The sequence below is a fragment of the Lysinibacillus sp. NPDC096418 genome (assembly GCF_044762775.1).
Lineage (GTDB): Bacteria > Bacillota > Bacilli > Bacillales_A > Planococcaceae > Lysinibacillus.
Genome location: NZ_JBIWEY010000004.1, coordinates 1 through 57671, shown reverse-complemented (window position 1 = coordinate 57671; position 57671 = coordinate 1). Strand labels below are relative to the sequence as shown.

Sequence of the window (57671 nt, the reverse complement as noted above, 5' to 3'; positions counted from 1 at the left end):
AGTAACATGAAGAATGTTCCTGTGCCCGATGTAGCTAACGGCGAAGCGTTGTATGGACAATCTTGTATTTCCTGTCATGCAGCTGATGGTTCAGGTACTGGTGCCAATACGGGTCCAGCGTTATGGGGGGAAAACTCATTCAATGATGGCGCAGGTATGATTCGTATGTCGAAAATGGCTGGCTATATACAAAATAATATGCCTATTGGAGCCAGTGGTACATTAACAGACCAAGAGGCCTCAGATTTAGCAGCATATATTTTATCGCAAGACCGTCCTGAATGGGCAAACCATGATAAAGATTGGCCAAAAGGTGGTCGTCCAAACGATATCATGGATAAAGAGAAGCGCGAGCAAGTAAAAAATGGCACGATTGATTGGGAGCAAGTACTATCTACGAATTAAATAAAAGGGATGCCGCAATATGACGGCATCCCCTTTATGTTACTTAAAGTTATATTCTGTAACAATTTTTTTACGGCCAGTTGTAAGGTCATTGAAGTATTCATATAAACAAATACCGAGGAACGAACCAGATACATTATAGACATTAGAGTAGCCATTATTTTGTAGAGCCATAACTGCATTGTAACTTCGCTGACCTGAGCGACAATGCACGTAGATAGGCACATCTTTTGGGATTTCGTCCATACGTTCACGAAGCTCGCTTAGTGGAATGTTTACTGCGTTTATCAAATGACCAGCTTCAAATTCATTTTTCTCACGGACATCCAAAATATAAGCATTATTTTCTACAAGACTTCGGACCTCGTCGACATTGACTTGTTTGTAACGACCAAATAATTGGTTTTGTGCTACAAGCGCCGCTAAATTGACAACATCACGTGCCGTACTAAACATTGGTGAGTACGATAATTCAAGCTCTTTTAAATCTTCCAGTGTACCCCCCATTGTAATCATTGTTGCAATGACATCGATACGTTTATCAGCATTTCCTTTCCCAATTGCTTGTGCACCAAGTATTTTTCCTGTTGGTACTTCGTAAATGAGCTTGAAATGGAGTGGATTACTATTGGGCATTAGGCCGACTTTATCAGGGGCAATAATATAGACACTTTTTGCCTGGAAACCGTTAGCAAGTGCTGCTTTCTCGTTTAAGCCTGTTGAAGCGCAAGCGAGATCAAAAATTTGCACGCTAGATGAACCGATAACGCCTTTGTTATGTTGTGGCATATTGTACATATGGTTTGCCGCTGCACGTGCTTGACGTTGTGCAGGACCTGCCAATGCTAGGCGAGTCGGTTTACGTGTTAGCTGATGGAATACTTCTATGGCATCCCCCACAGCATAAATGGATGGATCTGAAGTGACGAAGTTGCCGTCTACTTGAATGCCACCAAGTTCCCCGATAGCAAGTCCAGCTTCTTTAGCTAACGAGGTTTCAGGACGAACGCCGATAGCTAGTACGACTGCTTGGGCTTTTACTCGTTTACCTGAATTTAGCTCTACATAGTCTTCTGTTACTTTCGCTAGACCGTCATTTACAATTACATTGACACCCTTATCCAACATTTCTTTGTGTAAAATTTGAGCCATATCATAATCAAACGGCGTCATAATTTGATTGCTAAATTCAACAAGTGAAACGTTAAAGCCTGCAAGACGTAGATTTTCAGCTACTTCTACGCCGATAAATCCACCGCCAATAACGGCAATATTTTCTATATCATCACTTTTTACATAATTATTTAAACGGTCGATATCCACGACATTGCGTACAGTAAAGACATGTGGGTTATTGATTCCTTCTAAGTTTGGTACGATCGGGCTAGCACCGGGTGAAAGAACTAATACATCATAACTTTCTTCATAAGATTCACCTGAGGTTACATTTTTGACAGTGACTGTTTTTTTATCACGATTAATACGCACGATTTCTTGATTTACTCGTGCTTCAATATTGTATTTTGTTTGGAAAGCCTGAGGAGTCATTAAAACGAGCTTGTTACTGTTCTCAACGATACCACTTAAATGGAAGGGTAAAGAACAGTTTGAAAATGAGACATTTGGCCCCTTCTCAAACATGATCACCTCGGCTTGCTCGTCTAAACGTCGAATTCGTGCAGCTGTTGAGGCACCGCCTGCAACGCCACCTACTACTAAAAACTTTTTATTCATGTACATACACGTCCTTTTTACTTAATATACTTGCATGGGTATAAAGAGTGTAAACTGTTATAAAAATTAAGATTTTCTTTGAAGACAACAATCAAAGGCATTGCCTTAAGTTGATAATATACCCCTGTTGGTATTTTATCAACAAAAAAGATTAGTAGTATTTGAATTTTTAAGAAACTTACAGCGGGTTCTAATAAGAAAGTACGGACGTGTATTTGGTATACTAGCGGTATTATGATTCATCACCACAATTTTGGGATGACGCTTGGCGACTTCTAGGGGATCACAATAAGGGAATGAAGGTTAAAAACGGCACGTCCTGTGACAATTTATCGGTGCGAAAGCAGCACACGCCTTTGTGACCAACATCGTGTTGGCTCGAAGCCGGCTCATCTGACGCCCCCCGGAAAGTGCTCAGTTGGAACGAAAGTCAAACCTACGTTAGGGTAATGAACCAAAATTACAGAGATACACTAGAGGTGACGCTGTTGATGTATATAAAATTTCTTATTCAACTACTTATCGTTTCAGGTTTTATCTATTTTGTCAGTGGCCGGTTAATTGGCTCGAATATTAACTTCGTACGGCGGGTGCTATCGGTTTTTCTTAGTGTAATTCTTACATCCTTTGTGTATTGGTATTCATATTTACGCCATACGGATTTTTTATCAGAAAGCATGATGGAAATGGTAACCGAAGTCAGTACGCTTATATGGGTAGGAAGTATGCTGCTCATTTCTATGCTGTTGTATTTGGTATTTGAATTATTTGACCCGATTGGAATAGCGGGTGGAGAACGCCGTAATAGTCAAAAATCGTTATTATTTAGAATGCGTAGTTATTGGCGTCAGCAAAAGCGTCTACGACAAGTATTAAGGATTGCCGTAACTAATGGTGTTGTACAAACGATTAAATACGCAAGACAACGTGAAAATGAGAAAGAGCTAGCTATTGCTTTACGTAATACATTAGAGCAATGTGGTGGAATCTTTATCAAATTCGGGCAGGTATTATCGACACGTAAAGAACTATTCTCACCAGTGTTTATAGAAGAGTTAGAACGGCTTCAACAAAGTGTTAAACCGTTGCCAAGTGAGCAAGTAACAAACATTTTGGAACAATCTTTACTAAAAGAGATCAATCAGGTATTTACTACATTCCAGATGGAACCTCTTGCGGCGGCTTCAATAGGGCAAGTACATAAAGCGCGACTGAAAAATCACGATGAAGTTGTGGTGAAATTACTGCGTCCTGAAGTGAAAGGTATTATGCGTGATGATTTAGATATATTAGAGGAATTTGCAAACTGGTTTACGAGTAAGTCGACATGGGCAGAGTCTTTAGGGTTTCGAGAACTTGCAGGAGGATTTGCCGACGGACTACGTGAAGAAATTCATTTAGATATTGAGGTACGTAACACATTGCAAGTCACAAATGCGCTGGCGAAAAGTGATTATAAGGTGCGTATTCCGAAAATATATACGCAGTATTGTGATGAGGATATCATCGTAATGGAGTATGTTCACGGAAAAAGTGTAGCGGTAGGCCAGTCAGAATTTAGACGATTGCAGATAGACCCGAGAGAGTTTGCAAGAACAGTTCTGTATTCATTTTTTGAGCAAATGCTGTTTTCAGGGATATTCCACGCGGATCCTCATCCAGGAAACATTTACATTGATGGGCGAGACGGTACGCCAATTCTTCTTGATTTTGGTGCGGTAGGTCGTTTAGGCTCAACGCAGCAAGAAGGATTGAAGTTGTTTTTAATGGGAATCCAGCAAAATGATTCAGGGGTTTTATATGACGGCTTAATGCTTTTAGTTGAAAATACTGACCGTGTGGAACGTGCAAAAGTGGAACAAGCAATAGACCAAATACTGCTGAAAATTTCTTATGTGGAACGTATTCCAACTGAAGAATTAATCTATTCGTTATTTACGGTAGTACGTGATTTTGGACTTGCATTCTATCCGTCAGTAGGGTTAGCTTTGCGATCTCTTGTTACATTGGATGGGACATTAAGAGTAATCGATGGACAGTTTGATATTTTTACGGAAGCAAAAGATTTTTCAGCTACTTATATGCGAGCCTCCTTTTTAAAGCCATTTAAAGAACCGAGGGAAACAAAGGAACGTTTGCAAGAAGAGCTATCAATGCTTATTCCTACTTTAAGGAAAATGCCAAGACGTTTAGACCAGCTCATTCAGCGAGTTGAAAGCGGGAAAATTATTTTACATCATGATGTTTTCTCTGATGAACATAACGCACGCTTTGTGACACAACTGTTTGCACGGTTTGTCTTATTACTTGTCGGTATTACATTTGGTATTATATCAGTCGCTCTATTAGCAATTTCGCAATTTATTCGCGATGCATATGCAGTGTATTTGAATACAGCAGCCTATTTAGGACTGTTCTTATGTGCAATTCTATTAGTACGATTATCGATTCAAGCTATACGCTCAATGAAGCAATAGGCAGGGGATTATTTCCCCTGCCTTCTTTTTATTGCTGTGGAGTCAATCTTCTGTATATTACAGGAATATTACAAATGTCGGTGGAGATTTGATGTAGTCATAGATATATATATCGTTTTACAGTCGATTAGTTGCATAAAGTAGAGAAAAATGTCGTTTTCGATAATATTACAAATACATTGCGAGTTTTACTAAACTATTAAAAAGCTGAAAAATAGTATAAAAGTTTGGGTGAAAATGCTAAACTAGATAACGGCTAATATAAATATAGGGAAATAAAAATATAAAACATCGTTCAAGTGGTTGTATACATAGAAGCGAAGAGCGAAATAAATGTTCGAAGGGAAATGAGTATTTGTGGGTAAACGTAATAAGTGGCGCAAATCAATGGTGCTAGCACTAGCTTTAGCTGGCGGCATATTATTTAATACAGCTCAACCAATAGAAGCACATGCAGAAGAAACATCTCAACAAATGATTGAGAAGAAGGCAAAAATCGATGCAGAAGTGAAAAAATTAGATGAAGAGTTAACACAGCTTCAAAAAGATATGGATGCAAAAGTAAAAGTGTTCAATCAAGTACAAGCAGATATTAAAGAAGTAGATGCAAGTATTGTTGAGACAGAAAAGCGTATTGAGCAACGTACAGCTATTTTAAGTGATCGTATGGCTGCATACCAAGCACAAGATAACACAGTGGGTGTTTATTTAAGCGTGGTACTTGAAGCGAAAAGCTTTGCAGATTTAATGGACCGTGTCGTAGCGGTTAAAACATTAATGGATGCCGACCAAGAATTAGTTGATCAACAAGAAGCTGATAAAGCAAGTTTAAAAGTACAAAAAGCTACATTAGATGAAAAACAAAAAGAATTACAAAAGCAATTCCAAGAGCTTCAACAAACGGAAAGCGAAATGGAAGTTAAAAAAGCTGAAAATGAAGCAAAATCATTAGCATTACAAGCTCAAATTGCTACAAAGCAAGAGGAAGAACGCTTAGAGGCAGCGCGTAAAGCTGCTGAAGAAGAAGCAGCTCGTCTTCGTGCGCTTCAAGCAGCTGCACCAGTGGCACAAACAACGAAAAGCGGTAAACCACAAACAATCGTAGTTGGTTCAGGAGCAGGTACTGCCTCTTCAGGAGATGCTATTTCAACAGCGAAGCAATTTTTAGGTCGATCGTATGTTTGGGGCGGTAGCAACCCATCAACAGGTTTTGACTGTTCAGGTCTTGTACAATGGTCTTACAAACAAGCAGGTGTGTCATTACCACGTACAGCATCACAGCAATATTTATCGACAAAACGCATTTCTGCTAGTGAAGCACGTGTTGGGGACTTAGTATTCTTCAGCTATGGATCAGGTGTAGCACATGTAGGTATTTACTTAGGTAACAATACAATGATTAACGCGCAAAATAAAGGTGTCGTTATTGAATCATTAGATTGGTGGAACAAATATTTAGTAGGCTTCGGTCGCATATAAAAAATATTAGGTTTGGCGTATTATAACAGGGTCAACTTTGTAGTGTTTTTACTATAAAGTTGACCTTTTTTTTGAGGAGAGAGACGGTTTAATCTGTACTAAATCGAATGTCAAAAAATGACACATAAAACAAATTTTTATCAAAAAAGTATTTTTAATTATGATTTATGTGATGTTATTATTTAAATGTAAGTGGTTTCAGACATAAGAAATCACATGTTTTTCTTTTTTAACTTAAAGAAGTCTGACATCAGACTTAATATTGATATAGGAAAGTGAGGTCATAATCTACTTTAATATGAAATCATGAATCACTCATTAGCTACAATGTTTTAGGGAAAGTTAACTATAAAATAGAAAGAGGTCTTAGGAAATGAGTCAAAAATACCCGGATTTAATTCCCGAAAATGAAAGAGTCGGACAACCTAAGCAACTGTTTTGGATTTGGTTTTCACTGAATATCGGTATCATGGGATTGGTTTATGGCGGAATTATTGTTAGTTATGGTCTTAACTTCATTCAATCCGTTGTAGCTGCATTATTAGGGGCGGCATCGTTTGCGTTGATCGGATATCTTAGCTTACCAGGTAAGCTGGGACAAGCACCGACATTTGTTTTATCACGTGCACCATTTGGAACAAAAGGGAACCTGATTCCAGCTGTATTGGCATGGATCTGTTTAATTGGTTGGCTAAGTGTCGGTAATGTTCCTACTGGTATTTTCTCCATTAATGCAATTGTTACTGCAGTTGGAATGGAAGTAACAACAATGACACAAATAATCGGGCTAATCGGTCTTGCGATTGCAATTATGGCATTGTCTCTTGTAAAACAAGAGACACTTGTTAAAGCTCAAACGATATTTACTTATATTTTCGGCGCACTAACAGTCGTTGTATTGATTATTTTAGTGCCGCAAACTGATTGGTCAGCACTTGTGAATATGCCAAATGGAGACTGGATCGGCGGGGTATTACCTGCTATTTCTATCATTATTGCTGGTTCTGCACTTAGCTGGGCAATGTGCGCGAGTGACTATTCTTGTTATCAAAGTCCTGAGTCTTCGAATAAATCGATTTTCTGGACAACAACGTTCGCGTCAGCTTCACCACTATTTGTCATTATGTTCTTAGGTATTTTAATGAATGCAACGAATCCTGAACTAGTTAGCTCAGCGGATCCAATTGCAGCATTAGCTTTACAAATGCCTAAATGGATGGTAATTCCATACTTTATTACAGCACTAGGTGGTATTATTCCGCCGGCAGTTATTTCACTTCGTTCAGGACGTAATGCTTTAGAAGCTACAAATATAAAACTCTCAGATCGAACTTCGATTATTTTCCACGGTGCGATCATGGTATTGCTTCCGACGTATGTGTTATTCATCAATGGTGACTTCTTAGGTTCATTCCAAATGTTCTTAGGGGTTGTCGGTATTGGTTTGGCTGCTTGGACTGCTGTATTCGTAGCAGATTACATTATTCTACGTAAAAAGCAAGGTTATGATCCTGAAATCATTTCAGGTGATAAAAATATTGATGTGAATAAAGGGAATGTAATTATATGGTTTGTGAGTGTTATTATAGGACTTCTGTTCACTTCAAATCCAATTTTCCCTGCTATTTTTGCCAAAGGAATTTTTGAAGGTAACAGCCTTGGCGTATTATTAACATTTGCGGTAGGTTTAGTTTTAAGCTGGATTTATTCATCAGCACAATTGAAAAAGCAAACGGAAGAAGCGTAATAAATTTAACATATCAATTTTCTGGAGGTAAGAAGTATTATGAGTATTCATTTAAATGCAAAAGAAGCTCAACTATCTGAAAAAGTATTGATGCCAGGAGATCCACTTCGTGCTAAATATATTGCAGATACTTTTTTAGAGAATGTTGAGTGTCACAATACAGTTCGTGGAATGTATGGTTATACGGGGACATATAAAGGGCAGAAGATTTCTATTCAATCTTCTGGAATGGGTGCTCCTTCAATGAGTATTTATGCTACTGAGCTCATTAAAGATTATGGTGTGAAAAATATTATCCGTATTGGTACAATTGGAGCTATGAAGCGTGAAGTGAAAATCCGCGACATCGTCATGGCGATGGCTGCTACGAATGATTCAAAAATGCAAAACATTATTTTTCCGCAAATTAATTATGCACCAAACGCAAGCTTTACTCTTCTTGAGAGAGCATATCGTTTATCTAAACAAAACGCAGATTTGAAAGTGCATGTAGGGAATGTATATACTGGCGATGCATTCTATGAAGACGATGATACGATGATTCATAAGCTAGCTGATTATGGTGTGCTAGGTGTAGATATGGAGACGTCAGCTCTTTATACACTTGGAGCTAAATATGGTATCGACGTTTTAAGTATCATGACAGTAAGTGATCATGTTATTACCGGTGAAGAAACTACAGCAGAAGAACGTCAAACAACGTTTAATGACATGATTATTGTAGCGTTAGAGACTCTTATTAATGAATAGTTTATAGCGATAGAAAAACCTTACTCATATTTCGAGTAAGGTTTTTTGTCGATAAAGAACTGTTTATTTCTAAATCTTAAAATTTAATTTAATAATTCCTGTTTCTTTTAAGGCAAAGAACAAGATAATGACAAATGGACCGACTAGCAACCCAACAATTCCAAATAACTGCAAGCCAATAAACATGGCAATTAGAGTAGGTAAAGGAGATAAGCCAATATGGGCCCCCATAACCTTAGGTTCGACTGTTCGACGAATAATGAGTAGAATAGTAGCTAAGATGAATAATTTGATAGCTAACGGTGTATTGCCCATTAATAAATGATAAGTCCCCCAAGGTGCTAAAATGATAATAGAACCGAGAAATGGGATGACATCAATAATCCAAATGATAAATGCCATTGTTATAGCATACTTTGGCTGGATTATATATAAACCGATAAGTGCAACTCCACCAATGATAAAACTCACGAGTACTTGAGCCTTCATAAAGCCGAAGAGAGCATCTTTTAAGCGGGTAGTAATGATCTTCATCTTGTTTGCAGTTTCTGGTTTTAAATATTTGTATACATTGCGTTTTATTTTAGGAATATCGAGCATAAATAAAAATAAGGCAATCATATAAACAAGAAGGCTAATAAAAAGACTAGGTATATCTGAAAGTAAGCTCGTAACTTTGCTATAATTGAAGAAGGTTAAAAAGGATTCTTCTACCTTTTTGATGAAATCCAATGTAGTATTTTGTAGTGAAGTTCGAACCTCGGTTGGGAAGTTTTCGGTATATTGGGAAATTTGCCCCTGCATCTGTAGCCACATATCAGTTAGCTTTGAAATATAATAAGGTGCTTGTTTAGAAATGGAAATAATTTGCGACATTAATTGTGTAATAGTAAAGTAACACATAACAGCAATAAATGCGGCACTTACTATATAAATAACAGCGACAGCTATTTTTCGTGACATTTTCCATTTACGTTTGAAAAACATGACAATAGGCTCTAACAAAAAGGCGGTAATTCCGGCTAAAATAATGGGAACCGAGACAGGTACAATGAAGTATCCCGCAATAATTAAACCGATAATGACAAGTGTTAGGAACAATGTTTTTCTTGAAATTGTTTTATTCAAAAAACTCACCTGCTTATAAAATTTTAAAAAATTGATGATTTATTAAGTGTAACATAAATTTTTTACGAAATTATGGCGTTCTGAAAGAAATAAAGGTAGGGATGGATAATGGAAAAAGATATATTACAACTTTTTAGTAATTTAACAGAGCATGACCGTGATATTCAATATGAAACTTTTGAAGAGTTAATGAAAATTGTAAAAGAACCTGTAGATTGGACGTATTCGGTCTGGGAACAGCTTATCAAGGCACTTACATATAAAAATGGGCATGTACGCGCACAGTCAGCACAGCTTTTATGTGCACTTGCGGCAAAAAGTGATCCAGAAGAACGGGTATTAGAAGACTTTATGAAAATTTGGGCTGTAACTTATGATGAAAACACTGTTACGGCAAGACATACACTGCAATCGATTTGGCGTATCGGATTAGGTGGACAGGTACAAAGGGATTTAGTTGTTTCGCGTTTAGCGAATCGATTCCACACATGTGTCGATGAAAAACATCCGACACTTATTCGTTATGATATCATAGTATCCTTAAAAAATTTATTTGATGCAACAAATGATATAAAGATATTGAATATTGCCCAGGATTTAATTGAGAAAGAGCAGGATACCAAATACAAAAGGAAATACAAGACAGCCCTTCGTTAAATGTCGAGGATGGCTGTTTTTCTATAGGCGCAAATGTTTTATTGATATAGTATACGGTAGGTTTAAGGCACGAGCTACTAAATCGGTGATCCAATATAAATTAATGATTATTTTAAGTTCGTAGTGCAGTTGTTTCGTGCGAAAAAACTGGGATTTTGTAGATTAGGGGAAATAGTGCTGGGTTATGTGAGTATTCGTAACCTTTCAACTATTAAAGGGCGTTAATTTATGATAAACTGCTTAACAAGTGAATAATTCTTGCAGAATAAAGGTGCTAACTATTAGCATAATCGGGAATTCGGTGAAAAACCGGAGCTGTTTCCGCAACTGTAAGTACAGAAGATATAAGAGAGAAACCACTGTCGATAGAAGAAAAATGCTTCTAGTGGATGGGAAGGTTCTTATTATTTCGCTACATAATCTTTGTAGTGAAGCTGTACAAGCCAGGAGACCGACCTTTATTTGAGCGTATAAGTACTCTTCGGAAGATAAGAGGATATACGGCAAATACATATTGAGCGTTATAGAGCGTGATCAATTATGCTATTTTCGTCGTTCCTTTTCGAAGGGGAGCGGCTTTTTTTATACCTATTTTTACTGGTATATAGCATTCCAGACGCACTATTAATGCGCGAATGAACTTATCGAAATGTATAGGGTCTTATAGCAGCAAGAACATTCTTATAGTAGAAGGGAGGGTCTAGATTTGAAAAAAGATGCACGCTATTCCAGTTATCCATTTATGCGTGAGAAAGTAACAACTGTTGACTTTGAAATACGTACCGACTGCTTAACAACTCATGTAGGAGTGGCGCTTGTAGCTGTCAAAAAAGAAGAAGTGGATGTAGTAAAAGAAGACCTGCTTGAAATTTTACCTATGGCTTATCATGTTAATGGATCAGTACGAGGGAAATTAGCGGTTACTGATGAGGATTTAGCTTGGCTAAGTAATCGCTATGATTTCTATGTGAGCCATGTCAAAGAAGAAATTCAAAGCTTTGTTTTACCGCAGGGTACGGAGGCAGCAGCGGCATTACACTTATGTCGTAGCGAGGCAAAAAAGTCATATCGTTCACTTCATAAAGTTTCTGAGGAACGAGAAGTACCAGAAATTCTATTTAATTATTTAGGTTTACTAGCCAACGTATTTTTTGTTATGGCTGTTTACATGAATCGACAAGCAGGCATTGTAGAAATTCCATTTATAAGTAAGTCTTACCCAATGAAAAAGAAAAAGGAGAATGTCTAAATTGAAAAAGATAGTTAAATTCCAATGGCTTTCAGTATTAATGCTTGCATTTTTACTTGTAGGCTGTGGCACAGCAGATGAAAAGGCGAAAGAGGATACATCAAAACAAGGTGCACAAACTGAAGAGTTAGGCTATAAAGTGAAGGATGACCGCGGTGAAGAAATAGCATTTGATGCCGTACCAGAAACAGTGATTTCATTAGCACCTAGTAACACGGAAATATTATTTGCATTAGGTGTAGGCGATAAGATTGTTGGCGCAACTGATTATGATACATATCCAGCCGAAGCGTTAGAAATTGAGCGTGTTTCGGATTCGATGGTATTTAACAGTGAGCGTATTTTAGGTTTGAATCCGGATGTAGTTATTGCTTATACAGTTGGTGAAAAAGATGCGCTAAAGGTACTTGAAGATGCTGGTGTAAAAGTGTTTGTTATTCAATCAGCAACATCTTTTGAAGACGTTTACGGTGACATCGAGCAACTTGCAAAAGTAATGGGTGTTGAAGATAAAGGTAAACAGTTAAACAAAGAGATTAAAGAGAAAATTGCTGTTGTTGAAGCAAAAGTAAAAGACGTGGAAACACCAAAAAATGTATATTACGAAGTTAGTTCACCACCTAACATTTTTACCCTTGGAGATGACACATTCCAACAAGATATTTTAGATGCAGCTAAAGTAAACAACGTATTTGGCGATCAAAAAGGTTGGATACAAGTTTCGGAAGAAGAAATCATTACGAAAAACCCTGAAGTTATATTAGTACCAAGTATAGGTGATAAAGATGTAGTAGGGGGAATTTTAGGTCGTAACGGCTGGAACACGGTACAAGCTGTTCAAAATAAACAAGTATTCTCATTAGATGAAGATACATTATCTCGTCCAGGTCCACGCATTGGTGAAGCAGTTGAGCTAGTAGCAAAAGCTGTATACCCTGAATTATTTCAATAAGTAAATGTTGTAGGAAGTCGTCTCATTTTATGAGGCGGCTTTTTACTGCTGAAATTGGTATTCTATCTTTTAATTTTATAAAATAGAGGTAAAGGTAATGGCTAAATCAAAGGAGGCGTAATGGATGAGACAATTTGACATGAAAGTTATTCCGTTTGAGGCAGTCTATAATTTCCGTGATATGGGTGGCTATAAGACAAGAGATGGGCGATTTGTAAAGGAAGGCTTGTTTTATCGCTCAGCAGCACTTGGTAAGATGACAGCGGCAGATAAGGAGCGTTTTGAAGCGTTAGGGATTAAAACGATTTTTGATTACCGGGACGACCATGAAGCCCAAAGTAATCCGAATCCGGAATTTTCTAATACTAAGTATATACAAATTCCAGCGAAGGGCAATCATGCTTTTGAAATGCCAACAAATGCTGAAAAAACAATGGGGCGACAAAACTTCTACAAAGTTGTCAATTCAGATATGTTCCGAGATTTTTATGCACAGATGCCATTTAATAATGCTTCATTTAAGAAATTAATGGCGACGATTCAACAACCCGAAAACTTAGGCCTCGTTCATCATTGTGCAGTAGGAAAAGATCGCACAGGGATTGGTGGTGCATTGATTTTATTAGCACTTGATGTACCTGAAGCGACAATTATGCAGGATTATTTAGATACCAATATTCATCTCCGCCCAATGGTAGAACGTATGAAACAAGTTATTCAACAGGATTTTAATGATAAAGAATTACAGCAATTTCACGCGCTAATGTCTGCTAAAGAAGATTATTTACAAGCAGCATTTAATGAGATGGATATACGCTATGGCTCAAAGGAGATATTTTTAGAACAAGAATTTAATCTGACAAAAGACAAACGTGAGCAGTTACAGGCATATTGCTTGCGCTAGATATATTCCTTCCCTCGGAAATGAGGGAGGGGATATTTTTTTGGAAGAAATATGTTAAGATACAGTATGTTTTTATTCATTACAGGAAGAAGTGACGTAAGTTGACTGATGCAGTCATGAAGAAAAAAGGAGATGGACAGTTAAGTTTATTTCACTTAACATGGCCCATTTTCTTAGAAGTATTTTTATTTATGTTAATGGGGCTAGCAGATACGTTTATGCTTAGTGCCTTATCAGATGATGCTGTCTCTGGTGTCGGAGCAGCAAATCAATATATTCATATTGCAATTTTAATCCTTGAAGTTGTCGGAAATGGGGCCGCGATAGTTGTGTCTCAGTATTTAGGTTCGAGGCGCTATCTTGAGGCAGCGAAGATTTCCGCGCTAGCGGTCACAATGAATGTAGCAGTCGGGTTGATTATGAGTATGGTATTCTTCTTGGGTTCTAGTCATTTAATGACGATGATGAATTTAAAAGGCGAAGTGCTTGCACATGCGCAAAGCTATTTAGTGATTATCGGTAGTTTCATATTTTTACAGGCAATCATTAATGCACTTGCGGCGGTTATTCGTGTGCATGGCTGGACGAAGCAGACGATGTACGTGTCACTAGGCATGAACATTTTGCACGTTGTGTTGAACTACGGTTTGATTTTCGGTAACTTAGGTTTACCAGAGCTAGGTGTACAAGGGGCGGCTATTTCTTCTGTTATTAGCCGGTCACTTGCCGTACTCGTATTTTTCTGGTTGCTCTATCGGGTCATGGAAGTACGTGTGAAGTTAGAATATTATTTCGCGTATTCAAAGGAATATGTGCGCAAAATTCTTAATATCGGCTTACCGTCAGCATTTGAGCAGATAATGTATCAGTTTTGCCAAATCATTTTCTTATACTATGCAACGTATTTAGGGGCAGAAACATTAGCGGCAAGACAGTATGCAATGAATATTTCAATGTTTACATACTTATTTTCCATTGCGATTGGTATGGGGACAGCGATAATTATTGGACGTTATGTAGGTGCTGGTAATAAGGATGAGGCATATCAGCAGCTTTGGTTAAGTGTGCGTGCAGCATTTATCTTTACAATTACAATGGTTCTAGTCGTGACGATTTTCAGGAAGCCACTAATCAGTATGTTTACCGACAATCCAGAGATTATCAAAATAGGGGCTTCTGTATTGGCACTTAGTATTTTACTTGAAACAGGGCGTACAATGAATATCGTCATTATTAACTCGCTACGAGCCTCAGGGGATGCAAGATTCCCTGTGAAAATCGGTTTTTTGTCGATGGTATGTATGAGTTTGCCACTCGGTTATTTCTTTGTCTTCGTGTTAGAATGGGGCTTAATAGGGATTTGGTTAGCCATTTCAGCAGATGAATGGTTGCGTGCAATTATCGTATACTTTAGATGGAAAAGTAGGAAATGGGAGCGATATGTACTCGTTTCGCCAACAGAACAAAAGGAGGCAAAATAGTGGGAACATTATCAAAAAGAGCTGCAGGGGCGGCTTTGATGAACGAAAACATTACGTTATTTGCCTGCCCAATTTGTACAGCACAAATGCAAGTACGTGAACAAGGTAGTCTTATGTGCACGGTAAATCATTCTTTTGATGTTGCCAAGCAAGGCTATGTGAATATGATGACGCATGCAGCTACGTCAAAATATAGTAAGGAATTATTTGAATCAAGAAAAGCAATCATTGAAAGTGGATTATATGATTTACTAGAAGAAAAAATTGCAGATAAAATAGCAGGCGCAAAAACCGTATTAGATACAGGGTGCGGTGAAGGATCACATTTAGCGCGTATTATGATGCAGCTTGAAGGTGCTATAGGTGTAGGGATCGATATTGCCAAAGAGGGTATTTTAACTGCAGCACGTCATTATGGTGAGCAAATTTGGTGTGTCGGTGACCTAGCGAAAAGTCCATATGCGGAAGCAAGTTTTGATGCAATATTAAATATTTTATCGCCAGCGAACTACGGTGAGTTCAAACGACTTTTAACACCTAGTGGCTGCGTTGTAAAAATCGTTCCACAAAGCGGATATTTACAAGAACTTCGTGCGCAGCTTTATGCAGATTCTGAAAAAGAAACGTATTCTAATGCTCAAACAGTAGAGCGCTTTAAAGAAAGCTTTTCAGAAGTGAATGTAGAGCGTTTGACGTATACAATGCCGATAGCAACTGAACTTATACCAGCGTTGCTTGAAATGACACCAATGGGCTGGCATAAGGTAGAGGATATAGAGGTAACACTCACAGAAATTACGATTGATTTGGATATTTTAGTGGGCAAAATTTGATGAATTTTCATGCAATTGCAGTATGCCGGTATTATCGATTACAATAGTCTTAATCAAAATATAAGGTAGGAATGTGACAGTGTATAAATTAGCAGCAAACATTGTGAAAGCAATTTTTAAGTTGACGGGTTCTAAGGCAGGTATATATGAAGAGCAAAACTTACCGAAAGATGGTGGGTTTATTATTGCCTGTACACATACAGGCTATGTTGATATTTTGAATTTAGGTATTTCTGTGTATCCGCGTGAAATTCACTTTATGGCAAAAAAACAGTTGTTTGATATGAAGGGCCTTGGCTGGTTAATTAATCGTCTGAATGCATTTCCTGTAGACCGAGATAATCCTGGACCAAGTGTTATTAAAATTCCTTCACAATTACTGAAGGAAGGCAAAATTGTTGGGATTTTCCCGTCCGGTACACGTAACGCTGAAGGAACGGATTTAAAACAAGGCGCAATAACAATTGCACAACTTTCAAAATCCCAAATAGTGCCAGCTGCTTATGTAGGAGCACGTACAGTAGGCGATGTTTTCAAAGGTCATAAAGGGTATTTGATTTACGGTGAGCCATTTTATGTTACAGGTAAAGGCAAAGAAGGTCGTGAAGAATTTACGCAACATTTGGAAGACGAACTTTTAAGGTTAACGGAAGAATTACATCAACGTATTGCTGATAAAAAGAAGTAAATAATAACACTCAAAATCATTTTGATTTTGAGTGTTTTATATTCAATTTTTTTTCAGTAGGTATCAAAAATGCTAGCTGAATTACGTAAAGGCGTAAGCAATCTGAGGAGGAATAGTAATGATTCGTGTACTTTTTGTTTGTTTAGGAAATATTTGCCGTTCGCCAATGGCAGAAGCAAAGATGCGTGATTTAGTGGCGCAAGAAAATTTAAGTGACAAAATAGAAGTGGATTCAGCTGCGACAAGTACCAACCATATTGGGGAACCACCGCATCATGGGACGCAGGAAAAACTCCGAGAATACGGTATTTCAACAACGGGGATGGAGGCACGTCAATTGAAGAAGGGCGATTTCGAACAATTCGAATATATAGTGGGCATGGATGATAGTAATATTGGTAACATCAATAAGATGCTTGGAAATCCGGATTCGCCGAAGATCTTCCGTTTTTTAGATTTAACTGACCATAAAAAAGATGTGCCAGATCCATACTATACAGGCGATTTCCAAGAAACCTATGACCTAGTAGAGGAAGGTTGTCAGGCATTATTGCAAAAAATTAAACAAGAGCACATGTTATAATTGAATTTGCGATGTATAACGCCAAAGATTTATAAGTGAAAATAGAGGGAGAGTGCGCATAATACGTATCATTCCTCTTTTTTTTTCGTGGTGAAGTAGTGTATAATACTACAGTATTTAAATACCATTTATTGTTGTATATCTAATATTTTTATAAATAATCTTGAAAGAGAGTGAAAATCATGGGTCGTAAGTGGAACAACATTAAAGAAAAGAAGGCGTCTAAAGACCAAAGTACAAGTCGTATAAATGCTAAATTTGGTCGTGAAATTTATGTAGCAGCTAAATCAGGCGAACCAGATCCAGAATCAAACCGTGCTCTTAAAGTAGTTCTTGAACGTGCAAAAACATATAGCGTACCAAAGCATATTATTGAAAAAGCAATCGAAAAAGCAAAAGGTGGCGGCGATGAAAACTTCGATGAATTACGTTATGAAGGTTTCGGGCCAGCAGGTACAATGCTTATCGTAGATGCTTTAACTAATAACGTAAACCGTACTGCATCTGATGTACGTGCAGCCTTCGGTAAAAACAACGGTAACATGGGTGTAAGTGGATCAGTTGCGTACATGTTTGATTCAACAGCTGTTATCGGTTTAGAAGGTAAAACTGCTGATGAAGTTCTTGAAATTTTAATGGAAGCTGATGTAGACGCTCGTGACATTCTTGAAGAAGATGAGGCAGTGATCGTTTATGCAGAACCAGATCAATTCTTTGCTGCACAAGAAGCACTTAAAGCTGCAGGTGTTGAAGAATTTACAGTAGCAGAGCTTACAATGCTTCCACAAACGGAAGTCACTCTAACAGGTGATGACATTGCAAAGTTTGAAAAATTAATTGATGTATTAGAAGATTTAGAAGATGTACAAAACGTCTACCATAATGCTGATTTAGGTGAATAATCTTTTTATCAAATTGAGAAACCAGTAGTCATATAGGCTACTGGTTTTTTATTGAGCTAATCACGTAATTAAAAGCATTCCCCTTCGTAACATCAACTCTTTCCTCTATTGAATAAATGCTAATTATTTCTTTTTAAATTGTAAATAGCACAAAAAAAGTCGCAATTGTTGCAATAATTTTAAATGTGAGTAATAGTAATGAGTTAGTATCACAATAAATTAAAGAGAGGAACGTACTGAAAATGCGAACAACAGATAAATTAAGCAATAAAATTATCTTTATTTCGTTAGCCACGTTGACAACTTTATTGATTTTTTTTATTTTGACGACGATACATACTACGAAGTTAGCGGTTAAACAAACGATGGGTTCACAAGCTGTCGCTGTCGCAACTAATATTGCAAAGCAATTAAATGTAAATGACTACGCTGAAATTTCTAAAGACCCAACAGAATCTGAATTATATTGGCGACTACGAGAAGAGTTAAATACTATACGTGAAACAAACGGGGTCTTATATGCCTATACGTTTGCGGTACCGAAAGAAGATGAAAAAGTAACGTTTTTAGTGGATGGTATGCCTGCTGATGACCAAGAGAATGCTGGGATTATTGGTCATGAATCATCTTCTACATACTATGAGGATTTAAAAGAGGTTATTGATACAGGCAGCAATTATTCAGACATATTACATAGTGATTTTGGAGATTATTTGTCAGGAACTGTGCCGTTGAAAGACTCAACTGGTAACATTATTGCATTTTTAGGAGTGGATATTGAGGCCACACAAGTAGAAGGCGTGAGCAAAATAGTATTAAAATCTATTTTGCCAGCTTTAATTGTCTTTATAGTAGTATTAACAGCTATTGCAATGTTTGTAATGTATAGTTACGTTAATCGTGCATTAAAACCACTAATACACTTAGGTGAAGCAGCTGAAAGTTTTGCACAGGGGGATATTGCGAAGGCTAGTACCCAAGTGACAAAGATTGGCCACAAGGGGAAAAATGAGATTACGATTTTCGCCAGCGCTTTCCAATCATCATTATTAAAGTTAAGAGATACGTTCCAATTGATTCAACAACGTTCTTCTGCATTGAAAGAAGTAGTAGAAAAAATAGATACGACTTCACAACATGTGGAAGCGTCTAATTCGAAAATCGCTGATCGTATTATTGAAATTGCAGCAAGTAGTGAGCGGCAACAGTTAAATAATGAAGAAGTTGTTTTAACAATGAATGAAATGTCAATCGGTATCCAGCGTTTAGCTGATACAACTTCTGAAATTGCGGGATCTTCAACCACTATGACAGCATTAGTAGAATCCAGTGCTGCACACTCACAAAACGTCGTGTCACAAATTCAAAGTGTGGAATCTTCAGTATTGCGAACTGCTGGTCATGTTGAAGAAATGGGTGAAAAATTCCGTTCAATTGAAGAAATGGTGTCTGTAATTACAAGCATAGCCGACCAAACAAACTTATTAGCACTAAATGCAGCGATTGAAGCAGCAAGAGCTGGTGAATCAGGTAAGGGTTTTGCAGTTGTTGCTGACGAGGTACGAAAGCTTGCAGAAATGTCCAAAGCATCTGCAGATGATATTCAACAACAGATAACGAGCTTTAAAGGCATTACAGAACGTGCCTTACTAGAAATGACAAGCAGTACAGAAGATGTACAGGGGGGCAATAAAGCTGTGCAACAAATCGGTAATAGTCTTGTACAGATTTTACAATCTGTTGTTGATGTAAACGATAAAATCCAAGAAGAGTCAGCTGTTATTGAGGAAATGTCAGCAGGATCTGAGGAGGTGCTTGCAACTACAGAACAGATGCGTGACGTTGTTCTTCAAAGTGTGAAAAGTATGAAGGAAGTAGCGGCTGTATCTGATTTACAAGTTGCAATGGTAACTGAATTAAATGAGGTTGTGGAAACTTTAGACAAAACATCAGAGGAAGTAATCCAAGTTATTAACACATTTAAATTGTAAGAGACATCTATAGACTATCTTTGTGTGCGGTTTTTCCGATATGAAGATAGTTTTTACATTCAGAAAATGTATTTTTCAGTTAATTGCAGATTTTATAGAGGAATTGTGAAATACCCATTGTGTAAATATTCAAACCATACCATAATATATATTAGTAGATTTTGTGAACTTAGAGAAAAAAAGGGGGTTGAGGTATGAGATTTTTACGTTCTATACAAGGGAAACTTATAATCATTTCTATGGCCTTATTAATCGTGCCTAGCTTAATAATTGGGATAGTTAGTTATGAAAAAGCCAAAAGAGGGATGGAAGAAATAGGGGAGCAAGTCCTTCTGAATAGTGTGGAATCAGCCATGCAACTAATTGAAATTACCAATGAAAGTGTAGAAAGAGGCGACATCCCTTTAGAAGTTGCACAAGAAAGAGTACGTGAGGCGCTATTGGGTCCAAAAGATAGCGAAGGAAAGCGACCGATTAACTATCCTGGAGATTTAGGGGAGTATGGCTATTTATATATATTAGATCATAAAGGGACATTAACGACACATCCAACGCGTGAAGGGGATAGTTTATGGGAAGATCAAGATAGCAGTGGCAAATATTTTATTCGTGAAGTAACCGATAGAGCATTGGAGGGTGGGGGCTACACAGTTTATGATTTTGAACTACCAGGAAAAACTGAAAAAGCCGATAAAATTATTTATTCGAAATTAGATCCAAATTGGGATTGGATCGTCGCATCGGGTACGTACATGCAGGACTTCAATGCAGGGGCGAACTCACTGTTAGTGGTGATTAGTCTTACATTACTAGGAGCAGTTGTTATAGGTACGATTATTGTTATTTTGGTTTCCAGACATTTAGCCTTACCGATTCTCCGTTTGTCAAGACGAGTACGTGAGGTAGCAAAAGGTAATTTAACTGTAGAAATCGAACAATTACAGCGATCAGATGAGGTTGGACAATTGAATGAGGGCTTCAATGAAATGGTCGATCAATTAAAAACACTTATTACAGATGTTGAGGAAGCAATTGTTGAAATTCAATCGACATCTTCTAGCTTAACAGCAGTGGCAGAAGAAACAAATGCTTATGGTGATGAAATTGTGAAAGCGATTACGGAAGTTTCTAAAGGTGCAATGCAGCAGGCGTCAGATGCGGAAGATACAAATCGTACTGCGATGGACTTTGCACAACAAATTGTTGTTTTACACGATAAAAATGAATTGATGTTAGATTCTTCTCGTGCGATGAAACAGTCAAATGAAGAAGGTCTTGTGAATCTAGATCGTTTAAAAGAAAAATCAGAGCAGTCATCTGCGCTTATCAATAATGTACAAACAGTATTCGATAGTTTAATCGTGAAAGTGAGAGAAATTGAAGGCATTGTAGGGACAATCAATGAAATTTCTGACCAAACGAATTTATTAGCATTAAATGCATCTATTGAGGCAGCGCGGGCAGGTGAACATGGCAAAGGGTTCGCAGTCGTGGCTGAGGAAGTACGCAAACTTGCTGACCAAACATCAGTAGCAACAGATTTAGTACGTACGACATTACGCGGTATTGAAAGTGAAACAAATTTAGTGACTGGTGAAATGCATAAAACTCATACAATCGTCCAAGAACAAAATAATTCTGTAGCAATTACAGAAACATCATTTAAAGAAATTGAATCTGCAGTAAATAAAATTAATTCTGCAATTGAGGACATGACTGCGGGAGTAGAGTATTTAAATAACTCGAAAGATACGATGATGCAATCGATTGAAAGTATTGCTACGATTAGCGAGAAAAATGCTGCGTCATCAGAGGAAGTAACGGCTTCTGTTGACGAGCAACAAAGGGCGATTCAAGTAGTTAGTGAATCTTCAAATGATTTAACAGATGAAATTACCGCATTACAAGAATCTATAAAACGTTTTACTATAAGATAATTAAAAGAAAGGAGCTATCTTAAGGTGTGAATAAGATAGTTCCTTTTCACTATGATAGGCAGAAACTTCAGGTAAGTTTTTTTCGTCTCTACTAGTAAATGACAGGGGGTGGGTGTTATGAGGAAACGGTTGATAGGTGTGGCAAGTATCATACTAGTGGGGGGATTTCTCTTGTACTTTTGGTCAGGTAAGCTACTAGACAGAGGGGTAGATCCACATGCAGATGGATCGAATGCTTATGCCATTATACTAGGGGCGAAGGTGAACAAAAACGGTGAACCAAGCTTATCTTTACAATACCGCTTAGAGACGGCTATAGAATATTTGCAAAAGCATCCACATGTAAAAGTGATTGTTTCGGGGGGGCAAGGACAAGAAGAACCTATGAGTGAAGCGGAGCGGATGTATACATATTTGCTGGAAGCGGGAATTGCGAAGGAGCGAATTATACAAGAAGATGCTTCAACCTCCACGTATGAGAATTTATCGTTTTCGAAGGAACTACTCCCTGAAGATGAAAAAAATTTGACAATTATTTCGAGTGATTTTCATCTAACTCGTGCGCAATATTTAGCAGAGAGTCTAGACCTTGAAGTAGATGTTGTACCTGCACAAACACCGAAATCAGTAGAAGAAAAAATGAGGTTACGTGAGAGAGCAGCGCTATTAAAAACTTATGTAATGGGCTATTAAAACTATATTCCATTTCTTAATAGTAGAGATTCTGCATATAATTAGAAATACAACATTATTGGGGGTATTGCTATGACAACTTTTAAAGATTATGAATATCAACGTCCAAATGTAGAGGCGTTGAAAGAGCAACAACTTACGTTAATTGAGCAATTCAAAAATGCACAATCTGTAGAAGGTCAAAGTGACATCATTGAGAAATTTAATGCACTGAGTAATGACTATGCAACAATGGCTAACCTAGTGTTTCTTCGTGCATCAATTGATACGACAGATGAGTTTTATCAAGCGGAGCGAGATTATTTCGACGAAGTAGGTCCAGAGCTTGAGGAAGTATCGACCGAATACTATAAAGCTTTAGTAGCTTCACCTTACCGCACACAACTTGAGGGAAAATGGGGACAGCAACTTTTTGATTTAGCCGCATATCAAATCAAAGCATTCTCCCCAGAAGTAATAGGTCTAATGCAAAAGGAAAATAAACTTGTTTCTGAATATAGTAAGCTAGTTGCCTCTGCACAAATCGAATTTAATGGTGAAACGTTAACCCTTGCACAGCTTGGCCCTTATGCGGAATCCACTGATCGTGATATGCGTAAGGCGGCAATGGAAGCTAGATTTGGTTTCTTCTCAGAGCATGAAGCGACATTCGATCGTATATATGATGAGCTAGTAAAGGTGCGCCATGAGATGGCTGTAAAGCTTGGCTATAAAAACTATGTAGAGTTAGGTTATATACTGATGAATCGTATTGATTATAATGCAAAAATGGTAGGGAATTTCCGTGATCAAGTACGGGATTTAATCGTACCAGTGGCAACAAAATTATCTGAACGCCAAGCAAATCGTATCGGCATCGAAGACTTTAAATTTTATGATGAGAGTTTAAACTTTCTATCAGGAAACGCAACCCCAAAAGGTGACCCGGAGTGGATTGTAGCAAACGGCAAAAAAATGTATGAAGAATTATCAGCTGAAACAGGAGAATTCTTTAATTTCATGATTGATAATGAACTGATGGATCTAGTTGCAAAGAAGGGGAAAGAAAGCGGGGGTTATTGCACATTTATCGAAAATTACCAAGCGCCGTTTATTTTTTCAAACTTCAACGGTACTTCGGGAGATATCGATGTCTTAACACATGAGGCTGGACATGCTTTCCAAGTGTATTCAAGCCGTGATATTGGCATCCCTGAATATCTATGGCCAACATATGAATCTTGTGAAATTCATTCTATGAGTATGGAATTTTTCACTTGGCCATGGATGGAGCTATTCTTCGAAGGGGACACCGAGAAATATAAGTTCTCCCATTTAAGCAGTGGTCTACTATTCCTGCCTTATGGAGTAGCAGTTGATGAGTTCCAGCATGTCGTGTATGAGAACCCTGAAATGACACCTGCAGAGCGTAAAGCTGCATGGAAGAAAATTGAGGAGAAATATTTGCCGCATCGTGACTATGACGGTAATAGTTATTTAGAGGCAGGCGCTATATGGCAACGTCAGGCGCATATTTATGCGAGCCCATTCTATTACATCGACTATACGTTGGCGCAAATTTGTGCGTTCCAATTTTGGAAACGTTCACGTGAAGAGTTTGAAGCAGCATGGAAGGATTACGTGCATTTATGTGGTCTTGGTGGTTCGATGTCATTTACCAAGCTAGTAAAAGAGGCAGGGTTAATCTCTCCTTTTGAAGATGGCTGTGTTGAATCTGTAATTGGGCACATCGAAAATTATTTAAATTCAGTGGATGACTCGAAACTGTAAATAACAAAAAGGTTACGGCCCAGTCGTAACCTTTTTATATTTAGTTATATTAGGAAACTTGCGATTTGGACAATATATAAGTAGTATTTTAGTATATGTAGTAGAAGGAAGTGAATGAATTGACAAGGAAGTTATGGTTTCAAGTAGGAATTGGCTTGCTACTGACATTATTAGTTATTAAATATTTTATTGAGATTCATTGGATTTTTTCTCCGCTTGTCATTATTTTTAAAGCTATTTTTGTACCTTTATTACTTGGTGGTGTTTTGTATTACGTCACAGAGCCGATTCAGCGCTTATTAGAGAAGCGCGGGTGGCCGAGGTGGGTAAGTATTCTAACTATTGTTTTAGGACTTGTAGCGCTTGTAGGAGGACTTTTATTTATCATTGGTTCACCAATCGCAACGCAGGTGAATAATTTGGTGAAAGCTGCACCAATGATTGGTGAAGAAATTCAAAAGGCACTAGATTACGTGACAAGCAATAAGGAAAACTTCCCACCACAATTAAACGCACTTATTGAAGATATCACAAATTCGGTTCAAGATATTGCGATTGTGGCAAGTGGGTGGCTCGTGACATTTTTACAATCAATCGTATCTGTATCAATGTTAATGATATTAATCCCATTCTTCTTTATTTTTATGTTAAAGGATCATGAGAAGTTTGCTCCTTCAATTTATAAGTATTTTCAAGGCGAGCGACGTGAATGGGTAAAGAAGACGTTAAGTGAAATTGACGGCGTACTACGCACCTACATTCAAGGACAACTATTAATTAGCTTCATTCTCGCCGTGTTTATAGCTGTCGGTTATTTAATCATTGGTTTAGAGTACGCATTATTACTGGTGATTTTAGCATTCTTTATGAATATGATTCCCTTTATTGGACCTTGGATTGCCTTTGCGCCTGCTGTTGTTATAGCAGTCATTCAAGATCCGGTACTAGTAGTGTGGGTATCTGTTATCACGCTCCTTGCACAGCAAATTGAAAGTAACTTCATTACGCCAAATGTGATGGGGAAATCTCTCGATATACATCCGTTAACAGTTATTACAATTATTTTAGCTGCGGGGAATATTGCCGGTTTTATCGGCATCGTCATCGCTGTACCGTTTTATGCGGTGTTAAAAGTGATTGTGACGAATATTTATGGGGAACGAAATACAATTAAGAAAACTGCGACGAAGTCCGTATAGGGGTTATGTAAAATGGAGCTAGAAATCATTAAGGTATTTAATGAAAAACACGAATATCTTGGAACAGCGACACGTGCAGAAGCACATAAAAAAGGCTTATGGCACGAGACATTCCATTGTTGGCTAGCGAATGAAGAATATATTTATTTTCAGATTCGTAGCTCTCAAAAGAAAGATTATCCAGGGTTACTGGATATCACGGCAGCTGGACATTTGTTGGCGACTGAAACAGTTGAGGCAGGCATTCGTGAAGTGAAAGAGGAATTAGGATTAAATTTAAACATTGAAGAAGTGGTTCGGATGGGGATGACTTCATGCAGTATCGTGTCGGAAAAAATGATTGATAATGAATTTTGTCATGTATTTATTAATCCATTCGAACATAATTGGGATGCATTTGCAGTGCAGTATGAAGAAGTGTCAGGTGTTGTAAGAGCAAAGCTTGATGAAGCTGAGGCATTCTTTTTAGGAAAAACAGTTACGCTGAATATAGAAGGCTATGAATTTTTCCCAAATGGTCAAAGGGTTCATCTAGCACGCCCAGTAAGTGCGACACATTTTGTACCATATCGTGAACAATACGTTGCCGATGTCATTCACTTTGTGAAAAATAAAATGTATAAATAGCAACATGAATAACAAACTACGAATAGTAGTACAAGCCATAATTTTGGTTAGTACTACTGTTTTTTTATTCTATGGAAAGTTATTTTATTGTACGATTTAGGGTGAGAAATGCGCTATACTGTAAGGTAGATTGAAAGAAAAGGAGCATTTAACATGCTAACATTTGAACAAAAACAAGCGATTATAGAATCATTTCCTGGGTTGAAAAAGAAGGAGATTTCATTAAAGCGCGTAAACTATCATTTTGAGAATAGCCTATATGAAAAAACAATCGTGGTTGAAAAGCTACATCCGAACGGTAATGGCTTTGTATTCGTTGGAGATTTATTGCGTTATGAAAAAGAAGCAAATGATAAGGGGCTAGTGAATATTCATGATTATGATGAAACACAGCTTCGAGAAATTGTGGAAGATGCAATCACATATTTATCAGAAGAGATAGAAGATGAAGAGCCAACTGTTGAAATTTGGCGTAACCGTGAAGGGGAAAAACTTGATTTAGTTTGTGAGCAACGTTCTTGGAATGTTTATCATGGAGAGAATTTAGAGGAAGCTTTTGGTACGTATGATGCGGCTAAGTCGTATTTACTTGAAGAAGGATTTCGTAAAAAGAACTAAGTAAGATGGGGGAAAGACGGGATGAATGGGAAAAAATTAGTAGGAATCGTCATTGGGATTGTAATCATTGTAAGTTTAATTTCGATACTAACAATTACTAATTTCTACAAAAATAATGAAAAACAGCCGAACAGTGAAAATTGGGAAGAAAATAAGTCGAATAGTTTGTATTTCATTTTTCCGCGAGCTGCAATTATCTCGAATTCAAGATAATTGAGAGGTGATGTGTTTATGCAACACGTTTTTCACAAAGGAACAGATGAAACAAAACCAACACTTTTACTATTACATGGTACAGGTGGAAATGAGCACGATTTAATCAGTCTTGCGAAGAAAATAGATGACACAGCAAATATTTTAAGTGTACGTGGAAATGTGTTAGAAAACGGAATGCCGCGATTTTTCCGTCGTTTGGCAGAAGGTGTTTTTGATATGGAAGATTTAATTTTCCGTACAAGGGAATTGAATGATTTCATAGCACAGGCTGCAGAAGAGCACAGTTTTGACCGTACACGAGTTGTTGCCATTGGCTATTCAAATGGGGCAAATATCGCAGCAAGTCTGCTATTCCATTACGAGGATGCATTGGCAGGTGCGATTTTGCATCATCCGATGGTGCCAAGACGAGGGATTGAACTGCCGACACTAACAAATATCCCTATATTTATTTCAGCTGGAACAAATGATCCGATGTGTTCTGCGCAGGAATCTGAGGATTTAGAGGCGCTTTTATCAACAGCAGGCGCGGATGTAACAACTGCTTGGTTTAACTATGGACATCAGTTAACAATGCCCGAAGTAGAAGCTGCAAAAGAATGGTATCATACAAAGTTTTAACATGCTTAAGGAAAAATCCGAGACTGTCACAAAATGACGGTCTCGGATTTTTTATTTTCTCTTCGTAAAGGGTAACCACCAGTTCCAATCGCCAAATAGCTTCATTAAGCTTGGTACGAGCATTAGGCGAATAATTGTTGCGTCAATCGCAACAGCAATGGCGATACCAACGCCTATTTGTTTGACAGGCATCACGTCTGTAAATGCAAAGGCTCCTGTGATGACAATCATGATAAGCGCAGCAGATGTAATAATACGACTTGTTGATGTTAAGCCATCGATTGTGGCACGTGTGTTATCTGCGCCTTTTTGATATTCCTCTTGAATACGTGAGATAAGAAATACTTCATAATCCATACTTAAGCCAAATACAAGACAGAATACAATCACTGGGATAATGAGGACGAGAGTGCCAGCTTCGAGCCCAAAATGCCCATATTGGAAAATATACACGAGAATTCCGAAAGCAGAAGATAAGCCGATAATGTTCATAATAATCGCTTTGATTGGAATTAAAATAGAACGAAAAGCTAGCATTAAGATAAAGAACGTCGAAACAATAATAATTGACACTGCTAATAAGATTTTGCTAGAAATTTCATCGAAAATTTCTTGGTTGAATTTCGCTTGTCCACCTAGAGCAAAATCGACGCCTAAATCCTTGTTCATCCATGTTCTAGCAAATTCTTGTGCTTCTGTTGAAGAACCTGATGTATTTAACGTAATCGGCATAAATAATTGCTTATCCTTTGCAAAAGCCGCAAGAAAAGGCTGGAGCTTCTCTGCTACCTCTGGACTCGCTAGTGCTGCTGTTAAATCTTCTGGCGACTTGGCTTGGGCAGCTTGATAAATAGTGGATACTTCGTCTACAAGTGGGTCGTCCAGTAGCTGCTGTTGGATGTCATAAATAAGCTCAAGTGCCGTTTCATCCTCCCAGCCATCTTCACGTTCAGCGAGTAAATATAAGGTAGACGATTTAGCAAGATCGAATGTTTCATCCAGTTTATCATATGCAGCACGTGCATCGTAATTAGTCGGTAGTGCATCAACCTCTGGAATTGTCAGCTTAATATCCTTAAGTGGAATCATGCCAACCCCGAGTAGTAATAACGCCACGATTACAATCATCACTGGGTGTTTCATCACGAAGCCCGCAAAGCCGCGCCAACGATTAGCACCACCTGGCTTCACACGTAGTATGCGCCATTTATTTATACGGTCACCAAGTAGCATCATTGTAGCCGGTAGTAGAGTTAATCCAGCTAGTACTGCAAACATTACGACAATTGTGCCACCAAGTGCTATGTTGTGGAATATTTCCACGTCAATGACAATCATCGCACCTAACCCAATCATGACACAAACGGCGGAAAAGATAATCGAACGTCCTGCTGTTTGAATAGATGTTTGAATCGCCTGAGCAATAGTGGTTTGTCCACGCTCCTCACGATAACGATTAATGAGCAGTAGTGCAAAATCAATACTAAGCGCAAGGCCGAGCATAGGTACAATATTTAAAACGAAAATGGATAAATTAAATGTGCCACTTAACAACGTCATCATGCCAAACGCTGTGACAACAGTGACCACGCCGATTAAAATTGGCAGTAGCGCTGCCACGACAGTACCGAATGCGAGTAATAACACAACAAGCGCAATCGGAAGTCCAATGGCTTCAGCAGACGCTAAATCCTTTTGACTTGCCATGTTAATATCCTCTGAAATAACTGGTCCACCAGTAAGATGAACTCCCTCTCCCTCAATCAATGAACGAATTTCAGAGACAACATCAGGAAGATTATCGACGTCGTTGCCAAAATGGAGCATTGCATATGCGATGCCGTCCTTTTGTAAATCGGGGTCGTCAATTGGTGATTGAATAGACTGAATGTCATCTACTTTCTTTAAGGTTTGTAATGTATCTTGGATTTTCTTAGAATCTGCAGGATCAAAAACGACAAGAATCGTTTCTGCTGGCAAATCGAATGTTTCTGATAGCTCATTTGTGACGTAAGTATGATCTCCTTCCACGAAAAAGCCGTCGCCTTGCAGCTTACTTGGAAGTTGTATAGCGAAGACAGCCATGACGATAAAAGCTATGGTCCAAATAGCGACAATTACTTTCGCGTGTGCTGTGACAAATGCTGAGAAAGCTTTCATATGTATAAGCACTCCTTTTATACTAAGTAATCTAAGTGTAAAGGATGTGTCGTATTTTGTCGTGTGAAAAAGTAAAGACTCCTGCTCTATGATTAGCAGGAGTCTTAAAAACTAAAAGAATAGTGATAATACGAGATAAATACCAGCAGCCATAGCAGCTGAAATAGGCATAGTAATGATCCATGTTGTCACGATCTTACGAGCCATGCCCCAGTTAACGCCACGGACACGTTGTGCTGAACCTACACCCATAATAGATGAAGAAATAACATGCGTTGTTGATACTGGTAAGTGAATTAACGTTGCCCCAAAAATAATTGAAGCAGAAGATAAGTCAGCGGCAACCCCGTTAACAGGGCGAATTTTCATGATTTTACCACCGACTGTTTTGATGATTTTGTATCCTCCGATTGATGTACCGAGACCCATAGCCAGTGCGGCAGATGCTCGTACCCAGAATGGAATTTCATCGCCTGAATGTAAGCCTGCTGCGATTAATGCCATTGTCATGATTCCCATCGCTTTTTGTGCATCGTTCGTACCATGCGTAAATGATTGTATAGCAGCTGTGATAATTTGTACCTTTCGGAAGCCTTTGTTTGTACGGTAAAGGTTTAAATCTTTGAACCAAAGTTTAAACAATGACATCACAAGGAAGCCGACACAAATTGCAAGAATTGGTGAAATGACTAATGCCATAATAATTTTTGTGAATCCTCCGTAGTTTAGAACCCCAAAGCCTGATGACGCAGCCGCTGCTCCGGCAATAGAACCAATCAAAGTATGAGAAGAACTTGATGGGATACCAAAATACCAAGTTATCAGATTCCAAGTAATCGCTGATAGTAATGCGGCTAAAATTACGACAGAACCTGTTGTGTCTCCTTGAAAGGCATTTAATGAAAATGGATCTACAATGTCTTTCGTCAGTGCTTTTGCTACACCTACAAATGTAATTGCTCCAATAAAGTTCATGATAGCTGCCATAAAAATAGCAACGCGCGGAGGTAGTGCTCTTGTTGAAACCGATGTTGCAATAGCATTTGCGGTATCGTGGAAACCGTTGATAAAGTCAAATGTTAGAGCGAAAATGACAACCAATACGGTTAGTAAAATAAGTGTGTCCATTGTGAATATCCATCTCCTAATTACGCGTTACGCATGATAATTGTTTCCATTGTGTTTGCAACGTTTTGACAATAATCTGCAATATCTTCTAGTTGCTCATAAATGTCTTTAAACTTAATAAGTCGGATTGGATCTTTTTCATTTAAGAATAATTGTTTGATAGATGTACGTTGTACTTCGTCACATTCACGCTCGTAATCCTTAATTAAAATAGCATGAGGACGCATTCCAATTAGATTCTTTTTCTTTAACTCTTCTGTTGCTTTGACAATTTCATCAGCACTTTTAGAAATATAGCCTAAGAAAATACGCATTGATTCGTCAACTTCTGTCAATGAGAACATTTCGAAGTGGGCAATACAATGTTCTGTGCCATCTAATACATCATCCATACGAATCGCAAGTTCTAAAATATCTTCACGTTCGATTGGTGTCATAAATGACTTGTTCAGCATCACGATCAGTTCGTGAATTAATTTATCGCCAGCTGTTTCATAGTTTTTCATTGTAATGCTAATTTCTTTTAAGTCAGCGACACTTTGGATGCGAAAATCATTTGCGTAATGTATGGCCTCTCTCATGTTTTCAGCAATTTTATGCAGTGCTACAAAGAAAGGGTCTTGTTTTTTTGAGTTAAGCATGGAAATCGAATCCTCCTGGATATATATAAATTAATTTTTTTTACTTTTAAACTTTATTATCATAACAAAATCTTTAAAATTTCTATACTAAATTTTACTGAGAGACGCAAATCTTTACATTCCTGTAACATAACGAATTTATCTCTACTAACTACTGGTTATTTATGATAAGTATCCCAATGGGAATGATGTTGTTTTGAACTGCTGTTTCTAAAAAAACCTCCTTATTCTTAAGAATATCTTCATTTTTATCCTCCAGGTTTATTAAGAATTATTCTCTACAATGGTGTAAGTATAAGAAAGGGGCGTCAATAAACGAATGATTCAAGTTGAGAACTTACAACATACATTTTTAATTGGGAAAAAAGGTAAGGAAAAGCATGTACCTGTGTTAAAAGGCGTAAATTTTGAGGTGAAACAAGGAGAGATTGTTGCGATTGTCGGGAAGAGTGGTTCTGGGAAATCGACCCTACTACAATCTTTAGCAGGGTTTATGAAGCCTGAGCAAGGTTCCATCAAAATAAATGGACAAGAAACAGCGAATCTTAACGAAACAGAGAGCGCAGCGTTTCGTCTACAACAGTTCGGCTTTATCTTTCAGAATTTCCAGCTCATGCCGGGCTTAACTGCATTTGAAAACATCGAATTACCGTTGAAACTACAAGGTACTAGCAACGCTGTACGAAAAGAAAAAGTGAAGAAAATCATGGATAAAGTAGGTTTAACAGCAGTAGCAGACCATTATCCAAATGAACTTTCTGGGGGACAACAACAACGAGTAAGTATTGCGAGAGCCTTAATTACAAATCCCCCTATTTTGTTGGCAGACGAGCCAACCGGTAGTCTTGATTCGGAAACAGAGCAAGATATTTTATTACTGATTCAAAGTTTGAATCGTGAACTAGGCTTAACTTTTGTCATTATTACACACGATGACGAGGTTGCAACAATTGCACATCGACGCTTCCGAATGTATGACGGTGAGCTTGTAAAGGAGAGTAAGTAACATGTTGTTTAAAGATCAACTAGAATTTGTCACACAACATATAAAGAAAAATAAGTTGCGTGTATTTATGACAGTGCTAGCTGCAACAATGGGCTGTGCATTTTTAATTGTACTTGCTTCAGTTGGATTCGGTTTGCAAGATTCCATTCGTAAAGACATTCTTTCAAACGAAAAAGTAACAAAAATTCAGGTTTACGGTGAGACTCAGTTTACTGACGAGCAAATCAAGGGAATTGAAAAGATGGAGCATGTGGAAACTGTGCTCGAAACGATTTCTGTAAATGCAACAGCTCGATCTTATTTTGAAGACCGAGATACCTCTTCGGAACTGTTTGTAACAAACATGCATGATTTTAAACAGGTTTCGGATAAGCTGTTTGAAGGTAAGTATCCGACAAAACCTACAGAAATTATCGTTGGCTATAACTTTGGGCAAACATTGCTAAATGATGCTGATCGAGAAATAATTGAAGAAAAAAATAAAAAGGCTGAAACTGAAGGAACATATTATGATGGGAAAGAAGAAGGCTATAAGGAATCTTTAGTAGGTAAAGAGATTGAACTATCTTTATTACCTTATGAAGCCGATACCAAAGAGTCCAAAAAAATGACGTATACAATTGTTGGTATCATGAAGGAACCTTCATATGATTGGATGATTGATAACAAAGTGTATATGAGTACAGAGCAGCAAAGTGCATTAGTATCTAATCTTTCAGCAGTAAGTGATGTAAAAGAGGAAGAAATTTTTTATTCAGAGATTAATATTTTTGCAGATACTATGGAAAATGTAAAACCGATTTTAGAGAAGCTAAAAGAAAAAGGTTATAGTGTTTATTCAGTTACTGAACAATTAGAAGAAATAGATGTCGTTTTCTTAGTGCTCAAAATTGGTTTGATCTTTGTTGGGACGATTGCAGTTTTAATTGCATCCATTGGGATTTTCAATACGATGACGATGGCGGTTACAGAGCGTACACGTGAAATTGGTGTATTGAAGGCCATTGGTGCTAGTCCTAAGCTAATACAACGTTTGTTTTTAATGGAAAGTACGTTTATCGGTATTTTAGGTACGGTTATTGCTGTAGCAATTTCATATGCAATTAGTTTTACAGCAAATGCATTACTTCCAGTCATTTTAAAAACAGCAACGGGTGAAGATGCTTTCGTTTCGACTGATATCACATTTTCGCTTATTCCATGGCAATTAGTTATCATTGCTTCAACAATTAGTATTGGTGTAGCAATGATTTCAGGTTATCGACCAGCACGTAAAGCTACGAAAATTGATGTTATTCAAGCGTTACGACAAGAGCTATAAGAAAAAGCCGAGGCCCATATTATGCCCCGGCTTTTCATATTTTATAGATAAGCTTTCAATTCGTTTGCTAAGAAAGGTTTTGCGTTTAGTAATGTCATAAAGGCATCGTATTTTTCACGCTGTTCCTTACTTGGCTTTTTACCTGTATGATACGCACGAATTAAAATGTTCTTTGGTGTGTTTTCCATATCGATAAATTCAAGTAGTTGTGCTTCATAACCGACAAGCGATAATATTTCTGCACGGATGGAATCTGTTGCTAAGGCGGCAAAACGTTCACGAACGAGTCCGTGCTGAAGCATAACATCTAATGCTGGTGTATGAAGCTGTCGATTTAGTTCATGCTGACAGCAAGGTACGCTTAAAATAACACGAGCCCCCCATTTAACTGCACGTGCCAACGCCATATCAGTTGCTACGTCACACGCATGTAACGTGACGACCATATCTACAGCAGATTCATCGTTGTAGTCATTAATATCCCCAACTAAAAATTCTAGCTGATCATAGCCTAAGTCTTCTGCGATGCGGGAACATTCCTCTATTACTTCCTTTTTTAAATCTAAACCCGTCACACGAATATCTAAACCCTTTTCTATTTTTAAATAATGATAGAGGGCAAATGTTAAATACGACTTACCTGATCCAAAGTCTAAAATACGCACTTGGCGGTCTTTTGGTAAATAGGCAAGTGCATCGTCGATAAATTCGATGAAGCGGTTAATTTGCTTAAACTTATCATATTTTTGTTTTTTTACTTTGCCATCCTCAGTTTGTACTCCGAGACGAATTAAAAAAGGGTATGGTGTTGCATCGTCGAGTAAATAGTTTTTCTTGCGATTGTGTGATAAGTTAATTTGTTTTGGTGTTGCTGTTTTGTCCGATTTCCATAAGACTTTGTTTTTCTTTGATAATTGAATTTGCACCTTTTCTTCTACAAAGTCGATATGTACTTGGCGGAAGTCTGCGTAAAATGATTCAAGCTTCCCGGGGAACTCCATTAATAGTATGTTTTCATGTTTTAGTATACGTTCATATTGATATTCAATTTGGATATGGTAAGCATCTCTCAGCATCAATGGCTTTAGCTTGATGCGTTTTATTTCATTCGACTTCATACGAGGTTGGCTAATTGTCGCAGCAACGAGTTGTTGGTTTAGAATTTGCTCTTGTAAATGAGCCTTCATTTCTTCAAATGTCATGGGTTTCGCCTTCTTTATTGTGTGATAGATGGGATTAGTGTAACACAATTCTTTAAAAGGTATGCTTTTTTCGACATTCAAGCTAGGGTGTTAAAATTATTAGTAAAATTAATAGTTTTTTACGGTATGATTAAAGGTGATGAATCTTTAGGATATTAATTTTGTAAGGAATAGGGGGAAGATATATGTCGGAAAACATGTATCAGTTATTGGCGATTATTATTTATATGATCGCGATGCTAGGAATAGGTTGGTACTCATTTGTAAAAACCTCGAATTTAACAGACTACATGCTAGGAGGACGTTCATTGGGTCCAGCGGTGACTGCACTAAGCGCAGGAGCGGCGGATATGTCAGGATGGCTATTAATGGGTTTACCGGGGGCGATTTATGCGTCAGGACTAGTTGAAATGTGGATTGCAATTGGGTTAACCATTGGAGCGTATTTAAACTGGTTATTAGTGGCGCCGAGATTACGAGTTTATACGCAAGTATCAAATGACTCTATTACCATCCCAAGTTACTTAGATAATCGTTTACGTGATAACACGAAGTTAATAAGAATTGCTTCCGGTATTATTATTTTGGTATTCTTCACGTTTTATGTATCTTCAGGTATGGTAGCAGGTGGTAAATTTTTCGATAGTTCATTCGGCTATGACTATCATACAGGATTGTTAATCGTATCAGGCGTTGTTGTTGCTTATACGTTATTTGGAGGCTTTTTAGCTGTAAGTTATACAGATTTTATACAAGGTTTAATTATGTTTTTAGCACTTGTGACAGTACCATTATGCGGTCTATTTTTAACAGGTGGACTAGGTGATACGGTGGAATCCATCAAAGCTGTAAATCCTGAACACTTTAGCTTATTACCAGCTTCGGTTACTGCAGCTGCAGTTATTTCGTCAATTGCATGGGGGCTAGGTTATTTTGGACAGCCACATATTATCGTACGCTTTATGGCGATTAACTCTGTTAAAGAAACAAAGCAAGCACGTCGCATCGGTATTGGTTGGATGATACTTAGTCTTGTTGGTGCAATGGGTACTGCGTTAGTAGGTGTTGCTTACTACCAGCAGAATGGTGGCGAAATAAAGGATGCAGAAACAGTATTTATCGTATTAGGACAAATTTTATTCCATCCTTTTATTGCGGGTATTATGTTAGCTGCAATTTTAGCTGCAATTATGAGTACGATTGCTTCACAGTTAATCGTAACATCTTCAGCGCTTGTAGAGGACATTTACAAGGCATTATTCAATAAAACTGCAGATGATAAGCATTACGTATTTGTCGGTCGAATGGCAGTGTTAGTAGTATCAATTATTGCCGCAATTTTAGCTTGGAATCCAGATAGTTCAATTTTAAGTTTAGTGGGCTTTGCGTGGGCAGGTTTTGGTTCGGCATTCGGCCCAATTATTTTACTATCATTATATTGGAAGCGACTAACGAATTACGGAGCTCTTTTAGGAATGGTGACTGGTGCAGCAACAGCGTTTGTTTGGGGTAAGGTACCGTTTTTAGCAGATGCATTGTATGAAATCGTACCAGGTTTCTTCGCATGTTTAATTGTCGCAGTTGTTGTAAGTATGGCGACATATAAACCGAATAAAGAAATTGAAGAGGAATTTGATCGTACGGTAGCATTATTAGAAAAGGAAAAATAACATTAAAAGGCTATGAGTCTTTAAAAAGTACCTTATTAAAGTAGACAATTAAAAAGTCTACTTTGTAGGGTACTTTTATTTATTATCGATACATTATTAAGTGTATTTATGGTCATTCCCTCTTTAGATTAATAAGAAAAAATTGGTTGTTTCTTCTATAGTAAAGGGGAATGTTTCGTTCAGTAGTAATTGATAAAAAATCACATAGTTATTGAGTACTTTGAAATTTAATACTCGTATTGAGACCGTTTGAATTTTTAAGAAAACGTAAATTACTTTGGAGTCAAAAATTTTTATGTGAAGATGGTAGAAATTAAAATTCTTAATATGTTGCTTATTTTGTTTCTTAGGTAGGAAATTAGTTTCTATTACTTTTTCAATTAATCTTCAATTAGGAATTGAGGTTGAAATAATTAAGACGAAGGGTATATAATGAGTTTTGAACGTATTGATAATCATTTTCATTATCAGTTGCGTTAAAAATACTATAATTACAAAATGTAAAATACAATAAATGAGGATTACGAAATGAGATTATGGATGTTGGTTGTAGCCGCTGTTATCTTATCGTTCATTTCGCTGTTTATAGGGGCAATAGATATTAAGCCAACTGATTTGCTAGATTGGCAGTCAGATGAATCGCAAATTTTCTTAGCGAGCCGACTACCGCGGTTGATGGCGATTATCTTAGCAGGTGCTGGTATGAGTATTGCAGGTTTGATCATGCAATCACTAAGCCGCAATAAATTTGTGTCACCTACTACAGCGGGTACGTTAGATGCCGCAAAGCTAGGTATTATTATTTCAATGATTTTCTTCTCAAATGTTACGTATATGCAACAAATCATGTTCGGTTTCACGTTTGCATTGGTAGGAACATTTATTTTTATGCGTCTCTTAGATCGCATTAAATTTAAAGATGTTATTTTCGTACCATTAATCGGTATTATGTACGGAAATATTATTTCTTCTATTACTACATTCTTAGGTTATGAATCTGAAATTTTACAAAATGTAAGTGCCTTCTTTATGGGGAGCTTTACACTAGTCGTTTCAGGGCGCTATGAATTACTTTATGTAGCGGTACCGGCAATCATCATTGCATACATTTTCGCTAACAAATTTACCGTTGCGGGGATGGGTGAGGATTTTGCTAAAAACTTAGGTTTAAGCTACAAAACCGTATTAAATATTGGATTAGTACTGATCGCCATTATTTCTACAACAGTGGTATTAACGGTAGGGGTTATTCCTTTCTTAGGACTAATTGTTCCAAATATCGTGTCACTATACTTAGGCGATAATTTACGTAAAACAATTCCTCATACAGTAGCACTTGGAGTAGTATTCCTACTTGCATGTGATATTTTAAGTCGTATTATTGTATGGCCATATGAGATTCCAGTAAATACGACGGTTGCTGTTATCGGTAGTGCAATCTTCTTAGTTATGTTATTTAGGGGGAGAGCATATGCAAAGTAGTGTAAAAAAGAGCAATATAAAAAAATTAGTCGTTTTAGGCATTATTGCGATTGTGTCGATTCTTTGTTATTCGCTATACAATATTCAAGGTGGCTTTAGCTATGCTTTTCCAAAACGTTTAGTACGAGTTGGCGCAATGATTATTACAGGGATTGCAATTGCTTATGCTACGGTTATGTTCCAAACGGTTACTCGGAACCGTATTTTAACACCATCAGTAATCGGTGTTGATTCGATGTATGAAGTAGTTCAAACTGCTATTTATTTCTTCTTAGGATCTGCTTCGATTTTTGTTGTCGATCGTTATTTAAACTTTGGTACAGCCATTTTTGCGATGGTCCTGTTCGCATTATTACTATACCGTTTCTTATTCCGAGCCGATAAATATCCGATTTTCCTTTTGTTATTAGCTGGTATGGTTATTGGGACGTTATTAGGTAGCATGGTGACATTTTTACAAGTAATTATCGACCCTGTCGAATATTTAAGTTTACAAACACGTCTATTCGCAAGTTTTACGAATGTAAAATCTGAGTTGTTATTAATCGCAGCTATTATTTTAGGAATCTGTTTTATTTTTGGTGGTCGTATAATGCGGGATCTAGATGTTATGAACTTAGGACGCGAGACAGCAATCAACCTAGGGATTAACTATGACAAACTTGTTTTACACGTATTGATTTTATCATCTATATTGATCGCAACATCAACAGCATTAGTTGGACCAATTACGTTTTTAGGGTTAATAGTATCGAACTTAGCCTATCAATATTTAGTGACGTACAAGCATTCAACACTTATTCTAGGGGCAAGTTTGATTAGTATTATTGCTCTAGTTGGTGGTCAGTTCCTTGTACAACATGTATTCGAATTGAACACAACAGTTAGTGTCATCATCAACTTTATTGGTGGTATATACTTCATTTACTTATTACTTAAAGAAAGTAGGGCAGCAGGATGATTGAAATCAAGGGATTAACAAAGTTTTTTGGTAAAAAACCTGTTGTAGAAGATGTGTCAGTGACAATTCAGCCTAGAACAATTACGTCATTTATCGGTCCAAATGGTGCTGGTAAATCTACGTTGTTATCAATGGTTAGCCGCTTATTAGATTCAGATACCGGGGAAGTTTTATTAGATAAAGATGACGTGAAAAAAATGAAATCTCAAGAATTTGCAAAAAGAGTTGCTTTCTTAAAACAGTCAAACCATTTGAATGTGCGTCTAACAATCCGTGAGCTAGTAGCATTCGGACGTTATCCTTACTCAAAAGGTCGTTTGACTGCGGAAGACGAACTGAAAATTGATGAAGCGCTTGAGTATATGAACTTAGTAGATATTCAAGATAAATTTTTAGATGAACTTTCGGGTGGACAAAAGCAACGCGCCTTTATTTCAATGGTTATCGCACAGGATACAGAATACATTTTACTTGATGAACCTTTAAATAACTTAGACATGAAACATTCGGTTCAAATTATGAAAATTTTACGGAAACTCGTAGATGAATTAGGTAAGACAGTTATTATTGTTTTACACGATATTAACTTTGCATCTGTCTATTCAGATCGCATTGTTGCGTTGAAAAATGGCCGCCTTGTAAAAGATGGTTTAACAAGCGAAATTATTAACTCTGAAGCATTACGAGATGTGTACGATATGCACATTCCTGTTCAGGAACAAAATGGATGCCGAATTTGCGTCTATTTCCAATCACAATAACTTATTTTAAAAGTGTGTTGACAACGTCAAAATACTTCAACTATAATTACGTTAGTTGATTGAAAATGATAATCACTCTCAGATGAGTGAAAGTGTAAACTTCTAGGAGGAGAATTTATAATGAAAAAATGGCGTTTATTAACTGCTACAGCAGCATTAACTTTAATGTTAGGTGCTTGTGGTAATGACGATGTAGAGGACAAGTCTTCTCAAAAAGCGGATTCAGCTGAAACAGGCAATCAGGCTGAATCAAAAGGTGATAAAGCTGTATTCCCAATGACTGTATCATCTTTAACAGCTGAAAGAGAAAATGAAGACGGTTCTAAATTAGCATTCGAAGATGTTAAATTAGAAGAAGAACCTAAACGCATTATTTCATTTGATTATGGTTTCTTAGATACTCTGGATGCACTAGGTGTTGAAGGTATCGTAGGCGTTGCTGCTAACGGTGGTCAAGGTAACATGCCTGAGCACGTGAAAGAAAAATATGCTCCAAGCGACGACATTAAAGACGTTGGTTCATTAAAAGAAATTAACTTAGAAGCAGTTGCGGCTGCTGAGCCAGATGTAATTTTCATCTCTGGTCGTCAATCTGTATTCTATGAAGAGTTAAAAGAAATCACGCCTAACGTAATCTTCATCGGTTCTGATAACACAGACTATATCAAAGGTGTTGAAGATTCAGTTGATTTAGCTGCAAACATCTTCGGTAAACAAGAAGAAGCTAAAAAACTTAAAGAAGATTTAGAAGCAAAAGTGAACGAATTAAAAGAAAAAGCTGGTCAATACGAAAACGCATTAGTTGCTATGTATAACGACAAAAAAGTCTCTGGTTTCGATAACGGTCCAGACTCTCGCTTTGCATACGTATACAACGACTTCGGTTTCAAACCAGCAACTTCTGATATCAACGCTTCTTCACATGGTTCAGATTTCTCTTACGAATCAATCCTTAAAGTAGATCCAGAAGTATTATTAATTATCGACCGTACTGATTCTGATGTAAATGTAATCAAAAAAGACATCGAAAATGACATCATCAAGAAAACAAAAGCTTACCAAAACGGCAAAATTGTTTACTTAGACGGTACTAACTGGTACTTCTCAAGTAACGGTATTACTACTGAAATGGAAAAAATGCAAGAAATCTTAGATGAATTAAAATAATTCACTAGTATAACGAGGAGCATGTCTCAATTTGAGGCATGCTTTTTTAAAAGGAAAATAATGCTTAGGTTTAGTAATATCTAGGCATTCACGCTACTACTCATTACATTAGTAAGCCACCAGTAGTCCTTCTCCAACGTTTGTTGTAACTGAAAGGACGCGAATACGATTTTCTGATAATGAAGGAGAGATAATACATGTTTGTTCAAATGAGACGTACTGTTGTAACAGAAGGCAATGCTCATAAAGTAGTAGAACGCTTTAAGCCAGATCCAAATAAACCATCAATTTTAGAGCTGCGTGAAGGTTTCATCAGCCGTGAAGTATTAGTAAAAAAAACGCGACGAGGCGATGAAGAAGTTATCGTTTTAATTCGTTGGGAGTCTGAAGAAGCGTGGAAAGCTTGGGAAAAGAGTCCCGAGCATATTGCAGGACATAAAAAGAAAATCGCAGAGAATGACGGTAAACCACCAAAGCCAGATTATGTGATTTCATCTGAAGGCAGTCTATATTACGTACAAGAATAAAGAAAAAGGCGCTCAAAATATTTTTGGAGCGCCTCTTTCTATGTCTAAATATCAGTGTGTAGGGTATAAGGTGAATAACTTAGCAGATTACAGCAAGCAAATGGTACGTCTGCCGTCTTTAATGTGCTGACTTATGATTTACTAAAGAAATCATTAATTATTAAGCAGGTTGTATTAAATTAGCTTTCTTCATAGCGATAGTAATCGCTGTGTCGGGAAAATATATGTTAAGATGGAGAAAAATTGGCACAGTAACACCAAGTAAATTGGTGGGAGGTTTGAGAATGGATAAAATTAAAGAAGTAGATGTTTTACAAGAAAAAGCAATTCTCGTAGGTGTGAATTTGCGTAATGATGCTCATTTTGACTATTCGATGGAAGAACTGGAGAATTTGGCAGAAGCCCTGAACGTTGAGGTAGTAGGAACAGTAACACAAAATTTAGAACGTGTTACATCGTCCCATTATGTTGGGACAGGGAAAATCGTAGAGATTAAAAATTTTTATGATGAGGCACAGGCTAATCTCGTGATTTTCAATGACGAGTTATCCCCTTCACAAATTCGTAATTTAGAGCGAGACCTTGAAACAAAGGTAATCGATCGTACCATGCTCATATTAGATATATTTGGTCGACGCGCAAAAACACGAGAGGCACAAATGCAAGTAGAATTAGCGCAACTTCAATATATGTTGCCGCGTTTAGTAGGCTTACATGCATCTCTTAGCCGACAAGGTGGCGGCACGGGCGGAGGGTTTAAAAACCGTGGTGCGGGGGAAACAAAGCTAGAGCTTGATCGTCGGAAAATTGAGGATCAAATTTCGAAAATTAAAAGAGATCTAGAGCAAGTAAAAGAGCAACGTGAGACGCAACGTAAGCAGCGTCGTAAAAACGCTATTCCAGTGGTATCGATTGTAGGTTATACGAATGCTGGGAAATCAACGATTATGAATCAGCTGTTGGCGCAGATTGGACAAGAAGAACATAAGCAAGTCTTTGAAAAAGATATGTTGTTTGCCACACTTGAAACTTCTGTACGTCAGATTGAATTACCAGATAAGAAATCATTCTTATTAACTGATACAGTTGGCTTCGTTAGTAAATTACCGCATCATTTAGTAAAGGCATTCCGTTCGACACTAGAGGAAGCACGCGATGCTGATCTCCTGTTACACGTAGTAGATGTATCGAATCCAGAGTATCGTTTTATGATGGATGTGACAAATGAAACCTTAAAAGCAGTTGAGGTAGAGGATATACCGACGATTTACGTTTATAACAAAGCGGATTTAGCAAATGTACCTTATCCAGTAAATAGTGGCGATAATATTTGGATTTCGGCTAAACAAGGAGTTGGCCTAACGGATTTAATACAAATAGTTCGTCAACATATTTTCTCTGACTATGTAACATGTAAAATGCTTATTCCATATGAGCAAGGAAATGTAGTTTCTTATTTGAATGAAAATGCAGCTATTCATTCAACGGAATACGAGGAAACGGGCACTTTATTAGCGCTTGAAGTGAAGGAAGCTGACTATACAAAGTACCAACAATATGTAATCAAATAGTAAATATGAAAAATCAATGGCAAAAATCGCTGTTGATTTTTTTTATTTATAAAAAAAGGTGCATAAATATTTTTAAAAAATAAAAAAGGTATGCTAAAATAATTTACCTAAGCAATACATTTGTTCATCTGTAGAAAAGTGTGAATACTTAGATACATTAAGTATTTTTGTGAAAAAATGCTATATGTGATTAATTTTCGTAAAAAATACTTAATTTCCAACATTTTTAAGTGAATTAATAAAATATTTAAAACACTTTGACACAGTCGACTACAGTTTTTTATCCTTCATTATGGGGAATAATATTTTTGTTAAGATAGTAAAAGTGGAAGAGGGTATTGATATGTTAAGCAAAGATGAAATTGTAAAGTCCGTCCCTCAAACAGGATTTGTTGGACAACCGAAGGGACTTTTCACATTATTTTTCACTGAATTTTGGGAACGTTTCTCGTATTATGGGATGCGAGCGATTCTTATTTTCTTCATGTATTATGAATTGCACGAAGGCGGTCTAGGTTTAGATCGTGGTACTGCGAACTCGATTATGGCTATATATGGTTCACTTGTGTATATGTCTGGTATTATTGGCGGTTGGATTGCTGACCGAATTTTAGGGACACGCAAGACCATTTTCTACGGTGGCGTTTTTATTATGATTGGTCACGCTTTACTAGCATTTCCTGGTGGTGTGACGATGTTATTTATTTCGATGGCATTTATCGTTATAGGTACGGGTTTATTAAAATCAAATGTATCAAGTCTTGTTGGTGACATTTATGCAGATACTGATAATCGCCGTGACGCTGGTTTCTCAATTTTCTATATGGGTATCAATATGGGTGCATTTATCGCCCCATTTGTCGTAGGAACTATTGGTCAAACATATAACTTCCATCTAGGTTTTGGTCTAGCTGGGATAGGTATGTTAATTGGATTAATCGTATTCAAGGTTACCGAGAAAAAATATTTAGGTTTAGCGGGTTTGCAGGTCAACAATCCACTTAAACCAGAAGAGCGAAAAAAAATATTTACTCGTTTTGGTATAGTCGCATTAATTCTTATCATCGCAACTGTAGCCGGTATTCTAACAGGTACATTGACAATGAATGTCTTCAGTCTAATTATTACCATTTTAGGTATTTTAATTCCTACAATATTCTTTATATATATGTACCGTAGTGAAAAAACGACAAACGATGAAAAATCTCGTTTACTTGCGTATATTCCACTGTTTTTATCTGCAGTTATGTTCTGGGCAATTCAAGAACAAGGTGCTACAATTTTAGCAACATACGCAGATGAACGTACCCAATTAAATGTAGGTGGTTTCCAGCTTAAATCGTCTTGGTTCCAATCGTTAAATCCTTTATTCGTCATCACACTAGCACCTTTATTTGCGACGTTATGGTATAAATGGGGCGATAACCAACCATCGACACCACGAAAGTTTTCTTATTCATTATTTTTTGCAGGCCTTTCATTCTTAGTCATGATGATTCCTGCACATCTTTCAGGTGGAGAGACATTAGTAAGTCCATTATGGTTAGTACTTTCTTTCTTCTTAGTCGTAATCGGGGAATTATTGCTATCACCAGTTGGTCTTTCAGCTACAACAAAACTAGCGCCAAAAGCTTTCGCAGCACAAACAATGTCACTTTGGTTCTTAACAAGTGCGGCTGCACAGGCTATCAACGCACAACTTGTAAAAGTTTATGAAGTGGTAAGTGAGTTCACATACTTTGGTTTCATAGGTACACTATCAATTGTAATGGGGATTATCATCTTAGTGATTTCTCCAATTATTTCAAAAGCGATGCGGGGTATAAATTAATAGTGCTTTCATCATGAAAATCTGAATAGATCATACGTCTATTCAGGTTTTTTATTTTATGTAAATTAATATCTAAAGGACGACATAAATTTTTATATAGAAAAGGGGTATTTTTCGGTATAATATTCTTAATATTATGTAAATAGGAGGGCGTAATGAAAACATCATTTAAAAGTTTGATGTCAATATTGTTGGAGATTGAAATATAGACTTTTGTAATGACTCATATAAACGATGTAGTTCCCATATCTATGAGTAACTGTTTTGTTTATTAAGCGAAGTGAACGACATTAATTAAAGATAGCGAAGAGGAGGCGTTGGTATTATGTTGGAACAAGTGCATATTAAGAAATTGACGACATCGAATGAACTTGGTGAAGTACAGCGTTTGAATGCAGATATTTGGGGAAGTCAGGCAATACCTTCGCATCAATTACTTGCTACTGTGCATAATGGTGGTCTAATACTAGGGGCGTATTTGGAAGAACGTCTTATTGGCTTTAATTATTGTATTGTTGGGTTTAATGAAGGTCAAATACAATTACATTCCCATATGATTGGTGTCGAAAAACAGTATCGAGAGCAAGGTATTGGTGAGCTGCTTAAGCATGCGCAAAAGGAGTATGCGAGAGAAAATAATTTCAAACTTATTCGATGGTTATTCGATCCTTTGGAGTCTCGTATGGCTAATTTATCTTTTTCTAAGTTGAATACAATCGGTCATCACTACGAAAAAGACTATTATGGACCATTAGAAGATGATTTTAACGAGGGGTTACCTTCTGACCGAATAGTTGTGGAGTGGTGGATTGAACGCAACCATGTGGATGACTGTTTGGATGAGTTAGAGGAAGACGCAGAGGAAGTTGTGCCGTGGTCTTTATCAGTTGCAGGATTACCAGTGCTTGATGCTGAAGGAACATTTCAAGCAGATCAGGCGTTTTATAGAGACGCCTATTTACTTGCTATTCCACAACACTTAGAAAAGATGAAAGTGGAAAGTCCTAAATTGGCGGAAGACTGGCGCTATAAAACGCGCACGATTTTAACATCGATGTTTGAGCAAGGCTATGCAATAGTACGTGTAAAAAAACACAAGGAATACGTTCATTTTTATCTGTTAGTCAGACGCTCTTTATTAGCCTTATAATAGAGGTAAGGAGTGAATAGTGTGAAGATAGAAGAAATTACAATTAGACATTTGAAAATGACCATGAAAGCCCCCTTTAAAACAAGCTTTGGTACAATCCAGGAGAAAGAGTTATTACTGTTAGAAGTAAAGGATGTAGCTGGTACGATTGGATGGGGTGAAGCGGTAGCTTTTGTGGCACCGTGGTATACTGAGGAGACGTTAAAAACGACCTGGCATATGTTAGAGGACTTTTTAATGCCAGCCTTGTTACATAAAGAAATAGCACATCCTGATGATGTCAGTGTGTTATTTACCCCTATTCGTCGAAACTGTATGGCCAAAGCTTCGATTGAAGGAGCAGTCTGGGATATTTATGCACAACAAACAAAACAGTCACTTGCCCATGCATTAGGAGGACATAAGAACCTAATTGAGGTAGGTGTTAGTGTAGGCATTCAACCATCAATCGAAAAATTAATAGCTTTAATAAAAAACCATGTACAAATGGGTTATAAACGTGTAAAAGTGAAAATAAAACCAGGTTATGACATTGAAGTAATTCGAGCAATTCGTGGGGAGTTTCCCGATTTACCGTTAATGGCAGATGCGAACTCGGCATATACTTTAGACGATATAGATATTTTGCAGCAATTGGATGCATTTAATTTATTAATGATTGAGCAACCACTTGCGGCGGATGATATTGTTGATCATGCAAAATTACAAAAACAACTGAAAACACCGATATGTTTGGACGAAAGCATCACGTCGCTAGAAGATGCAAGAAAAGCTATTGAACTTGGTAGTTGTGGTGTCATAAATGTAAAGATTGGACGTGTAGGGGGCTTAACGGAAGCTAGAAATATTCATGATTTTTGCAGAGACAGAGGAATTCCTGTCTGGTGTGGAGGTATGTTAGAGGCAGGTATTGGACGAGCGCATAATGTAGCGTTAACTTCACTCGCTAATTTCGTATTACCAGGAGACACAGCAGGTTCTAGCCATTATTGGTATGAGGACATTATTCAACCAGAAGTTGTGGTGGAAGATGGTTTTATCCGAGTTCCACAGGGTGTTGGCATTGGTTATACGCCTAATATAGACGTAATCGAACAATTAACAATCACCAAGAAGGTCTATAAATAAGCGGGGAGAGAAGAAAGTGAAGAAGAGTTTACAAATCGGTGGTGCTTTTGTTGGCATTATTGTCGGTGCAGGATTTGCATCGGGACAAGAAATCATACAGTATTTTACGAGCTATGGCTATAAAGGGATTCTCGGTGCCCTCATTGCCACATTAGGGTTTGCCTTTGTCGGGATGTGTATTGCGCAAATTAGTTCAAGACTACAAACAACGTCACATAAGGATTTGATCTACCAAATTTCCGGTAAATACGTTGGCTTTGTAGTCGATTATTTACTATCGTTCTTCTTATTTGGTGTGGCGGTTATTATGTTTGCTGGAGCTGGTTCAACGTTTAAGCAAATGTTTGGCTTGCCAGTATGGGTTGGTAGTCTGTGTATGATTATCCTGACAATTTTAACAGTGATGATGAATGTTAAAAGTATCATAAATGTTATTGCCATGGTTACGCCATATTTACTTGCGATTGTTATGGTCATCGCGGTATATTCAATAGCAACAATGGATTTATCATTTGCCGAGCAAGCTGTCATTGCTGAACAGCAATCACAGGTAGCTTCAAATTGGTGGATTGCTGCACTATTATATGTCTCATTTAATATTGGGGTCTGTTTCTCCATGCTAACAGTTGTGAGTGGCTCAATTCGTAACGAAAGAGTTGCGGGAATGGGCGGTATTATTGGTGGTCTTTTACTAGGGGCGTTAATATTACTTATTAATCTATCAATGCTTGCAAAGATGGATACAATAGCAGGTTTAGATATTCCGATGCTTCAATTAGCGAATGAGATTCATCCATTTGTCGGAATTTTAATGTCTATTGCTCTACTCGGTATGATTTATAATACAGCAGTAGGAATGTTCTATTCGTTCACAGTACGTTTCTTTAAGCCGTCGAAACCTAACTTTAAAGTAGCCGTTATATTTATAGGAATCATAGGCTTTGTTGCAAGTCTAGTAGGGTTTACGGAACTAGTTTCGAAAGTTTATGTTGCGATGGGGTATATCGGCTTTATCTTAGTCGCATCCATTGTTTTTGCTTGGTTACGAGGCATTCGAAAATAAATTAAATTGAAAAGGTAATTGAGAAATGGTTATACCTGATTCTTAATTGCCTTTTCTATTTACCGTTTACTGACAGAGGACTTCTCCTCTAAGCATTAGTGGAGATGGGAGTAGTTCGCCGTAGATTCTGGACAAAATGTATTTTATGTAAAAGTATAAGAAAAGGCTGTCTTATCAGTAGGGAAATCTACTATAAGATGGCCTTATTTTTCTTGGATTTATTAAAAAGTAGGCTGTAGGTACTAATTGAATCTTTAATGATAGTAGATGTTTTTAAATCGACACTCAAAAGGTATTATATGTAATATATGGATATGTTACACTTAGTGTGTAAGAAGAGTTACAATTCAGAAAAATAAATTTGTAGAGATGAGGGATAGAACTTGAAAACTACAAAATCTTTATTAGTAAAAATTATGCTCTTTATATTATCCGTAACACTTTTAACCACTACTGCGATGGGCTGGTTAAATTATCGAACATCTAAAGATATCATTATTAACTCATTACAAGATAATGCGGAGAGTCAAGTGACCATTCATGCATCTCAGCTTGGAACGTGGTTGCAAACGAGAAAATCAGAAATTGAAGTAATGGCGAATATCGATTTAGTCCGCTTTGGGCAGCAAGGAGATATTTTACGCTATTTTGCTGAGGAAAGAGCACGAATGGACGGTACCTATTCTTCTATTAGTATTGGTGATACAGAAGGAAATCTGATATTTGACTCGGGAACAGCTATTCAAATTGGTAGTGAAACAACATTCCCTGATGTTATGGCTGGAAAATCTATTATTTCTAATCCATTTCCTGATAAGGCGGATCCAAATAATTTAATTATTTCATTTGAAGTACCTGTACATAATGAAGGCAAAAAAGTAAAAGGACTTGTTAGTGGGGCATCTCCTATTAATAAAGTATTTGCAGAAACAACAAACTTTAACATAGGGAAAACAGATATCGTATATGTTTTCCAAAATGACGGTTTAGTCATTCATCATCCGGATGGGACAAAGGTTTTGCAAGAAAACCTACTTGAATCATCTAGTCCTGAAATGAAAGATTTAACTACAGAAATGCTTAAGAATGGACAAGGTTTTTCAAAAGTTACCATGAATGGTGAAGAGCGTATGTTTTTCTATTCGAAGGTGCCCAATACATCGTGGATAATGGCAGTAGATGTACCTTTAAAAGAATTTACATCACAGTTAACACCATTATTAATCATTGCAGTTGTATCTGGTATTGCAGCACTTATTCTTAACGGAATTATTCTGTTTTTACTGCTAAGAAAAGTAACGAATCGTATTCGGAAAGTAGCAACAGTAGCGGAAAAGATTGCGGAAGGTAACCTATCTTTAGAAAAAATTGAAGATTACGAAAATGATGAAGTGAGTCACTTAGCTAATGGTGTAAATCAAATGGCTAATAATTTAAGGGATCTTCTCATGCATGTCCATCAATCAACTGAACAAGTAATAGAAGCCTCAGATCATTTTATCAAAGGTGTTGAGCGTGCTTCAGAAGCTTCAGAGGTAATTACAAGTTTAACACTGGAAGTATCCTCTGCCACAGTGCTTCAATTGCAAACGATTCAGCAAAATACAGAAGCAATTGATCAGATGGCAATTGGTATTCAACGGGTTGCCTCCTCATCGTCTGACGTATCTGAAGCGACAACAAAGACGGAGCAAGAGGCAGTTCAAGGAAATCGAAGTATAGCAACAGTTGTTAAACAAATGGAGAGTATTTATCAGTCCGTGCACAAATCGAGTGATGTTGTTCGATTGTTAGCAAGTCGTTCGAAAGAAATAGGAGAGATTTCGGGTATCATTACAAGTATTTCAGATCAAACGAACTTGTTAGCTTTAAACGCAGCGATTGAATCAGCAAGAGCTGGGGAGCACGGTAAAGGATTTGCAGTAGTTGCAGAAGAAGTTCGAAAATTAGCTGAACAATCAAAAAACTCGGCTGATAAAATTTCGAGTCTAATTGATGATATTCAAGTAAATACAGAAGAGGCTGTCCAAGTAATGTCAGCTAGCGCAAGTGATGTTCAAGAAGGGACGGACCTAGCTAATCATGTAGGTGAAATGTTTAATAACATTCTTGAAGCCATCAAACAAGTTTCCGATCAAATTCAAGAAGTTTCATCATCATCAGAACAACTTTCAGCTTCAACTGAAGAAATTAGTGCCTCCTCCGCAGAAATGTTAGGAATTGCTCAAAAGTCTGCTCAGAATGCCAATATTGTAACGACACAATCTAGTTCTCAATTAGCTGTCATCGAGGATATGAAGCGTGCTACGGATTCTTTAAATGAGTTGATTAACGAGCTACAGAAGGCGATGGGTAAATTTACTTTTTAATTACATTTAGTATATGTGTTTCCAATTATCATATTAAGTTGTGAAAAAAATATTTGGTCTAGGAGTGATTTAGAGAGATTGTTTTGGTTTGTATCTTTACTTAATAATAGCTGAACATTAATAAAAATCCTTTTGAAAAGTAATCAAAAGGATTTTTTATACCAATACGCGGGTACCTCATTTTTCAGACGCCATTGCATGAAATTCACCGTCGGAAAACATGAATGATTTTCCATTGAGGGAGAAGGGCTTCTCTAAGACTAGACCAATGCGAGGCGCAAATTGAGTGGGATTTTGAGTGAATTCAAAAGACAATCGGCAAGTCTTGCGTCGATATGCTTCAGGGGATTGTTAACTTTTGTCTAGATAGCAATTTATAAAGTGAGTGTTTCGGAAATCGGAATTTTTTCGTGGATGAAGTCTATCGGTATTTCCCATTTATTTGTATGATAGTAAGTAATATATCTGGAGGAGGAGAGGACTATTGGTTGACTTACATGATCTGATTAATAATTCTTTAGATGCAATAATCGACAATGAGGTACTTATTGGTGACGAATTAAGAGATATGCTAAAAAGCTTTAAGGCAGAGAAAGCAGACGTAGGCTATTCATTTGGGAAGCTATGTGTTCTTCATTATGAAGCATTTACGGATAACAATAATGAAGATATTTATATAGTAGCTGCCGCCATTGAATTACTTATTTTATCCTTCGATATTATTGATGATTTACAGGATCAGGACGCTAAAAATAGTTGGAGTGAAACACCAGATTTATCGTTAAATACAGCTATAGCCATGCTTGTATTGGCTTCAAAAATTATTCGAGAAAGTTCTTTTGATCATAAAGGCTTAGCTGTACAGCTATTAGAGAAATACGCGTTGCTCAGTATAAATGGTCAGCAACTAGATTTACTAAACTGCTGCCGAGATGAGCAATCGTATTTACAAATGACTGAACAAAAGTCAGGGTCATTGACAGCGATGAGTTGTTTAATTGGGGAAGTTCTTGCAAAAGGGGAAGTTTCTACGCAAGTTGAAGAATATTCAAAATACATAGGGGTTATACAACAGATAAAAAATGATATTCAGGATTTGAAAAAATGGGACAGTAAAAATGATTTATTGAACAAGAAATATACACTACCCATAATTTTCTTACTTTCGACAGAAAATAGTGTTTCAAATTCTGTAAAAGAATATTATAATGTAGATATAGTTACATTTTTGGATAATTATGCTATTAAAAAAGAGCTAACTGATGGTGGCGCTATACGCTATGCGCTAGCTATAAAAAATTTATACAAGTATAAATCATTGCATATACTTAATGATGTGACTATGAAACAACTAAGTAAAGAGCTTTTAATACAACTGATGAAATGAGGTGAGATTATGATTAAGATTGTTCAGCTTTTAGAAGAAAACCCATCGTTAGTGGAGTTATTAAGAGAACGAAAAATTTCATTACTTGGAGTTACTGATTTAGAGCAACAAGCGGTTTTAGAAGCGTTTGATACTAACACTAATGCTTCTGGTGGTAGTGGCTATTGGATATGAGGTCTTTGGAAGGGAAATACTTCCTATTCTTTTTGAGTTTGTATACAATCCTGGGCCTATACCTACTGTATGTGGCGTATAGTGCCCCATTTCTAAGTATTCAGCTGAAGAGCACGGATGGAAAATGGTTGGTAGAAGAATTTCATTATAAAGAATGGGCAGAAAAAAATGACTTAACTGTTGGAGATATTATACTAAGTGTAGATAATATTGATATTAATGACCTCGAAAAAGTAAAAATGGACAGCAGTATTCGAGCAGCTAAAGTTTTAACTGTTCAAAAAGCAGATGGGCATATAGAAGTTTTAAATATAAAACCTTTTGATATCCCTAACCAGATTTACATACATTTTATTTTTCCAATTCTCTATTTTCTCCTAACACTTTACTTAGCATTGTACTTATATCGCAACAAAAAAAAGACATCATCATTAAATATACTTGTCATATTTATGCTAACCGTTTCATTAGCTTATATCAGTGGTGGAGCATCTAGTAGACTAAACAACATAGGGGTATTGGTAAATGGCTGTTGTATGCTACTTTGCTTAGTCTTACTAATACATTTCCTGAAGCATTATTTTATCTTTCTTAAAATAAAATGGATATTTTCGAGAGATATTAGAGTATTGTATTTAAGTCCGCTAATATCTGTTTTTTGCAGTCTAGTTGGGGTTATCAATCCTGAATTTCTTGCGATAAGAACGCTTGTTACTCTTTTTCTATTTATTTTTTTGCTTATTGTAACTCTCTATATTTTAATACGAGGTTATTATATATACAAAGTACCGCAATTAAAAGTTCTATTTATTGGAATTGTTATACCTTTTTTACCTTTTCTTTCGCTTTTCGCGTTACCAGAGATTTTTTTTCATAAGCATTTCCTTCCTGCGGAAATAAGTGCTATGTTCTTATTATTTATACCATTCAGTTTTCTTTTTACACAATTAACGGAACGAATATTCGACATGGAATATTATATTACTAGACTGCGCTACTACGCCAGTTTTTCTTTTGTTTTTACAGTCTGGTTAGTAATAGGACTGCATTTGGTTACCGGGAGTCTTTTCTCTACTCGAAAAATATTAGAAATATCCTTTTTTATTTTTCTCTCATTGATTGCTCTTCTTTATATAAAAGAAAAGGTTGATTATCATAAGAGGAAAGTTCTTTTTTCAACAAAGGGTGATTACATTCATCAGCTATATACAACTGTTGATAAAATAGGGAAAACGATTAAAATAGATGATCTATTGAATAAATTTTCCAAGGAAGTTATGTTACATCTTGAACTTGAATATATAAACGTTTTAACTTTTGATTATCTAAGTCAACAATTCACGTTAATAGCTGAACCAACAAATTATATACATAATGATTTAGATGTTGGATTAATTGAAAAGTTAAGATTAGGTGAGATACAAAAAATGGATTCTTACTATCTTGCATTTATCCATCAAGATACCCGTTATAAAAGAGTTTTAGTATTAGGTCATAATAAATCAATTAATTTAAAAGACGAAGAGTTACTATGGCTTGAACTATTATTATTATATTTAAATAATTTTATTGATAATACTAAAATGATTGAGGGGCTTATAGAGGAATTAAAGCAGGTGAAGCAAGCAGATGGAAATCAGTTACCTTGGCTTAATAAATTATTATGGCTCCGCTTTGAAGAGGAAAAATATCAGTTAGCACAAGAGCTACATGATACAAATTTACAAGAACAGCTACATATTGCAAGGGAAGTTGATGTGCTGATTCATGCTAAAGATCCTACTGATATTCAATCAAAGCTAGCAAAGGTACATGAACAAATGATTGCCTCAGTGCACGAATTAAGAGCTTATTGTGAAAATTTGAAACCCCCTTTATTAGATACGTTGGGGCTTAATGCTGCGCTTGAAAAGCTTATACTAAAAGTAATAACTAGAGCTAATTTTAAGCTTATTTATACAATTGATCGATTATATTTAGAAGATGAACGATTGAATCTGATGATTTATCGATTGTTTCAAGAATTACTGAACAATGCGTTAAAACATTCTAAAGCTGCTTCTGTAGAAATTCATCTGACGGAAATGATGGATGGATTTGAAGTAACATATTCTGATGATGGAGTAGGTTGTAACTTGGATGACATAATGTTATCTGATTCAATGGGGATAAAGGGTATGCAGGAACGCGTGACTGCCTTTAATGGACAATTTCACATTGAATCACATTTATCTAAGGGGATGTGCATTAAAATTACTGTAGAAGAAGGAAGTGACACACTTGATTTCAGTGCTCATAGTGGATGATCATCCTATCGTATTGGAAGGGACAAAAAAATTGTTTCAAGAAATTGACGATATGGTAGTTGAAACAGAAGGCGATGCTACATGTGTGTTGCAACGAGTAAAGGAAGCACCATATGATATTTATTTGATTGATATCAATATGCCATTACAAAACGGTATAGTGTTAGCAAGAAATATAAAAGTACTACAGTCAAATGCTGCAATTATCCTTTACACGGGAGATGATATTGCAGATTATTATCCTCTCATTTTAGAGAGGAAAATTGAGGGTGTTTTAGCGAAAACGGCATCTAAGGAGCAAATTATTCGAACAATCCGTGCTATTATCCATGGAGAAACCGTATTGCCCATCAATTTCTTAGACTTCCTCGACAGTAAATTTAATATTCAAGAGTCGCAAGAAAAACTGAAGCTTAATGCAAAAGAAAAACAGATTTTAAATTTAATCGCTGACGGTAATACGAATAATGCAATAGCAGCAAAACTTAAAGTGACACAACGCACGGTTGAACGCTATTTAACCCAGTTGTTTACATTGTTAAATGTGGAATCCCGCACAGAGGCTGTTAAATTAGCAAAAGCAAAACGTTTACTATAATTTCTAAAGTTTATATCAATGTCATTTTAGGCGACAATGATTATCGATGTAGATTGTCGCCACAGTTCTTCCAAAAAACTAACTTCGTGAACCCCCTCAATAATATAAAGATTTCTAACTTCCTTAAAGTGAATGTTATCAAAATTATTCAAACGTTGATCTATCAACATATTCCTAGGTACACCGACAGAAAAATGTCGGACACCGACAGGGAAAATGTCGGTATACCGACAGAAAAAAATTCGGAAAATCCCCGTTGTAATGTCGGTGTCGAAACTGTTAGGCTAAAAGTAGATTGTGGGTAAATGAATTAGCAATAGTAGGGGCATTGGAAAGAGATTTAAATTGTTCAACGCTATTAAGTAGCACTGAAATTGCTTTCCTTGTTTCAACCTGCACATATTGTCAGGCGGCCAAGTATCAATGAGCAAAGAATACAATGGTAGATTTGTTCAAGGAGAATTGTCATTAGCTAATATACTACTCCACAAGAACTTTGTATAAAGGTGGCGTATATTGTGAAAGTAGAGCTTGAAAATTTATTCTCCGCGGACGAAACCATTCAAGATAAAGTTATTCATGTATTTAAACGTTATGGGATTTATCTATGTGCGCCTGTAATAAGAGAAAGAGCTTTAAAGACTTGTTTCAATCCTGTTGTGACATTAAATGAAGATGTTACATATGACAAGATGGCAGCATTATATAAATCATTGAAAAATGAATTAGGTATTAATTCAATTGGAGAGCGGTTTTACTTTGCTTTTTCGGATAAAGAGTATGAGGAAGCACCGCTATTTACTTTAAATTCGACGGGTAATTCGGCAGAAATGTTTCTAGATGATAGAGGTACATTATTTACAAAACGTACATATTGCGGAGAGTGTGGACTTATTGAAAAAGAGCAACGGTCACCATTAGTTGTCGATACGTCAAAAATAAAAGATCGCTATTTATTGCATACGAGTGGCTATTGGGTAGCATCGGAGAAAATGGTGTCAATTATGGAAAAAGGGAATATTGAGGGATATGAGCTGCTAGAGGTAATTCATCAAGGAGATGATGTAGGGAAGCAACCCGCATATCAAATTTTCCCAAAGGAAGTGCTTCCATCGTGTTGTGCAGATAGGGTAAAGTTACATTTTGCGACAGAAAGCCCACCATGTCGCTGTGGCTTAAAAGGAATAATCAACGGTCCTTCACTATATGCCAAAAAAGATTTAGTTGAACTAAAGGGAGATGTATTCTTGGCTGCCGAATGGAGCCATAATGGGAGTCACCTTTACAAGAAAACAATATTTAGTAGAAAATTTAGAGACTTAATTATTGAAAATAATATTTCTCAAGAAGTAAAAGGCGAAAAAGATAAAAATTTTGGTCCGAAAGACTGGTTACTGGAACCGGTATTATTAAAATAATAATATAACCCTTGATGGTTCATTCTAATGTGGAGAATCAAGGGTTTTTGTATTTTAGAAAATGCTACTTATACTACTATTTCTATTTACCTTCACATTGAATAGGTATATAGCGGATTCCTCTAATGGGTAAAAATATTAATATAACCCTGCGATATTGCTTTCATATGCATTTTCACCTTAAGCTAGTTGTAAGTATGTTATGATGTGATGTGAAAAACATTGTATGAACATGTATAGAGGAGAAATAGAGTATGAAGAAATGGGCATATCCAGTGGCGATTTTAACACTCATTGCTTTTTTGGTTTTACGTGTGACGTATAAAACGGAAGCTATTCAGAAATTTGATCGTCAAATGGCGGAATGGTTGTTTGGCAATAAATTTATAGATATGTTCCATTATATTGGAGAACCTAAGTTTGTTGTTGGTGTTGCAATTGTTTTAGTTGTGTATTTAGCATGGAAAGTAAAAAATTACCGTGGTATGGTGCTGGTTTTGTTAACATTTGCAGCGGGTACCGTGCTAAATCATTTATTGAAAACATGGGTGCAACGACCACGGCCAGAAATCGAAAATCAATTAACCTCCTTTAGTTTCCCATCAGGGCATTCGATGTCAGGTTTACTGTATTTGTTTACAGTCGCATATGTTTTGTCTGAAGGGAATACGAAAGCTCGTAATATACAGTTATGGATTGGTGCAGTCGTGTTAACAGCGCTAATTGGTATGTCTCGTGTGGCAGGGGCACGTCATTTTGCCTCAGATGTACTAGCTGGTTGGAGTATAGGGTTTACATGGTTTGTTATTTGCGTTTTATGGTATGAACGACGTAAACGTGTATTTGAAGATGTTAAAGAACAGCATAAATAAGTAGACGGCAGTACTTTATTCATAAGAATAGAGTACTTTTTTTGGTGCGCCCGGCATGCACATGAACTATAGGGTGTAAGTCCCGAACCCCGAAGACAGAAGTAGAGGTTAGCCAAGAGCAAGGGTGTCCGTGGTGA

Annotated in this window: 49 protein-coding genes and 1 riboswitch (1 of these 50 running past the window's edge); of the genes, 43 read left to right on the top strand and 6 right to left on the bottom strand. The window is 36.9% G+C overall.

Annotated elements, in window-relative coordinates:
* A protein-coding gene (locus ACIQZG_RS05850) for a c-type cytochrome (RefSeq protein WP_402754235.1) crosses the window boundary here: on the top strand, nt 1-405 show its 3' portion. Its footprint begins 540 nt before the window's first position; only the last 405 of its 945 coding nucleotides appear in the window; its start codon lies off the left edge, out of view; its stop codon occupies nt 403-405.
* Nucleotides 406-444: 39 nt separating this feature from the next.
* Here ACIQZG_RS05850 and ACIQZG_RS05845 read toward each other — a convergent pair whose 3' ends face one another.
* The gene (locus ACIQZG_RS05845) at nt 445-2139 is read right to left on the bottom strand and encodes an FAD-dependent oxidoreductase (RefSeq protein ID WP_402754234.1); all 1695 of its coding nucleotides are present in this window, start codon (nt 2137-2139) and stop codon (nt 445-447) included.
* Between the two features lie 488 nt (nt 2140-2627).
* On the opposite strand from ACIQZG_RS05845, the gene ACIQZG_RS05840 reads away from it, so the two are divergent.
* The 4 genes from ACIQZG_RS05840 to deoD all read left to right on the top strand — a co-directional run bounded on the left by ACIQZG_RS05840 (nt 2628) and on the right by deoD (nt 8592).
* Complete coding sequence (locus ACIQZG_RS05840; protein WP_402754233.1) at nt 2628-4616, top strand: ABC1 kinase family protein; 1989 nt, start codon at nt 2628-2630, stop codon at nt 4614-4616.
* A 357-nt stretch (nt 4617-4973) separates the two neighbouring features.
* Nucleotides 4974-6095: a C40 family peptidase gene (locus ACIQZG_RS05835; protein ID WP_402754232.1), complete on the top strand. Its 1122-nt coding sequence runs from the start codon at nt 4974-4976 to the stop codon at nt 6093-6095.
* Nucleotides 6096-6468: 373 nt separating this feature from the next.
* Nucleotides 6469-7842, top strand: a complete 1374-nt coding sequence (locus ACIQZG_RS05830) for a purine-cytosine permease family protein (protein ID WP_402754231.1) — start codon at nt 6469-6471, stop codon at nt 7840-7842.
* Nucleotides 7843-7881: 39 nt separating this feature from the next.
* Complete coding sequence (deoD, locus tag ACIQZG_RS05825) at nt 7882-8592, top strand: purine-nucleoside phosphorylase (protein ID WP_402754230.1); 711 nt, start codon at nt 7882-7884, stop codon at nt 8590-8592.
* A gap of 69 nt (nt 8593-8661) precedes the next feature.
* On the opposite strand, the gene ytvI is transcribed toward deoD, so the two are convergent.
* Entirely contained in the window at nt 8662-9729 is a 1068-nt protein-coding gene (gene ytvI / locus ACIQZG_RS05820; RefSeq protein ID WP_402754229.1) for a sporulation integral membrane protein YtvI, read from the bottom strand.
* A 99-nt stretch (nt 9730-9828) separates the two neighbouring features.
* Here ytvI and ACIQZG_RS05815 point away from each other — a divergent pair, with 99 nt between their 5' ends.
* From ACIQZG_RS05815 to ACIQZG_RS05730, 18 genes are all read left to right on the top strand, one after another.
* Nucleotides 9829-10377 (top strand): hypothetical protein, encoded by a 549-nt coding sequence (locus tag ACIQZG_RS05815; protein ID WP_402754228.1) that lies wholly within the window; start codon nt 9829-9831, stop codon nt 10375-10377.
* A 252-nt stretch (nt 10378-10629) separates the two neighbouring features.
* A riboswitch (cobalamin riboswitch) is annotated at nt 10630-10851 on the top strand.
* Between the two features lie 232 nt (nt 10852-11083).
* Nucleotides 11084-11626, top strand: a complete 543-nt coding sequence (locus ACIQZG_RS05810) for a hypothetical protein (RefSeq protein WP_402754227.1) — start codon at nt 11084-11086, stop codon at nt 11624-11626.
* Nucleotide 11627: 1 nt separating this feature from the next.
* Nucleotides 11628-12578, top strand: coding sequence for an ABC transporter substrate-binding protein (locus ACIQZG_RS05805; protein WP_402754226.1), 951 nt, complete (start codon nt 11628-11630; stop codon nt 12576-12578).
* 124 nt (nt 12579-12702) lie between these two features.
* On the top strand, nt 12703-13482 hold the full coding sequence (locus ACIQZG_RS05800; RefSeq protein ID WP_402754225.1) for a tyrosine-protein phosphatase: 780 nt from the start codon (nt 12703-12705) through the stop codon (nt 13480-13482).
* A 116-nt stretch (nt 13483-13598) separates the two neighbouring features.
* Entirely contained in the window at nt 13599-14963 is a 1365-nt protein-coding gene (locus ACIQZG_RS05795; protein WP_402754347.1) for an MATE family efflux transporter, read from the top strand.
* Nucleotides 14963-15796 carry a putative RNA methyltransferase gene (locus ACIQZG_RS05790; protein WP_402754224.1) on the top strand — a complete coding sequence of 278 codons (834 nt, stop codon included), beginning with the start codon at nt 14963-14965 and terminating at the stop codon, nt 15794-15796. The genes ACIQZG_RS05795 and ACIQZG_RS05790 overlap by 1 nt, the downstream gene beginning before the upstream one ends.
* Before the next feature lie 79 nt (nt 15797-15875).
* Entirely contained in the window at nt 15876-16484 is a 609-nt protein-coding gene (locus tag ACIQZG_RS05785; RefSeq protein ID WP_402754346.1) for a lysophospholipid acyltransferase family protein, read from the top strand.
* 118 nt (nt 16485-16602) lie between these two features.
* Nucleotides 16603-17067 (top strand): low molecular weight protein-tyrosine-phosphatase, encoded by a 465-nt coding sequence (locus ACIQZG_RS05780; RefSeq protein WP_402754223.1) that lies wholly within the window; start codon nt 16603-16605, stop codon nt 17065-17067.
* Between the two features lie 182 nt (nt 17068-17249).
* Entirely contained in the window at nt 17250-17969 is a 720-nt protein-coding gene (locus ACIQZG_RS05775; protein WP_402754222.1) for a YebC/PmpR family DNA-binding transcriptional regulator, read from the top strand.
* 242 nt (nt 17970-18211) lie between these two features.
* Complete coding sequence (locus ACIQZG_RS05770) at nt 18212-19960, top strand: methyl-accepting chemotaxis protein (RefSeq protein ID WP_402754221.1); 1749 nt, start codon at nt 18212-18214, stop codon at nt 19958-19960.
* A 194-nt stretch (nt 19961-20154) separates the two neighbouring features.
* Nucleotides 20155-21897: a methyl-accepting chemotaxis protein gene (locus tag ACIQZG_RS05765; RefSeq protein WP_402754220.1), complete on the top strand. Its 1743-nt coding sequence runs from the start codon at nt 20155-20157 to the stop codon at nt 21895-21897.
* A 117-nt stretch (nt 21898-22014) separates the two neighbouring features.
* Nucleotides 22015-22590 carry a YdcF family protein gene (locus ACIQZG_RS05760; protein WP_402754219.1) on the top strand — a complete coding sequence of 192 codons (576 nt, stop codon included), beginning with the start codon at nt 22015-22017 and terminating at the stop codon, nt 22588-22590.
* A 72-nt stretch (nt 22591-22662) separates the two neighbouring features.
* Complete coding sequence (locus ACIQZG_RS05755; RefSeq protein WP_402754218.1) at nt 22663-24360, top strand: M3 family oligoendopeptidase; 1698 nt, start codon at nt 22663-22665, stop codon at nt 24358-24360.
* Nucleotides 24361-24479: 119 nt separating this feature from the next.
* Nucleotides 24480-25559, top strand: coding sequence for an AI-2E family transporter (locus tag ACIQZG_RS05750; protein ID WP_402754217.1), 1080 nt, complete (start codon nt 24480-24482; stop codon nt 25557-25559).
* A gap of 12 nt (nt 25560-25571) precedes the next feature.
* Complete coding sequence (locus tag ACIQZG_RS05745; protein ID WP_402754216.1) at nt 25572-26186, top strand: NUDIX hydrolase; 615 nt, start codon at nt 25572-25574, stop codon at nt 26184-26186.
* Between the two features lie 153 nt (nt 26187-26339).
* Nucleotides 26340-26804: a hypothetical protein gene (locus ACIQZG_RS05740; RefSeq protein WP_402754215.1), complete on the top strand. Its 465-nt coding sequence runs from the start codon at nt 26340-26342 to the stop codon at nt 26802-26804.
* 21 nt (nt 26805-26825) lie between these two features.
* Nucleotides 26826-27017 (top strand): hypothetical protein, encoded by a 192-nt coding sequence (locus ACIQZG_RS05735; RefSeq protein WP_402754214.1) that lies wholly within the window; start codon nt 26826-26828, stop codon nt 27015-27017.
* 18 nt (nt 27018-27035) lie between these two features.
* Nucleotides 27036-27641, top strand: a complete 606-nt coding sequence (locus ACIQZG_RS05730; RefSeq protein WP_402754213.1) for an alpha/beta hydrolase — start codon at nt 27036-27038, stop codon at nt 27639-27641.
* Nucleotides 27642-27692: 51 nt separating this feature from the next.
* Here ACIQZG_RS05730 and ACIQZG_RS05725 read toward each other — a convergent pair whose 3' ends face one another.
* The 3 genes from ACIQZG_RS05725 to ACIQZG_RS05715 form a co-directional block, all read right to left on the bottom strand.
* Nucleotides 27693-29801, bottom strand: a complete 2109-nt coding sequence (locus ACIQZG_RS05725) for an MMPL family transporter (RefSeq protein ID WP_402754212.1) — start codon at nt 29799-29801, stop codon at nt 27693-27695.
* Nucleotides 29802-29912: 111 nt separating this feature from the next.
* Nucleotides 29913-30929 (bottom strand): inorganic phosphate transporter, encoded by a 1017-nt coding sequence (locus tag ACIQZG_RS05720; protein WP_402754211.1) that lies wholly within the window; start codon nt 30927-30929, stop codon nt 29913-29915.
* Between the two features lie 20 nt (nt 30930-30949).
* Nucleotides 30950-31570 carry a DUF47 domain-containing protein gene (locus ACIQZG_RS05715; RefSeq protein WP_402754210.1) on the bottom strand — a complete coding sequence of 207 codons (621 nt, stop codon included), beginning with the start codon at nt 31568-31570 and terminating at the stop codon, nt 30950-30952.
* 319 nt (nt 31571-31889) lie between these two features.
* On the opposite strand from ACIQZG_RS05715, the gene ACIQZG_RS05710 reads away from it, so the two are divergent.
* Complete coding sequence (locus ACIQZG_RS05710) at nt 31890-32576, top strand: ABC transporter ATP-binding protein (protein WP_402754209.1); 687 nt, start codon at nt 31890-31892, stop codon at nt 32574-32576.
* Nucleotide 32577: 1 nt separating this feature from the next.
* A complete protein-coding gene (locus ACIQZG_RS05705) occupies nt 32578-33897 on the top strand; it encodes an ABC transporter permease (protein WP_402754208.1) in 1320 nt (439 codons plus the stop codon).
* A 41-nt stretch (nt 33898-33938) separates the two neighbouring features.
* Here ACIQZG_RS05705 and ACIQZG_RS05700 read toward each other — a convergent pair whose 3' ends face one another.
* On the bottom strand, nt 33939-35099 hold the full coding sequence (locus ACIQZG_RS05700; protein WP_402754207.1) for a class I SAM-dependent methyltransferase: 1161 nt from the start codon (nt 35097-35099) through the stop codon (nt 33939-33941).
* Between the two features lie 185 nt (nt 35100-35284).
* Here ACIQZG_RS05700 and putP point away from each other — a divergent pair, with 185 nt between their 5' ends.
* The 18 genes from putP (at nt 35285) to ACIQZG_RS05610 (ending at nt 57534) form a co-directional block, all read left to right on the top strand.
* Nucleotides 35285-36769, top strand: a complete 1485-nt coding sequence (gene putP, locus ACIQZG_RS05695) for a sodium/proline symporter PutP (RefSeq protein WP_402754206.1) — start codon at nt 35285-35287, stop codon at nt 36767-36769.
* A 528-nt stretch (nt 36770-37297) separates the two neighbouring features.
* Nucleotides 37298-38251 carry an ABC transporter permease gene (locus ACIQZG_RS05690; protein ID WP_402754205.1) on the top strand — a complete coding sequence of 318 codons (954 nt, stop codon included), beginning with the start codon at nt 37298-37300 and terminating at the stop codon, nt 38249-38251.
* Nucleotides 38241-39212, top strand: a complete 972-nt coding sequence (locus ACIQZG_RS05685; protein WP_402754204.1) for an iron chelate uptake ABC transporter family permease subunit — start codon at nt 38241-38243, stop codon at nt 39210-39212. The genes ACIQZG_RS05690 and ACIQZG_RS05685 overlap by 11 nt, the downstream gene beginning before the upstream one ends.
* Nucleotides 39209-39973 (top strand): iron ABC transporter ATP-binding protein, encoded by a 765-nt coding sequence (locus ACIQZG_RS05680; protein ID WP_402754203.1) that lies wholly within the window; start codon nt 39209-39211, stop codon nt 39971-39973. The genes ACIQZG_RS05685 and ACIQZG_RS05680 overlap by 4 nt, the downstream gene beginning before the upstream one ends.
* A gap of 120 nt (nt 39974-40093) precedes the next feature.
* Complete coding sequence (locus ACIQZG_RS05675) at nt 40094-41140, top strand: siderophore ABC transporter substrate-binding protein (protein ID WP_402754202.1); 1047 nt, start codon at nt 40094-40096, stop codon at nt 41138-41140.
* A 197-nt stretch (nt 41141-41337) separates the two neighbouring features.
* Nucleotides 41338-41667 (top strand): antibiotic biosynthesis monooxygenase family protein, encoded by a 330-nt coding sequence (locus ACIQZG_RS05670; protein WP_402754201.1) that lies wholly within the window; start codon nt 41338-41340, stop codon nt 41665-41667.
* Between the two features lie 284 nt (nt 41668-41951).
* Nucleotides 41952-43238, top strand: coding sequence for a GTPase HflX (hflX, locus tag ACIQZG_RS05665; RefSeq protein WP_402754200.1), 1287 nt, complete (start codon nt 41952-41954; stop codon nt 43236-43238).
* A gap of 343 nt (nt 43239-43581) precedes the next feature.
* Nucleotides 43582-45069: a peptide MFS transporter gene (locus tag ACIQZG_RS05660; RefSeq protein WP_402754345.1), complete on the top strand. Its 1488-nt coding sequence runs from the start codon at nt 43582-43584 to the stop codon at nt 45067-45069.
* Between the two features lie 325 nt (nt 45070-45394).
* A complete protein-coding gene (locus ACIQZG_RS05655) occupies nt 45395-46219 on the top strand; it encodes a GNAT family N-acetyltransferase (RefSeq protein ID WP_402754199.1) in 825 nt (274 codons plus the stop codon).
* A gap of 21 nt (nt 46220-46240) precedes the next feature.
* Nucleotides 46241-47347, top strand: coding sequence for an o-succinylbenzoate synthase (gene menC, locus ACIQZG_RS05650; RefSeq protein WP_402754198.1), 1107 nt, complete (start codon nt 46241-46243; stop codon nt 47345-47347).
* Between the two features lie 16 nt (nt 47348-47363).
* On the top strand, nt 47364-48410 hold the full coding sequence (locus tag ACIQZG_RS05645; protein WP_402754197.1) for a YkvI family membrane protein: 1047 nt from the start codon (nt 47364-47366) through the stop codon (nt 48408-48410).
* 383 nt (nt 48411-48793) lie between these two features.
* Nucleotides 48794-50779, top strand: a complete 1986-nt coding sequence (locus ACIQZG_RS05640) for a methyl-accepting chemotaxis protein (protein WP_402754196.1) — start codon at nt 48794-48796, stop codon at nt 50777-50779.
* A gap of 484 nt (nt 50780-51263) precedes the next feature.
* The gene (locus ACIQZG_RS05635; protein ID WP_402754195.1) at nt 51264-52166 is read left to right on the top strand and encodes a polyprenyl synthetase family protein; all 903 of its coding nucleotides are present in this window, start codon (nt 51264-51266) and stop codon (nt 52164-52166) included.
* A 9-nt stretch (nt 52167-52175) separates the two neighbouring features.
* A complete protein-coding gene (gene comX / locus ACIQZG_RS05630; RefSeq protein WP_402754194.1) occupies nt 52176-52340 on the top strand; it encodes a competence pheromone ComX in 165 nt (54 codons plus the stop codon).
* A gap of 128 nt (nt 52341-52468) precedes the next feature.
* On the top strand, nt 52469-54646 hold the full coding sequence (locus ACIQZG_RS05625; protein ID WP_402754193.1) for a sensor histidine kinase: 2178 nt from the start codon (nt 52469-52471) through the stop codon (nt 54644-54646).
* Nucleotides 54621-55244: a response regulator gene (locus tag ACIQZG_RS05620; protein ID WP_483869782.1), complete on the top strand. Its 624-nt coding sequence runs from the start codon at nt 54621-54623 to the stop codon at nt 55242-55244. The genes ACIQZG_RS05625 and ACIQZG_RS05620 overlap by 26 nt, the downstream gene beginning before the upstream one ends.
* Nucleotides 55245-55762: 518 nt before the next feature.
* A complete protein-coding gene (locus tag ACIQZG_RS05615) occupies nt 55763-56662 on the top strand; it encodes a hypothetical protein (protein ID WP_402754191.1) in 900 nt (299 codons plus the stop codon).
* A 254-nt stretch (nt 56663-56916) separates the two neighbouring features.
* Nucleotides 56917-57534, top strand: a complete 618-nt coding sequence (locus tag ACIQZG_RS05610; RefSeq protein ID WP_402754190.1) for a phosphatase PAP2 family protein — start codon at nt 56917-56919, stop codon at nt 57532-57534.
* Nucleotides 57535-57671: the final 137 nt, after the last annotated feature.

Bases quoted from the DNA above. Each gene is read 5' to 3' on its own strand.
- putP (WP_402754206.1), top strand. From the start codon at position 35,285: ATGTCGGAAAACATGTATCAGTTATTGGCGATTATTATTTATATGATC.
- ACIQZG_RS05755 (WP_402754218.1), top strand. From the start codon at position 22,663: ATGACAACTTTTAAAGATTATGAATATCAACGTCCAAATGTAGAGGCG.
- ACIQZG_RS05700 (WP_402754207.1), bottom strand. From the start codon at position 35,099: ATGACATTTGAAGAAATGAAGGCTCATTTACAAGAGCAAATTCTAAAC.
- ACIQZG_RS05780 (WP_402754223.1), top strand. From the start codon at position 16,603: ATGATTCGTGTACTTTTTGTTTGTTTAGGAAATATTTGCCGTTCGCCA.
- ACIQZG_RS05745 (WP_402754216.1), top strand. From the start codon at position 25,572: ATGGAGCTAGAAATCATTAAGGTATTTAATGAAAAACACGAATATCTT.
- ACIQZG_RS05715 (WP_402754210.1), bottom strand. From the start codon at position 31,570: ATGCTTAACTCAAAAAAACAAGACCCTTTCTTTGTAGCACTGCATAAA.
- ACIQZG_RS05775 (WP_402754222.1), top strand. From the start codon at position 17,250: ATGGGTCGTAAGTGGAACAACATTAAAGAAAAGAAGGCGTCTAAAGAC.
- ACIQZG_RS05670 (WP_402754201.1), top strand. From the start codon at position 41,338: ATGTTTGTTCAAATGAGACGTACTGTTGTAACAGAAGGCAATGCTCAT.
- ACIQZG_RS05815 (WP_402754228.1), top strand. From the start codon at position 9,829: ATGGAAAAAGATATATTACAACTTTTTAGTAATTTAACAGAGCATGAC.
- ACIQZG_RS05845 (WP_402754234.1), bottom strand. From the start codon at position 2,139: ATGAATAAAAAGTTTTTAGTAGTAGGTGGCGTTGCAGGCGGTGCCTCA.
- ACIQZG_RS05770 (WP_402754221.1), top strand. From the start codon at position 18,212: ATGCGAACAACAGATAAATTAAGCAATAAAATTATCTTTATTTCGTTA.
- ACIQZG_RS05795 (WP_402754347.1), top strand. From the start codon at position 13,599: ATGAAGAAAAAAGGAGATGGACAGTTAAGTTTATTTCACTTAACATGG.
- ACIQZG_RS05705 (WP_402754208.1), top strand. From the start codon at position 32,578: ATGTTGTTTAAAGATCAACTAGAATTTGTCACACAACATATAAAGAAA.
- ACIQZG_RS05710 (WP_402754209.1), top strand. From the start codon at position 31,890: ATGATTCAAGTTGAGAACTTACAACATACATTTTTAATTGGGAAAAAA.
- ACIQZG_RS05800 (WP_402754225.1), top strand. From the start codon at position 12,703: ATGAGACAATTTGACATGAAAGTTATTCCGTTTGAGGCAGTCTATAAT.
- ACIQZG_RS05660 (WP_402754345.1), top strand. From the start codon at position 43,582: ATGTTAAGCAAAGATGAAATTGTAAAGTCCGTCCCTCAAACAGGATTT.
- ACIQZG_RS05765 (WP_402754220.1), top strand. From the start codon at position 20,155: ATGAGATTTTTACGTTCTATACAAGGGAAACTTATAATCATTTCTATG.
- ACIQZG_RS05685 (WP_402754204.1), top strand. From the start codon at position 38,241: ATGCAAAGTAGTGTAAAAAAGAGCAATATAAAAAAATTAGTCGTTTTA.
- ACIQZG_RS05690 (WP_402754205.1), top strand. From the start codon at position 37,298: ATGAGATTATGGATGTTGGTTGTAGCCGCTGTTATCTTATCGTTCATT.
- deoD (WP_402754230.1), top strand. From the start codon at position 7,882: ATGAGTATTCATTTAAATGCAAAAGAAGCTCAACTATCTGAAAAAGTA.
- ACIQZG_RS05675 (WP_402754202.1), top strand. From the start codon at position 40,094: ATGAAAAAATGGCGTTTATTAACTGCTACAGCAGCATTAACTTTAATG.
- ACIQZG_RS05655 (WP_402754199.1), top strand. From the start codon at position 45,395: ATGTTGGAACAAGTGCATATTAAGAAATTGACGACATCGAATGAACTT.
- ACIQZG_RS05720 (WP_402754211.1), bottom strand. From the start codon at position 30,929: ATGGACACACTTATTTTACTAACCGTATTGGTTGTCATTTTCGCTCTA.
- hflX (WP_402754200.1), top strand. From the start codon at position 41,952: ATGGATAAAATTAAAGAAGTAGATGTTTTACAAGAAAAAGCAATTCTC.
- ACIQZG_RS05760 (WP_402754219.1), top strand. From the start codon at position 22,015: ATGAGGAAACGGTTGATAGGTGTGGCAAGTATCATACTAGTGGGGGGA.
- comX (WP_402754194.1), top strand. From the start codon at position 52,176: ATGATTAAGATTGTTCAGCTTTTAGAAGAAAACCCATCGTTAGTGGAG.
- ACIQZG_RS05730 (WP_402754213.1), top strand. From the start codon at position 27,036: ATGCAACACGTTTTTCACAAAGGAACAGATGAAACAAAACCAACACTT.
- ACIQZG_RS05830 (WP_402754231.1), top strand. From the start codon at position 6,469: ATGAGTCAAAAATACCCGGATTTAATTCCCGAAAATGAAAGAGTCGGA.
- ACIQZG_RS05735 (WP_402754214.1), top strand. From the start codon at position 26,826: ATGAATGGGAAAAAATTAGTAGGAATCGTCATTGGGATTGTAATCATT.
- ACIQZG_RS05740 (WP_402754215.1), top strand. From the start codon at position 26,340: ATGCTAACATTTGAACAAAAACAAGCGATTATAGAATCATTTCCTGGG.
- ACIQZG_RS05680 (WP_402754203.1), top strand. From the start codon at position 39,209: ATGATTGAAATCAAGGGATTAACAAAGTTTTTTGGTAAAAAACCTGTT.
- ACIQZG_RS05725 (WP_402754212.1), bottom strand. From the start codon at position 29,801: ATGAAAGCTTTCTCAGCATTTGTCACAGCACACGCGAAAGTAATTGTC.
- ACIQZG_RS05610 (WP_402754190.1), top strand. From the start codon at position 56,917: ATGAAGAAATGGGCATATCCAGTGGCGATTTTAACACTCATTGCTTTT.